The following is a 54,934-nucleotide window of genomic DNA, read 5'->3' as shown; positions in this document are numbered from 1 at the left end:
GATGATCCCGGCATTCTGGACGCGGTTTTCACCGCGAAACTGAACGAGGCCGCGCAAGAGCGCACCGCTGATGGCTGGAAGTGGGCAGAGGCAACCGCCGACCCCTATATCGGATGCTTCCAGATCGAGGACGCCAAGATGGCCCGACTCTATCGTGAGGATGGGGTTCTGACGCCCGACCAATCGGAGCGGTATGACGAACTGGCCGAGCTTTCGACCCGCGACGAGCTGGACGAGGCCGGAGACGCTGAACTCTTGGAGCTTCACGCGATCCTCGAAGGCACGTTCACCGACGAGCAGAGGGCGCATTCCGGCGTGATCGTCTACGTCGATCAGCGGGGAGAGCTTCGCTCCACTGAGGGGCTTGTGCGCAAGGAACACAAGGCAGCGGCTATTAAAGCCGGGCTGATCCATCCGTCCCGCCACACGACCGAGGACGACGCACCGAAATCGCCCATTTCCGCAAAGCTGGCCGACGATCTTACCCGCGTGGCAACCGGCGCACGGCAGCACGCCATGCTCCGCGATCCTGAGCTGATCCTGTCCCTGCTGGCCTACCAGATGACCGGCAAGATGGGGTATCGCCGCGCCCTTGGACTCCGCGAAGATGAAGTGCCGAACTTTCCGACCACCGAGGCCGAGGGCTACACGCTCGACAAGCGGCTGACGACGCCCGCCGACCGGCCCTCCGATCCGTTCAATTCGGACCTCGCCAAAGGCTTCCGGGCCTTCCGGAAGCGGGGGCAGGATCACATCATGGCGGAACTGACCCGCCACCTTGCCGCCCTCATCAGTGTGGGCGACGAGAAGCTGGGCGCGCTGGTCGATAAGGAGGCCGGGACCGACATTCGCGAAGTCTGGACCCCGACCGCTGCCAACTTTTTCAGCCGCGTGGGCGGCCCCTACCTCAATGCCCTGTGGTGCGAGCTTCTGGACCTTTCCGAAGATCACCCGACCGCGACCAGCTTCGCGAAGCTGAAAAAGGGCGAGAAGGCCGACCGGCTCGAAAAGCTCTTTACCGATGCCGAGAGGCGCGAGACGGTCAGCGTGACCGAGGCACAGGCCGAGCGGATCGCCAAGTGGCTGCCCGAGGGCATGGCCTGAGATCGACAGGCAGGGCGCGCGAGCGCCCTGCCCCATCCGAAGGAGGATCACCCCGATGCCTGATTTTCGCGCCCACCGTCACCCTGTTCTGGCCGCGCGCTGCCCCGACTGCGGCAAGGCGCCTGGGCTGTGCTGCATCCGAAAGAAATACGGAAATGTGAGATTGGACAGACAAATCTAGCCTCAATCACGATTTCGCTGATGCAGGAGCTTCTCCAATTGCTTGGCCACCGACACCCCAATCTTGAAGGGGTAGTTGCGCCAGAATTTGTAGAATGCCTGTTCTGTGTCAAAGTCACCTTCACCGGCGCGTAATCGCGGAATGTCATCCACCGCGCCGATATATTCGCGAGTGGTGGAAGAACGCTGCCTCGAACCGATCTTCCACGATTCCTGCACGATCAGCTCGAGGTCCGCGATCCGGGACGGGCGGCTCTCGTCCAACGTGTAGATAGCAATGATATCGAGGTGCGCCTCATAGTCCTGGAAGGGACGGAACGTGTTGGGCCAGTGCAGCTGCGGGTACTTGAAATAAGTGTTACCGGTGTAGAGCGTGATGCGGCTCTGGGTCTTGCGCGGGTTCACGCGCCCCCGTGCTCCGACCTTCCGGCGGGCAGCCTTCACATCAACCGCATAGGGCCGGTCGCCGAAACGGCTGCCCGAGAGTTCGAGGTCGGGATAGCCGCGTTCAGTACCGCGCTGGAGTTCTACGTCATTGAGGGTTGATACTGCTTCCAGCAGATAATCGACCAGAGACACCTCCATAATGTTGGCGAGCGCCGCTGACTCTTTCGGGAGCGGAAGAAAATGCCCGCCGGCTTCAAGCTTCTGCTCGAGGTCCGACGCGTCGGATGCGCTCAACGGCCAGGCATGATCGCCTTTTCGCCGGAAGATTGCGACCGGGGCCAACTCGTATGCATCACACAGACCCCGCAGCCATTTTAGGACATCCTCACGTCCGCTCATGTCGCCTCCGGCATATCGTCATCAGTAAGCTCGAGGAGTTCATCGGGCGAGCAGCGCAGTGCGCGGCAGATCGCGTCCACCGCCCTGAGGCTGGCGTTGTACCCGCGCCGGGAAGCGATTGAGTCAAGTGTCGCGCGGGACAGGCCAGTCCGCGCAGCCAAGTCTTCATGCGTCAGGCGCTCACCGGTCCGGGCTTCGTAGGCGTCAAGCGCCTGCCGGAGATGAATGATAATCACACCTGCCCTCTTTTGTATTGACGATACAATATATGCGACCTAACCTTGGTTTGACCTTCCATATATTGTATGGACGAGACAACTGATAGCAACAAGAAGCGTGCAGATGTACCGGGTAATTTCTCTTTATACGGGCGCAGGGGGGCTCGACTTCGGCTTTGAGGCTGCCGGCTTCGCAACGGCGGTTGCCGTCGAGATGAGCAAGGCATGCTGCGCAAACTTGCGCTCAAATCGTGACTGGCCCGTCCTTGAGGGGGACATTCACGACTTCGGATCAGATGCGATCCTCAGCGCTGCCGACTTGGAAGCCGGCAGCGCTGACGTGCTGATCGGCGGGCCGCCGTGTCAGCCTTTCTCGAAATCGGGTTACTGGGCCAAGGGGGATGCCCGCCGGTTGGACGATCCGCGGGCGGATACACTGGACGCCTATCTGCGCGTGCTGCGAGACACCCGGCCGAAGGCCTTTTTGCTTGAGAATGTCCCGGGTCTCGCCTTCAAGGGAAAATCGGAAGGCCTGGAGCGGGTGCTCGATGGCGTTGCGGCAATTAACAAGCTTCACGGCACGGACTACCGGGTCTCGTGGCAGATCGTGAACGCGGCCGACTACGGGGCTCCGCAAATGCGCGAACGGGTCGTGATGATCGGAAGCCGGGATGGCCGGGAGTTTCAGTTTCCGGAGCCGACACATGGCCCTGGACGCATAGCGCGGCATCATTCCGTCTGGGATGCACTTGGCGACCTCCCGGAGCGGCCGAACGAGACGGGCCTCAAGATGACGGGCAAATGGGCCGATCTGCTCCCGACGATTCCGGAAGGACAGAATTATCTCTGGCATACCGAACGCGGGGGCGGTGAACCACTGTTCGGCTGGCGCAGGCGGTACTGGAACTTTCTGCTCAAGCTGGCAAAGGACAGGCCGTCCTGGACAATCCAGGCGCAGCCCGGCTCCGCGACTGGACCCTTCCACTGGAAGAACCGGAAATTATCATCACGCGAACTCTGCCGCCTGCAGACATTTCCTGACAACGTGACCCTTAAGGGAAGCCGCGGCGACATCCAGCGTCTGGTTGGAAACGCGGTGCCCTCAGTGCTGGCCGAAGTGATGGCACGCGCGATCAGGGAGCAGCTGCTCGGAAACATGCACCACGGGGGAGCGTTGGAACTCGAACCGCCGTTCCGCGACGACTGCCCGGAAGCTGAGTCCGTGAAGAGCCTACCAAAGAAATATGCCGGCCTCAAAGGTGAGCACGAGCCGCATCCCGGCGAAGGGCGGGGCTATGCCGCAGCCAGAAGGGTAGCCTGAGATGCTGCATCTTTGCTACCTGGCCAGAGATGCGGCCCCAAGGCCGCGGCATCGGCTCCATTTTTCTGTTCAGGGCGTTGTTTTCAGAGTAGAATCGCGCAAAAGGGAGGCATTATGGCACGCGGTGAGCTGATGAAAAAGCTGCTCGCCAGCTACGGCCACGAGGAAGAATTCCGCGCGGTTGTCGAGCAGATAATCTCCGAAGAGGAGAAGAAGAATAATCGCGTTCTGGCACGCAGTCTGCGTAAGACGTTGGACAATATCGGGGCGGTCGCGCGACCTGCCGGCGGACTTTCGCGTCTGGTTCCGTTCCCGGATGAGGCCAATGACTTCATCCAGCGGGTAGAGCCGGCGCACGGCCCTCAGGATATTCTGCTCTCTCCGGAGAACACTGAACTCTTCCTCGGGCTAATCCGGGAATTCCGGCAGGCGGACCGGATCAGGCGTCACGGGCTGCCGGTGCGGTCCAAGCTGTTGTTCTGCGGGCCGCCCGGCACCGGCAAGACCCTCTGTGCCGAAGTCTTCGCCAATGAACTCGGCCTTCCCTTCTTTCATGTCCGGCTCGACAGTCTGATTTCCTCCTATCTGGGCGAGACCGCGACGAATATCCGCAAGACGTTTGAATTCGCCCGCCGTCAGCCCTGCGTGCTGTTTTTCGATGAGTTTGATGCGATTGCCCGCTCCCGCGAGGAAGCCGGCGAACACAGCGAGCTCCGCCGTGTGGTCAACAGCCTGCTGATCTTCATCGAACAGATTCAGCCAGGCGGCTTTCTGATTGCGGCAACCAATCTGGACGGCCATCTCGATCCGGCCGTGTGGCGGCGGTTCGATGAAATCGTCTGGTTCGATGCGCCGGACGCTGCGATGGTGCGCAAATACTTGGTCCATGCTTTCCGCAATGTCCGGGCGTCCTTTGATCCGGCCGGTTATGCCGACCAGCTTCTGGGGTATTCCTATGCAGACCTCGAGCGGGTTTGCGTCCAGGCAATGAAGCTGTCGGTCCTCGGCGGCAACAGAGCAGTTTCGGACAAGGACTTCCGTGAAGCGATGCGGGATGCGAGGCGACGGCTGACCCGCAAACATAAGCTGGAAGCGCAGGCCGGGGAGTAAGCCGTGCCGCGTCATCAGCATCTGCCGCTTCTGCGGCTGCCGGAGACGATGGAACGGCGTAAAACCGGCTTTCCCGGCCCGATACCATCCCGTGACGGCGGTTATGGCGGCCGCGTTCGCAGGCAGGTTGAAGAAGCCGTGCGGACCCAGCAGGAAAGCCGGCCGCCTCAGTTCGTTGATCCTTCGCTGATCCTGCGGGTGCAGATGCAGGGGATGCTGCTCGAAGAGGACTGGGAAGCGCTCGGCCTGACGCTTTTGTCCAGCGACGAAGACCGCAACATCGTCCTGTTCTCATCCGAAGGCGATCTCTCCGCGTTTCTGCAGCGGCTCGAAGCGTATGACGGGCCTGTTCCGGAAGGCCAGCGGGGGAGACGCTATGAAGGATTCGTCACGCGGATCGAGGATGTCGGCACACTTACGCCCCGCGATCGGCTCGGTATTCGTTTCAGGGAAGCCGGGTTCAGCGAAGCTGACGACCTGGTAAGCAACGAGGCTTACACGGTCGATATTGAGCTCTGGGACTTCGGCGGACGGCCTGCGCGGGAGCGTAAGGCCCGGGAAATTGAGGACTTCATCACCGGCAGCGATGCGGAAGTCTTCGATGTCTACATAGGTCCGTCGATTACGATGATGCGGGTACGGGCTCCCGGACGGGTGCTACGGCCGCTTCTGGCCGTGCCCGAGGTGGCATTCATTGATCTGCCGCCCGAGCCGGACCTCGAAGCGTCTGACTTTGTGCAGATGACCCTCGAGGACGCGCCGGAGATTCTGCCGCCGGAGGCCGGCGCTCCGGTCATCGGTGTGCTGGACAGCGGTCTCAACGAGCATCCCTTCCTAGAAGGGCTCGTCGCCGAACGAAGAGCGTTCCCGGCAGAACTCGGGACAGCCGATGTCTGGGGCCACGGCACGCGGGTCGGTGGCGTTGCTCTGTTCGGCGACCTGAGAGACCGGCTGAGGGACGGAAGGCTGCAACCGGCCGGTCAGCTGGTGTCCGCGAAAGTGGTGCAGGACAGCGGTGCCTTTTATGAGCGCCGGACGCTCCCGCGTCAGATGCGCGAGGCAATTACTCAGCTGCATCGGGACCATAACTGCCGCCTTTTCGTCATCTCGCTCGGGGATGTCCGCGCACGTAACGAACCCGGACGGGTCGGCCCTTGGGCGGCAACGCTCGATGAACTGGCACGCGAACTCGACGTGCTGATATTTGTGTCCGCCGGCAATCGTGCCCCGCGCGGCGGATCGTCAGTCGAGCAGGCCATCACGGAATACCCGGCATATCTGCTCGAGGCGGCGAACCGGCTCTGCGAACCGGCCGGAGCCAGTAACGTCATCACAGTTGGGGCATTGGCCAACGGGACCGGTCTCGGAGCGAGGCATGAACGGGATGCCCATATCCGGCCGATCACTCAGGCCCTCGAGCCGTCTCCCTTCTCGCGCTCGGGGCCTGGCGCAGGCGGTATCCGCAAACCCGATTTCGCTGACATTGGCGGAACGCTGGTTTTTGACGCTCCCTCAGCCCGGCTGCAGTCGGCACCGCACATTCCGGAAGCCGGCGTCATCACGCTGAACCATGAATTCACTAGGCAGCTTCTGACAAGCGGTATGGGCACCTCCTACGCTGCGCCGCTGCTCGCCAACAAAGCCGCGGAACTCTTGCGGCTGTTCCCGACAGCTTCCGCGAACCTGATCCGGGCACTTCTTGCGGGGGCATCCAGCGTTCCCGACGCATGCGCCCGTCGCCTGGCAGGTATGGATGCTGCGGACCAAGCACGCGTCTGCGGCCACGGGATGGTAGACACGTTGCGGGCCGCCTATTCCGACGATCACCGGGTGGTGCTGTATGCGGAGGATCGCCTCAGTATCAACCATTTCGCGGTTTATCGCGTGCCGGTGCCGTTGGAGTTTCAGGGGAACGGTCGCCGCACGATCCGCGTGTCTCTGGCGTTCGATCCCCCTGTCAGGCGGACCCGCGCAGAGTACATCGGCACGAAGATGAACTTCCGGCTGCTGCGCGGTTGCCCCTCCGCCGAAGTATTCTCACATTTCCGCTCGAGAACGGCCGACGAAGGGGATCCGCCCAATATTCCGAACAGGTTCAAGTGCGGACTCGAGCCTGGTCCAAACAGCCGGGACGGGCAGACGCTGCAAACCGCAGCGAAGACCTTTGTCCAAGACACGTCAGGCTACGGTGATGAATATTTTCTTGTAGTCCGTTGCGCCGGCGGCTGGGCCGAGCCCCAAGAAGTTGCCCAGAATTTCTCGGTAGTGGTTGAACTCGAACATCAGCCGGCAGTGCGTCTGTATGCGCGGCTCCAGCAGCGTGTGCGCGTTTGAGCGAATAGGTCCACGGCCGCCCTTTTATCGCCCAAGCACCGCGGCTTTGCCGCCAGCGCCCGATCATCGTTCCGAAAAAATCCTCGGGGGCGCCAAGGGCGCGGGGGCAGACAGCCCCCCTCATATCCACAAGAACCGTGGACTATCTTGGGGCGGTAGCTCTCAGCTCGCGCCGGGTCGCCCCGCCGGCCGTCGAGGCCGGGCAGGACGACTACCGGCGTCCCGGCCCGCCGAGCGCCCACGGATCGAGAACGTCCGCACCGAGGGCTACGAAGGGCGTCCGGTCGCGTGTCGCGACCATCGCCCCCGGTCGCGAGAGCGCGATCGCCGCAATCTGCCCGTCCGCCATCGAGATCGCGCAGCCGCGCTTGAGCGCGGCTGCGATCCGCTCGCCGTAGACCCACGCCGCCGCCTCATCAAACGGCAGCAGACGGCCCGCGAAGTCTTCCTCGAGGATTCCCGCCACGGCCTGTGCCAGACCGTCACGCCGCTTGCCTTCCGGTATCGACTGGACCCCGAACACCAGCTCCGCCGCCGTGATCGTGCTGAGATAGAGGTTCGTGGGGTCCTGCGCGTCGAGCCAGTCCATCACGGCATCGTCGGGCGCTTTCTTCTGCGTCTCCGAAATCACGTTCGTGTCGAGGATAATCAATCGAAGAGGCCCGGTTGGCTCATCGTCTGGTCTCTTTCCACCGAAAGGTCGTCGCCCAGGTAGCGGCCGTAGCGTTCGCGGATGCGATGGCCGAACCCTCCGTCGCTCGATGCGATGGCTGATTGCACGAGGATCGAGCGCACTTCGGCTTCCAGGCTCCGCTTGTTCGACTTGGCTTGTGCGCGGAGGCGGTCGTGAATCTCGTCCGGCAGGTTCCTTACCGTCATGTTCGCCATGATGACCTCCGGTGTGATGGCAAATTGTCGATTATGATGGCATCTGGCCGGGGTGCTTTCAAGTCTGAGGGAGTGATGGCATTTCGCGCGAGACCGGAAAGCGGGGCATGGCCCATCCCGCGCGAGCGAGGGGACCGCGCCCTAGTCGTCCCTTCGGTCCTCCCCGAGCCTGCCCGTCCCGTTCTCCCTGCGGCCCAGGTGCGCCGGCGTGCGTCTCGTCCCGAGCCGCACGCCGGCGCGGCCGCCGCATGGTCGCCCGGGCCGGTCTGTCTCGGCCCATTCGGGTGACGGTCGCTTGTGCGGGTTTGGAGATCCCCGCGCGAGCGCGGCGATCACGTCAGGCGGGGGGTTCGGACAAGCCGAACGCCGCCCGCATACTTGGGCCAGGTCGCGCGAGCGCGCCCTGCCCGATCAGGGAACCGCCGGTTCCCCCACGCAAGGCCACCGAGCGGCGTCAGGGGGGGGTGTCCCCAACGACGGTCCCTCCACTGCGCTCCGGGCTGCGTCGCCGGGTGATCCCCCTCCCCCCCTTCCTTGTCGGCAACCTTGCGTGGGCCCCCCTCCTGCCCTCGCCGGGAGGCAGGCTTTCAGGAGAGGGCCGCTTCGCGGTCCTCGCCAGAAACCCAGCCTCGATTTTCGGCACCAAGACCGAACGGGGATCACCACGAAGGAGGCCACAAATGGCTAAGGCGAAGTTCGATGTTTATCAGCACGTCACCAACGAAATCATTGCGCAGATCGAGGCGGGCACGCGGCCGTGGCGCAAGCCGTGGACCGGTGGCGGTGGTGGCGCGCATATGCCCCTGCGGTTCAACGCCGAAGAATATCGCGGCATCAATGTCCTCATGTTGTGGGCGACCGCTTCCGCGAAGGGGTACACGTCCGCGCGCTGGATGACCTACCGGCAGGCGCAGGAGCTTGGCGGGCAGGTCAGCAAGGGCGAGAAATCCGCAACGGTGGTCAAATATGGGACCATCGAAAAGGAGAACGAGGACGGCGACGAGCAGCGCATCCCTTATTGCCGCGCTTACCGCGTTTTCAACGCCGACCAGATCGAGGGCTTGGCCGATGAGTTCTATATTCGGCCCGAGCCGCAGCGCGACCTTGGCACCGAGGCCGACCCCGAGCTTGAGGCTTTCTTTGCCCGCTCCGGTGCGATCATCGAGACGAGCGACCAGCCGCGCGCCTTCTACGACCTCCGCCGCGACGTGATTCAGATGCCGCCAATTGCAACGTTCCACGCCGCGCAAGGCTACTACGGGACGCTCGCCCACGAGCTGACCCATTGGACCGGGGCCGACAAGCGGCTGGAACGCTTCAAGCGGTTCAATGACCGGAAAGCCTACGCCTTCGAGGAATTAGTCGCGGAGATCGGCGCTTGCATGTTGGGCGTGCAGATCGGTGTTGAACCCGAGTTCGATCAGTCCGCCGCGTATGTCGAAGGCTGGCTGCAAGCCATGAAGGACGACAAGCGCGCGATCTTCCGAGCCGCGTCCGAAGCTCAGAAGGCCGTGGACTACATTACCGAAAAGGCGAGCCGCGAGGCACCCGTCGCGCAGGCGGCCGCATAGGCGGTACCTCCCACCGCTTGATGCAGCCGGCGCGGCCCTCCGGGGCCGCGCTTTTTCATGCCCACGTCAGGCAGGGCGGGATCGAGGTAAGAGCCGCCCTTGAAATGAACGGGCCGGGGCAGGTCTCGCGCCCTGCCCCGGCCCGTCCCGGCGCTATCGCGCCGATGGCCGCTTTCGCGGCCGCGATCAGTTGCAGGTGAATTTCTGGCCCTCGCCCGTCTCGATCCTACGGGCGCTGCCCTTCATCGTCAGTTCGAGCGTGTCATGCTCGCGCAGGCCATCGAGCAACGTCCCCCAAGTCTCGGCTGCAACAACCCGCTTGGCGACGCGCCCGCGCTCCGCTTGCACGTCGATCACTGTCTCGTCGGGAAATGCGATCCGAACCTGCCCGCTGAAGTCGTCATCAGCCCCGAGCTGAACCATGAGAGCGCTTTCCGATTGATCGCCGTAGACCTTGTTCGGGTCGCAAACTAAGGAGAGGACCGCGCCGCCAGAGGCAACGCGGTAGAGATCGACGCCACGCTCGAAGTCATGCTGCCAAGCGCTCGCCGGAGCTGCGCCAAGTAGCCCAAGCCAAGTTGCCAGCCCGAGCGCGCTACACCTTTTCCAGACGCTTAGCATTGGAGGTCTCCAATTCCTCGAACACGAAATCAGTCACAGGTTCACTGAACCAAGCGTGCTGACGTTCGCCCGTGTTCCACTCGTAGAGGTAGCCGACATGCTCGCGGGCCTCGCGGGTCATAATTTTCCCGACAACCTCTCCGTGTGTCTTTTTTGTCTTCGCCATTCTGCGGCCTCCTTCGTGGTGAGGCGGCGGGGTCTTGCTGCCCTCCTTCCGCCGGTGGCCTCCCTGGCGCAACCATGACCGGCTGCGCTGGCGGTAATGAGCGTGTGATCGCCACTACCTTGCCTGCACATTGGATGCCTTTTAACCGCCCACTAGATCACGTCCTACTACGAATGGAGACGAAACGGAACGAAATATATTCGCATAGGGCATTGATTAAGAACGACAAATATTTTGTCCCCCCGGACGGTGGCGACGACGATTTCAAGACGCTTTTCTCCCGTGTTGCGGCCGAGGGTGTCGGGCGCCCCGCCGACAGCGACGGGTGCCCGCAGGGACCGTGGACGCCCGAACTGCTGGCCGAGGCGATTTCGCAGATCGACGCCAACCGCGCCGGGATCGAGCTGCGCACGGTCCAGCTCTGGTTCGAGGACAACGAGAAGGGGATTAGCACCAAAAACATTCGGTGGCTTGCCAGGGTGCTAGGCTGCAATGATCCGGAGGGCGCGAGTGCGTGGCAAGCCGCATTGAGCAAGTCCCAGGCCCGGTTGACCGCCCGGCGGCGCGCGCGGCGTCAGAAGGAGACTCGCCACGACACCGAGAAGGACGATCGGACGCCAGATGACGAGCCGAGACCGACGCGGGCCGAAGATGCCCGCCAGGGGTTCAGTCTCGCCCGCGTCTCGGAAGGGATTTTCAGTCGCGGATCACCCCTCAACCTTCCCGCTTCGGTCTTCGCGGGGGCCGTCGCCCTCCAATTCATCTCCTACTTCCTGTCGATCCACAGCGTCACATACGTGCGCGAGGACGGGATCACCAAGCAGGTCGGGTTCCTTTGGGCTCCCAACTGGACCTTCCTCTTCATCGTCTTCATGCCCCTCTTCTTCGCCTTCGTGGTCGATCAGGTGGCAAACTGGAAGAATGGGGGCCGCTGCGCGCTGCTGTCCCATATCATCGAGAGCGACCGCCCCGATGACTGGATGCGGAGGGTCGAGGCAACATCCTACACATATTGGGCGGTCTTCCTGCTCTGCGTGGGTTTCGCTGGCGTCTTCCAGTGGGTCGGTGTCCGCCTGCTGCCGGTGCTGAACGGTGGCGGCGACTACGCGATAGACTGGGGTTCTCTGGCTATCGCCCGCCCTGACGAGATCGGCATCATCGAGCAAGTCGCGTTCACCGGGGCTGCATATTTCTATATGTCCCTGTGCTTCTACCTGTTCATCGCGGGCCTGATCCTGCTTTCGACCGTGGCCGAGGACTTCGCGCAGATCGGCAAGACCTTGGAGCGGCAACCGAACGTTGCACGCTCGCGCGAGGCTCAAGCGGCGGGCTCGAGGATCATGCGCGGGATTTTCCGCGCCTCGGTCGCCGGGCTCCTAGTCGCCATGTGCATGAAGCTAGAGAGCCTGTATGTCGTCACCGCCGCCCCGAGCGTCTGGCATTGGCTCTTCTTGGACGCCGCCTCGATTATGACCCGCTTCGGAGACCCGGTCGATTGGGGCGACTATAGTATGCCGACCCACTTCACGAGCCTCCTGGTCGCGCTCATGGTGGGCGCCGTCTATCTCTACGGGGCCATCCGCATCGGGCTCACCACGCCGTTCCATGTGCCGTTGGCGCGAACGACCGTTGCTGTGCTGTTCCTCGGAATCGCTTACTTGCTGGTTGGCGTGGTGACTGGTTTCTCGATTCTGCTGGCGCTCGCACTCATCGTCGCCGTCTATGGCCTCTTCGATCCTGGTTTCGGCATTCGCTACAAGACGCAGGAGGGCCGTCAGCATGTATCATAGGTGGCTGGACCGCTGGGATGAGCGCCGCACTCGACGCAGCGACGATGTGAAGGAGGTGACGGGGCTCGACCTCCGTGCCGACCTTGCGTTTCCCGCATCTGAGGGTGCGGCCAACGTGGCCGAGTTTGGCGCATTGGCAGCCGAGGCAGTCGCGGACTCGGCCTCTTTCTATGGTCTGGACGACGCCGCTCCCGCTGCGAATTGGGAAGACGGCTGGCTCAGCTTCCTATCGAGCATTTCCACCGAGACGCCAGAAAACAACACCGTTCGGGCCAAGGTGACGGAGGCCGGTTTATCCGATCATGCCCTGATCGTCTTCCATCACTGGAACGCCACTTCGCGCAACGCCCAACTCGCCCGTTTCTTTGCATGGCGCGGTTTCACGGTTGTTGAGATCGCCATGCCCTATCACCTCGAACGCAGCCGCACCGGCTCTTCGCACGCCGACCACATGCTCAGCCCCAACCTCGGCCGCACGATCCAGTCAATGCGCCAGGCCGTGCTAGACGGGCGGCAGCTCACCGCCATCTTGCAGCGGCGCGGATATGCAAAGGTCTCGGTCCTTGGGATCAGCTTGGGGTCTTGGGTGGCTGGCTTACTTGCCGCGCACGAGCCCGCGGTCGCGAAAGCTACCCTGTTTCTTACTGCCGGGAGCCTTGCCGATATGGTCTGGACCGGCAGCGCCACGCGCCACATTCGCGCGAGCCTTGAAGGTGAGATCGAGCTTGCCGAGCTACGCGGCGCTTGGGCGCCGCTCAGCCTTGAGAGCTACGCTGACAAGCTGGCCCGTCACGGCCTTGAGCTGCAAATGGTTCTGGCCGAGCGGGACCAGGTTGTCCTGCCCGCTCTTTCGGAGCGTCTGGTTTCCGAGCTGGACCGCTCCGGCGCCAGATCACGGGTCAACCGGATGAACTGCGGGCACTACTCTCTCACCCTGCCCCCTTACATCATCGGCGCCGGTCTCAGTGCCGCGCGGTTTCTGAACCGCTAGGCCCCGGCCTGCCATCATCTTTCCGAAAATATCCTCGGGGGAGCGCCGTAGGCGCGGGGGCTGAAAGCCCCCTACCCTACTTCATTTTGCGCTTCTTCACGTCTTCGATGATCGAGTCCAGCTCCGACCAGAACAGCGGCTCGAACTGACCGCGCAGCATTTCGTTGTCCGACTTGAGGCCCAGCGGGTTCATAGACTCGTGGAGCTTTTCAAGCACCGGCTGACTGACGTGTTTCGTTGTTGTGTAGCGGTGTGTCGATCCCATCCGCTCTACGTCGGGCGCGGCCTGAAACTCTGCCTTCGGTTCAAACTGCGCGAGCGCGCGGCGTCCCGCTAGTTTGACCATATCCATGATCGAGACCGCATCGGACTGAACCGCTTCCAGCGCTGCGCGATGATCTTCCTTCGGGTAAGCGGTCAAGGCGACTTTCTTCATCGGCTTGCGCTCCTTGTCGTCCGTTTGCCGTCTCGGGCGCTTCGTAGAAGCGCTGCGCGTCGCCTGTGGCGCCGGTTTGTCTGCTACGGGCTTCTGTGGCGGTTGCGGCGGTGGTGCCGTCTCCTGCGGCTCTGCCGCTGCGTCGCTGGTCGTCGAGCCGGATTGTGGCGTGTCTGTCGGCGGCGTCTCCGTCGCCTTGGCTTCTTTGGGAGCTTTCGCCTCCGGTTTGGACTTCTTTTCGCTGTCAGTCGGCTTCGGTGCGGGTGTCGGCTCCGCTTCATACTGCCCGCCGAACCCTTGAGAGCGGTCCACATTCGGGCGTTTGATCTGAGGTTTCTTGCGACGATATTCGCTGCTCATTGGGATGCCTCAATCTGCTCAAGGATCGTGCGCGCTTCGCGCAGTGCATCGAGGTAATACCGAGCGTGGCCCCGCATGAGCGCGTTAGGATCATTCCGCCGCTTTTCTGCCAGCTCGTGCATTGGCCCTTCGCGATCCACGTCGCCGTGCTGCGCCCGATCCAGGAACATTTCATCAATGACCGGGAAGGCTTCAAATGCAGCTTGAGCGGCAAGGACCATAGATTTCGTCGGCTTCGACGGCATCCGGGTCAAGACGACCGAGAACGGGGGCATCAGGGACGGATCATCTGCGGCCTCACATGCCCGCCGATAGTATTGGTAGGTGTCGCGCGTGATCTTCACGTCGGTTTCACTCGGCATCATCGGGCAGATCAGGAAGTTGCTCTGTTCAACCAGAATATCGGCCCACATGCCCCCTGCCCCCAGCGTGTCGATGAAGACGTAAGCAGCGGTCTTTTCCGCTTCATCGAGCATTGCTTCGAGCGCGTTCGGATCGTCCAGTTCCTTCACGGTCAGTCCCGGCGTTTCTCGTCCAAGGTCTTGATGCCAGCGGAACAGCGCCTTTTGAGGATCCGCGTCGATAGCCAGAGTTTCATGTCCGTTGGAAACGGCGGCGTCGGCCAGCGCCCGCATCAGCGTCGTCTTTCCGCTGCCGCCTTTTCTCGAAAGTGCCGTGATGACTATCATCGCAAGTCGTCCTTCTATCTGCGGCCGGCGGCCTGCGGCCTGCGGCCTGCGGCCTGCGGCCTGATGTTTGCCATTTGTGGCTTATAGTTTGCGGTGTGCTGCAATCGGTTTGCGGCGATCTTTCTGGTTTATTGCAGCTCGTGGCCTGCGGTGTCAATATTGCTGGATGCGGTGTGCGGTGTGCGGTGATGGGTACGCGGCGTGTGGCGTGCGTGTATCGGTAAGCGGTACGCGGCAAGTGGTAATAGGTTTGCGGTGTGCGGTAGTCGGTTCGCGGCCCGAGGTATGCAATCGCTGATATTGCGGTGTGCAGCCTGCGGAGTGCGGCCTGCGGTTATCGGTATGGCAAGGTGCGGTGCCCGGTTTGCGTTATGCGGCGCACGTCATGGCGTCTGCGGTTTGTCGTTTGCGGTTAGCGGCCTGCGGTGGTCGGTCTGCGGTATGCGGCACAGATTCTGCCCTCAAAATCTGAAATTTTTGGCCGTGCAGCGCGGAGGGCAGGGTCGGCGCGCGTCGGCAATGCCCGTGAGAGCGTCTGTGCTGGCCGCTGAGTGCCTTTCCGTCCCTCGCGCGGGGGTTCCCACGGATGCGCCCCTTGATGGCCGTCAGGGCGCGCTTTTCAGCGCGGCCACCTCATCTTCGATTTCGGGCGGCGTGGTCTCGCCCGGTGGGGCTCGACGTTCGCGGGCCTGGGGCCCGCTCAAGCGGAAGACGCCCCAAGTCGATCAGTGGCAGCTTGCGCTTCCGTTGATCGGTGGGGCGTGAGGGTTTATTGGTGAGAAGGTAGCAAGAAATATAGGCGTTAACTTCGCATGGCTCGCACACGCCGACTTCTCACCCAAGAGCGATTTTCTATCGCTCGCGAATACGAAAAAGGCGTGCCTGCAAAGGCACTTGCAGCGCGTCATGGAGTGTCGACGCGAACGATCCATTACACCGTTCGTTCGGTGCGCGACGCGAAGACCGAGAACCAGTCGAGGACACGCACAATCGGAGCCAGGGTGACGGAGGACGAACTGGCTGCCTTCGATCAAGTCTTGAAGCGATACGGCATCGAGAACCGAAACGATGGATTGCGGGCATTGATGCACGCCGCAGACGGTCTGTTCGTCACTGACGCCGAGCTAAAAGACGAGCTTCACAGCCATCGCGTTGCGCTGAATCGCATCGGGAACAACATCAGTCAGATTGCAAAGCGGTTGAACGAGGCGAAGTTGAAAGGCTTAATGCCGCCGATCCATCAGGACGACATGACCCAAATTCGGGGCCTCGCCGGCATGGTAATGACCTTCGGCGACCAGCTTCAAGGGATGATCCTACAGCGCCGCAACGGTCTTGCGCTTCGCGTTTCTGATGCTTTGAGGGCCTTCGGCAATGGCTCGCAGTGATGCCGTGTCGGCTGTATCCGGCGAGCTGTTTCGCGACGGGTGGAGCAAGATCAGGGGCGGGGCAGGCGCCCAGGCCCGCCGCCAAAAGCAGCTCACGCGCGCCGCTCGGGGCCACTCGCCCGCGATCTTCAAGCCGGTGAAACAAGGCGGATGCCGTACGCGCTCCCAGCTTTCGGGCCAGTTAAGCTACGTCGGCGCCAAGGCATCGCACATCATCGACAGCCGGGGTGTTCATGATGGAAGCGGGCCTCTTATCGAGCAACAGATTAACGATATTGCAGATCGTTTCTCCGGCAACTGGAACGAGCGGTTCAGCCCGAAGCTCGGCCATACCACGCATATGGTTATGGCTTTTCCCATTGGCACGAAGGGGGAAGACGTGCGCGATATGGCCGGTGAGGTCTGCGAACAATTTTTCATGCAAGAGGGACGACAATTTGACTATATTGTATCTATCCACGAGGATCGCGCGCACCCTCATGCCCACGTCATCCTCAACCGCCGGTCTGCCGAAGGGGAGTTGTTCTATCTCGGGCGCGATCATCACTTCAACTACGACGACTTCCGCCAGGCGATGGTCGAAGCGGGAGAGCGTCATGGGGTCAGGTTGGAGGCCAGCCGTCGCGTTGATCGCGGCGTTGCGAGCTACAGCCCCAACAAAAGCGAAGTCTATCGCGCCAAGGAAGAGGGCAGGGAGCCGCAAGCACGTGAGCGCGTCGGTCCCGATCTTGATCGGGCCTTGGCCGACATTGCCAGCACGGCGGAGCTTTATCGGTCGCTCGCAGTGGAAGCGACGGCCGAGAACCGAGAGGACGTTGCCAACGCCCTGAACCGCGCCGCCGCCCTGCTTGGACGTGGCGAGCCGCTAGAGCCTGATGGGGAGATTTACATGGCCGAGACGCAAACCTTCGATGAGCTTCGGAGCGAGTTTTCCGATCTTGCGACGCAGGCGGAGGCAAAGGCTCAGACGTTGGCGCCTGACCGCCGCGCCTCATTCGAGCGCGAGTTGTCCGACATTTACGCCAGCGTGTCGCGCTCCGAGAGCTACAAGAACGCGCCGACTGAGACGGGCATTTATGCCGAAAACAATATCAACCGGGAGGCAATTGGCCGTCTCGAGGAAGCCGACACGCGCGCGCAGATCGAGAGCGCGCTTGAGGGGACGGGCATTTCGGCGGATGCCGTCGCGGCTCGCGTGGAGGCGGGCGCGAACAGCGAGGCTCTTGAGCGCCAGTGGCTCACCGACGACATACGGCAGATTGCAGAGCATGACGGCTTGGACCTGTCGCGCGCCGAGGATCAACAGATTGCCGTGGACCGGCTCGACGCCGTTCATGTCCAGCTTGGCGAAGCTCTTTATGAGGCGGATGTACTCAGAGATTCCGGCGTCAGCGACGCGGACGCCGAGCTAGTCGAGCAGGGCGATGCCGCTTCGACCACCGCTTCTGTCCTTGCCGCGATGCGCCAGGATAGCGCCCGCGATCCGTTCGCCAGCGACAACGAGCGGGACGCTTACCGTGCCGAGATCGAGTCCCGGCTCGACGAGGATCAGATCGAGGATCTTCGCAACGGCAGCGACGAGGCGCTGGCCGAGGTTTCCGATGACCGGCTCGACCGCCTCTATGCGGCGAAAGCTTACCTGCAAACCGACGCGGCCACCGCCGAGGGCGAGGTCATGCAGGAGATCAACAACGAGATCGCGAACGAAGAAGTCGATGCCGCGCGGCTGCGTCATTCCGCTACGGACACGGAGAAAGGGCAGACCCATGGGTAAGGGCAAATTCGCCGGAGCCGTTCTCAGCCTGACACTGGTGGGTGCGGCCATCGGCTATGTGATCGCGACCGCCTTCCTGACGTTCCGCTATTCGCGCGTCTCGGCCGACGTGGACTTTCTCATGCTCGCCCGAGACTACACGAGCATGGCGTCGAGCCGCCCGGAAGACTTCACCATCGTCAACCTCATCATCGGCGGCTTCGGAGCCGCCGGTCTTCTTTTGAGCGTCGTTCTAGCAGGGGAGGCCCTGACAAAATTCGGGGAAACCCACTGGCAAACCGCGCGCGAGATGAAGCGCAACGGCTTCTTCGGCTCTGTCGGGACCGGCTTCATCCTTGGCAAGATGGGGAAGCCAGGAAGCCGCGCGAACCTCATCACGTCGAAGGTCTTTCCGCATGCCTTGATCGTCGCTCCGACGGGCCGAGGGAAGACGACCGGCTTCACCATTCCGAACATGCTGACCTTCAAAGGCAGCGCCGTGGTCCTGGACGTGAAGGGGGAGATTTTCGACGCGACCGCACGTCATAGGGCAGGGGAGGGCGATAAGGTCTATCGCTTCGCGCCGACCGACTGGCAGAACAACCGAACGCACCGCTACAACCCGCTTAAGCGCATCTACGAGCTGGAAAACCCCAACCAGCAGCAAATGGAGCTGCAATTGTTGGCCTCGCTTTTCCTGCAAAGCGACAACGACCGTATGCAGGGGCTTTTGAAGGGCGGCATCGACCTGTTCGTCGCGGCCGGACTCCTTGCCTTCGAGCGCAAGAGGCCGACCCTTGGCGAGATTTACCGGATCACCGCGTCTGGCGGTGACAAGCAGAAGGAATACAACGCGCGCCGCCTTGAGGTTCAAAACCCTGCGGCCCGGTTGATCTTCGAGCGCATGGCTTCGACCAACAACGATACGCTCACGTCCTACGTCTCGCTCCTGATGACCTCCGGTCTCGACCAATGGAGCAACCCGGCGATCGACCATGCCACCGCGGATTCTGATTTCGACTTTCGCACGATCCGCAAGCAGCCGTTTACGGTGTATCTCGTGGTGGCCCCGTTGATGGTGAAGCCGCTGGCTTCCCTGATCCGCCTCTTCTTTTCGGACCTGATCGCCTCGCTCCAGGACCGTCAGCCCGGCAAAGACGAACCGTGGCCGGTGATGATTATGCTGGACGAGTTCAACCGCCTCGGGAAGATGCCTATCGTAGTCGATAGCATCGAGACCCTGCGTTCGTATCGCGGCCACCTCGCCATCGTGACGCAGACGATCCCGGCACTCGATGAAATCTACGGCGAGAACACGCGGCGGTCCCTACAAGGCAACGCCGGCGTGAAGCTCTACCTCACGCCTTCCGACGAGAAGACCGTCGAGGAATTGAGCAGTGCCGTCGGCAAGACGACCAAACGCGTTGTCACCCGATCCCGCGCCGTTGGCCGAAACCCCTTCGAGGGGCGCAGCACGTCCGAGCGCACCGAGGAAGCACCGCTTCTGACCGAGGACCAGGTGCGGCGTATGCCGCTCGATGATATTGTCATGGTCATTGACGCCCAAATGCCGGTGCGCGCGAAGCGCATCCAGTATTTCAAGGATTCCTACTTCACGCGTCTCTACGAGGCGCAGACTGGCACCTATCCTCTGCCCGACGAGGGCGTCGTATCCGTCGATCCAGCGGAAACCGCCGAGCATGAACTGTCTTCTGACGCGCCCGATGATGCGGTGGAGCCAGAGGCCAGCAGCCTTCCATCAATGCTGTCACGCGACCCCGCCGATGAGAGCGACCAAGGGGGCGGGGAGCCGGAGCTGCCGTTTTCCGGGAATGGCCCCGAGCCCGACGAAGAAGCGACGACCGGCCCTTCCGGCCCGCAGCCGGACTCCGGCCGCTCCGAAGAGAGCATGAGCATCAAAAAGGCCACGGAGACTGAATCCCCGGAAGGCCGGACGATCCGCCCCGGCAGGCGGCGGCGATCCCGCTCCGTCAGCGATCAGCAGATGGCCTTCAATCTTGCCACGCAGACGGAGTTACCCTTGGGCGGCCAAGGTGAGAGTGAAGGCGGCCGAGAGACCTTGGAGCAAGGCGTCAGCAGTCTTCAAGCGTTGCTCGACCGGGAAAACGAGAGCGGGAACCTCCGCGCGGCCGAGTGATAGCGACCGCGCCTTGCCACCATGAGAAAGGTGGCCATTGCCGAACGGAGTAGAGTCTTAGGTTCGCGCGAGAGCTGCCGTTCAAGCAGCGCGCAGCGAATGGCTCTAGAGAGCCCATTCCGGAAGTGTCAAATTCTCGCTGCGTGCGCTCGCAGAAAAAGTTCTGTTGCGGTGCGGCAGATCTTCATGCCGCATCGCAGCTGTGAAACCTGCCGTTCATGCGCCGCACAGCGAAATCCTCGCGAGCAGCCACCGCACCGCGGACCTTCCGGACCTTCGCCGCACTTGCTCAATCCTTGCCGCACCTGCGAGCTGTCACAAACAACAAGGGCGGATTCCGGACTTCGCCGCGGCCGCAAGGGTAATCCTGGCTCTGTAGAAGCGGACATTCAGCCCGGTATCCACGCCGGAAAATGCATGATCGACGCGACGGTCGGACTCCAGACCTTCGCTGCAAATCCGATCCCGCTTCAGCACCGCGGAAGCGGTCATTGCTGCATAAAAGGGGCCGGGACAAGGGGCCTCCGCCGTCTGGAAGCGTCGAGCGCAATCTCACTCCGGTGCGACGGGGCGATTGTTCGCTTGCAGCGAGACGCGCCACGTGGCGCATGGCCCTTGGCCGACCTTGCTACATTTCGTTCGAACGCTTCATGCCGCTGAGGGGGCAGTTGCAAGACGTCACAAACCGCTCGAACGCTTCGAGAGTTTCATCACTGACATGATGTTCGATGCCCTCTGCATCGCGTTCGGCGCTCTCCGGGTCCACGCCGAGCGCGACCAGCGTTGCGACGACAGTCCGGTGGCGGCGACGGCACGCGTCCGCAAGGGCCGCCCCTTTCTCCGTCAAGAATATTGAGCGGTATCGCTCGCGGCGGACTAGCCCGGCCCGCACGAGCCGGGAGATATTCTTGGTCACCGTGGGCGGCTTGACACCAAGCCGTTCGGCCAGATCCACCGGTCGGGCCTCGTCATTTCTGTCGACGAGTTCGGCGATCAGCTCGACGTAGTCCTCGGCCATCTCGCTTTCATGCGCGTTCCTTACTGAGGCAAAGGCGTCAGCCTGATCGGCCGCCGCTCGTTCATCAGCGGGCGCCAAGGTGACATCGCGCGCGCCGGATCTGTCGCGGGAAGTGTTCATGGCAGTAGACTTAAACATGGCACGCGGATTGACAATAATTTCACCTGTGCTACAAAACTTAGTCAAGGCTAACTTTCAAACATTTCCACCGAAAGGGCGATGCCAGACTCATGCAAGCGACTCTCTCACCCAATTTGCGAGTGAAATGCATTATCGTAAGCGCTGCCGCAGCGCTCGCGGGCAGCGTTGCGCTGGCGACCCCGGCGAAACAGGTGCCTTGGCTACCGGAAGCGGCCGCCTACCGACTGACATTGCATTATGGAAATCTTGCCCCGGTGCCCTGGGAGGCAATCGCGGAGGCCTGGAGCGAACCCTATCGCGGTGCCGAGTTCCCTGACGGCGCCTTCGACCGCATAGCGGAGAACAGCGCGCTGAGTACAGAGGCCGTGGCCGCCGCGATCGCTGCCGAGGATCGGCATGCGCTGTTCGGCGCTGCAACCCGGCTGCTGGCCAGCCGTATTGGCGAAGAGCTTGCCCGAGCCATTGCGGCGTCATCGCCGAGCGCCGCGCAGGCCGCGGTGTCGGAGGCACAGGAACTTTACCGCGCATTCGGCGACCATGTGCAGGCCGCCGACCCGGAAGCGGCGCGCGAGCTTGGGCTTGCCTGGCTGGAGCTGACTAGCGCGGCCGGCTCCAGCGGGGTGCTGGGCGCAGGAGCCGTCGCGCTTGACGACGCGCGCATGAAAGCCGCCGGCAAGGTCATTCGGGACTATCTTGCGGCCAACTACCTGACCTCCGAATTTGATCGACGCGCCAAACTGTCGGCGGTGCCCGAAACCGTCGCGGCCGGCGGCACCGCGACGGACATACCCGCAACGCTGCCGCCAGGCTCGGACATCTTCGATCAAGACCCGCTACCCCGATTGGTGCTGAATTTCGAGGAGCAGGGAATCGACGAGAAGGATCTACCGATGGTCGCCTATGGCGACATGCTGTTCGATAGCCCGGAGATTTTCGGCGAGCCGGCGCGCAGCGTCGGCATCGCATGTTCCAGCTGCCACAACCGGTCGGACATCAACCAGCGCTTCTTCATCCCAGGGGTGAGCCATCAGCCCGGCGCAGTCGATGTGGACGGCGCCTTCTTCAATCCGATGTTCAACGATCGGCGGGCGGATTCGCTCGATATTCCCAGTCTGCGGGGATTGCGGTTCACCGGCCCTTATGGGCGTGACGGTCGGTTCGCCTCGCTGCGTGAATTCAGTCGAAACGTCATCGTCAACGAATTCGGCGGCGCGGAGCCAACGCCGTTCATGCTGGATGCGCTGGTTGCCTACCTGTTCGAATTCGATTTCCTGCCGAACGCGATGGTCACGCCCGAGGGTGCGCTGACCGAGGTGGCCTCTGACGCTGCCCATCGCGGAGAGGCTATCTTCAATCGGCCGATGGCTGGGCTCGATGACAAGTCCTGTGCAAGTTGCCACATCCCGTCCGCCAATTTTCTGGACGGTCGTGCGCATGACATCGGTTCGGCGGAGCCGGGCTATGATGGCGCACGAGCGGGGGCGTTCGATACGCCGACCTTGCTGGGTACCGCTTATACCGCGCCCTACTTTCATGACGGGGCGCTTCCGACTCTGGCCAGCGTCGTCGACTGGTTCGACGAGACCAAGTCCCTCGAACTGAGCGATCAGGAACGTTCCGATCTGACCGCCTATCTGGAAGCCGTGGGCGCGGCCGACGACCCGTATGAGGGGTTCGGAGAGCGCAATACGCCGTTCCGGTTGGCCTTCGAGGAGCTCACCACCTTTGCCTCCACGCTCGATACCCTGCTGCCGGCAAGGGACCGCCAACACACGCTGCTGCTGACCGACACTGTGGCTGCCGACCTCGCGGCCGACGCCGGCACCATGTCCAACCAGAGCGCCCGGCCGGAAATCTACAGTCTGGCGCGCCTGCTTGTCGATGTGGGCGAGGCCGTCAGGGCCGATGACTGGACTGCTGCCGAAGCGCACTGGACCACTTTCAAGGCCGAAGCGGAAAAGATCGAGGAAAGGGTCTACTGATGAAGGCTCAACTCACGCGGCGCACTCTGCTGACGACGGGGGTCGGTTCACTGCTCGCCACGCATCCGCTGCCCGCACTGACCCAGGCGAGCCCGTTGCGGCTGGCATTCATTCCTCAGGAGAATCCCGACAAGCTTCTGGGTGACATCGAGGCCATCAGCGGCTGGCTGTCGCAGGAGCTGGGGGTTCCGGTTGAGGGGTTCGTGACCATCGACCACGCGGCGGCCGTCGAAGCGTTGCGCAACGGCGACGCGGATATCTCCTTCATGGGAGCGCTGCCCTTCGTGCTGGCCGAGGCAGAGATCGGCGCGGTGCCGCTGCTGTCCGAGGTCTATCGGGGCAAACCCTACTATACCGGACGCATTTTCGTGCGGCGCGACAGCGGGATCACGTCGCTCGCCGATCTCGAAGGCCGGGACATCGCGTTCGCCGACCCGATCTCGGAATCGGGGTACCTGTATCCGCTGGCAGAGTTCAAACGCGCGGGGCTGATCGCCGGTATCGACGAGGCCGAGGCCTTCTTCGGGCGCATATTCTTCGCCGGTGGCTACCAGCAGGCGATGCAGGCGATGGCGCAAGGGCTCGTCGCGGCAGCGGGGGCAAGCCAGTATGCCGATCTCCTGCTTACCCCCCAGCAACAGCCTCAGGTGACTTGGATCGCCGAAAGCCCTGAAATTCCGAGCCACGTCGTCATCGCCCGGCCCGGCCTCGACGCGGATCTACGCGCTCGCTTCGTCGAGACGATGCTGCGCCTGAACGAACCGGTGCATCGGGCCAAGCTGCAATATCTCTACGGTCCCGACGGCTACGTGCCCGCCGACCCGGAGGCATTCGAGGCGGTCCGCGACATGGCACGCGAGGCCGGGCTGCTTTCGTGACCCGTGTCATCGACCTCGTCGACCTCAGTTTCCTTCATTCCGGAGCAGAGTTGCCGGCGCTGAACGATGTCAGCCTGGTCGTGGAGGCGGGCGAGGCTGTCGTGCTGCTCGGTCCTTCCGGCGCGGGCAAGACGACACTGCTCGCGCTTCTCGACGGACGGTTGCAGGGCTGGACCGGGTGCGTCTCCGTCCTCGGCAGGGGTCTTGCGCCCGACGCCCCACCGCCAGTGGCGGCGCGACCAGATACTGGCTTCATCTTCCAGGAATTTGCGCTGGTCGAGCGGTCGAGCGTTCTGCGCAACGTGCTGAACGGGCGGCTTGGGCGGATGTCGAGCGTCGCGGCTTTTTTCGGTCGCCATTCAGAGCATGATCTCGACGCCGCCCATCAGGCGCTGGCCGATTGCGGTATCGGGGAATTGGCCCATCGTCGCGTAGACTCTCTGAGTGGCGGACAGCGGCAGCGGGTTGCAATTGCGCGGTGTCTTGCACAGGAACCGAGGCTGATCCTTGCAGACGAACCGGTCAGCAATCTCGATCCCGCCCGCGCCGACGAGATTCTGGCGTTGATCACGAATGCCGCCGCCAAGCGCGGGGCAACGACGGTGTTTTCCTCTCACCAACCCGAGCTTGCGTTGCGCTTCGCGTCCCGCGCTGTGGGAATGGCCGGTGGGAGCGTCGTTCTCGATCGTGTGGTGAGCGCCATGTCCGACGCCGAGATCGGGGCACTCTACCATGACGTGGTCGAAGGTGCGGTCGCCTTGAGGCTCGTGCAATGATCCGGCGTGGTGGCTCCGGAGGGTTCCTCACAGGCGTCTGCCTTGGCGCCGTGGTGCTCTGGTCCTTCGCAACCAGCGACATGGAGCTGTCGCGGCTCCTCTCCGCCGGACCGCGCATCGGCGAGTTCCTTGGCCGCATGATACCGCCCGACCTGACTGTCATGTCAGAGATCGTCGACGGGACGGCCGAGACGCTTCGTATCGCCATCCTCGGCACGTTGGGTGCGGTCATCCTTTCCGTTCCGCTGGGGCTTGCCGCTTCAGAGACAATGGTCCCTCCGGTGATCTACCGCAGCGTTCGAACGCTGCTCGCGCTGATCCGGGCGATCCCGCTGCTTCTGGTGGCCATGCTGATGGTCGGGGCTGTCGGCCTCGGACCGATGCCGGGGGTCATCGCGGTCGCCTTTCATGCGACGGGTATGCTGGGCAAGTTCTACGCCGAAGCCATAGACGGTGTCGCCCGTCCGCCGGTGGAGGCACTGCAAAGCGCGGGCGCGGGTCCGCTCGTCCGGCTTCGTCATGCGATCTGGCCGCAGATGGCACCGGTCATTGCGCGCGATACGATCTTTCGTTTCGAATTGAATCTGCGGGAGTCACTGATCCTCGGCATCGTCGGCGCGGGCGGGATCGGGTTCTACATCCAGACCTACGTGCGATCGTTTCAATATGACAAGGCGGCCAGCGTGACCATCGCTGTGATCCTGCTTGTCATCGCGATAGAGGTTCTGAACGTGGCCTTGCGCAAGCGCTTCTCTTGAGCACCTTCCTGTTCCCGAGCCGGTTTCACGACCGGCCGCACATCTCGACGCGCCAGTACGTACGGCTCGTCCGGGAGTGGGTGACGGCGATCGGTCTCGAACCGAGCGGCTACGGGACGCACTCGCTGAGGCGCACGAAGGCAGCGCAGATCTACCGCAAGACAGGCAATCTTCGCGCGGTCCAGCTCCTGCTTGGCCACACGAAGGTGGACAGTACCGTCCGCTACCTGGGCGTCGAACTTGAGGATGCCCCTGAGCATCACCGAGCCGGTAGACATCTGATAACCTCGGCGAACGGTACACGCCGTTCGCCATCCGAAACCGGACGCGTAGAGGCGGGTCAACCAAGGCTGGCTCAGAGCCCGTTGCGGAAGTGCCAAGTTCTCGCTGTGTGCGTTCGCGGAAGCATGCCTGCTGTGCTGCGGCAGCTTTCTATGCTGCGCCACAGTCACAAATGCGGTCGATCGTGATTAGCGCAGTGAAGTCTTCGGATCGCCTTGATGTGTGGCGTGATCGCGGCCGATGTGGGCGTTTCGCTGCTGGTCGTCGCCAATGCCTTGCGGCTGCTGCGCGCGACGTCGGAGGCCCCGACACCGAAAGATCGCAAAAGAGTGTGTGAACGAATGGCCGAGTACGCGCTCGCGCATGGCCTCTGAGGTCGGCGAGTGTGGAGCGGAGACGACCGCATTCCATCACTCGGGGGACAAGTGACAGTTGGTTCGCGAGGCACGGCTAGCCTTCATGCCTTCACCCAAGTGACACCACGGTGATCGCCGTCACCATGACGACGGCGAACATCGAAAGCGCCGCCACTGCCAGCGTACGGCCTAGGTCACGATTGGGTCGCGTGACCTTGAGCCGAAGTTCTTGGGCAGTTTCGGGAAATTCGAGAGCGGCCGAGTTAGACTGCCGCATTAACGTATGACGCGCGTTCCAGCGGCGTTCCTCGGCTCGGTTCCATCCGTTGAACACCAGAACAATGGCAACGATCATGATCATCGAGGACGGCACCCAGATCGTGTAGCCCCCGATGGTCTCGTCCGTCAGCGGTGTGAGGCTGACGCCCGGGCCTGTCGCACCGTAGAGCACAACTTCTTTGAGTGTCATCAGCGACCCCAGAAGGATATTCGAGACGATGACGACGATCCCGCAGAGCAGTCGCGCGCCACGTCGCATCCCCTCGGGGGGATCGCGAGGGTCGAGCAGCAACGCAAAAAACCAGAGCCCCGCCGCGGCCATGCCGAGATGCGCCGCCAACTCGACGGCCGGGACTCGCTGCGCAAGGTCGAAGAGGGCCGGCACCTGCCAGACATAGAGTGTAGCTACAAGCAAAGCGGTCGCGGCCCATGGGCTTCGCAAGGCCCGTTCGAACGGTCGACGGGCCTCGTCGGCAATCCGTCGTCGCGCGCCGCGCGGCATCCCCGCGGTCCAGATGCCACATGGCTGCGCAATCGCGAGCAGCAGGGGGCCGAGGAGGCGGATTAGGAGGTGATTGATCTGATGGACGGAAAAGAGCGAGCTGCCGAGCGGCGAAAGCGGCGCATTGAAGGCCAACAGCAGGCACCCTAGACCGGCGAAGAAGAGCCCGACTTGCCAGGGGGCAGGTTGCGGTCGAAGACGCCTGGGTCGCGCAAGACCGCGCATGTAGAGCCCAGTCAGCGCGGCAACCACGATGAGCGATACCGGGGACAGCTGCGCCCCGAGGGGATCGAATGAAAGCATGCTCGTCATCGATGTATTTCCAGAGGCTTGTCGGTCCTACGCGACACCATCGTCGCCCCGGTGCGGCGCGGTTCACTGCGACGGTGCGTCTCGGCCAGACGCCCTGATTTCGCCTTGCCGATTGGAGGCCGGCGAGCAAGCGTGGAAACATGACCATCGACGCGCCCTGGCTTACCGGCAGATTGCCGCGCGCCGCATCGACAATCTACGCCGTGATCGGTGTCGTTGGCGCTGTCCTCTGGCTGGCGACCACGTTCCGTCCCGCTTCCGTGCCGGCCTGGGCACCCTACGAATTCTCCTGGCCTATCTATCTGGCCGTGACGCTTTTGGGATTCTGGTTCGCACGAGGTCTCGGATGCCTGCCGGAGGCGGAGCGTCCGAGGATCTGGCGCCAAGCGGCGTTCTGGGTCGGGCTGGGTCTGCTCTGGGCGGTGACCCAGACCGGCTTCGAGTATCTTGCCCAGAGGATGTTCTTCACCAACCGCCTCCAGCACGTGGCAATGCATCATATCGGGCCGGTCCTTCTCGCGCTGAGCGCGGGCGGACCAGCGGTGCTGGCCGGTGCTCCAGGATGGCTGCGCGCGTCCTGTGAGCACCGGGCCGCGAGAAGGCTTTACAGCGCCTTTCAGCATCCGGTCGTTGCGGTCGTGCTGTTCGTGGGCCTGTTCTGGTTCTGGCTGATCCCTCCGGTGCATTTCGTCGCCATGCTCGATCCCGTCCTCTACCAGGTGATGAACTGGTCGATGGTCGTCGACGGAGTTCTGTTTTGGGCGCTCGTCCTTGATACACGGCCGGCCCCGCCGGCCCGCGTGAGGTTCGGGTTCCGCGCCGCCCTGGCTGTCGGCGTGATGTTTCCGCAGATCGTTCTCGGCGCGCTCATCACCTTCTCGACGACCGATCTCTTTCCCTACTACGCCTTTTGCGGACGCTACTTCCCCTCGATCTCGGCCGTGACCGACCAGCAGATCGGCGGGATCGTCATCTGGATCCCGCCCGCGATGATGAGCGTGATCGCGCTCCTGGTCGTGGTCGGCAACATGCGGCGTGCGGGCGCCGATCTCTAGCACAGGGCAGTTCATTCGCCTGTGATCAAACGTTGGATATCTTCGGTCGCCGCCGCGACATCGGCTTGTAACGTGTCGAACTCCGGCCAGAGCACGCGCGCTGCGCCGGAACGGTCGAAGACGTAGACCGACTTCCCGTGGGAGACGGCGTAGTCACGCGCGCCTTCGGGGTGGGGCTCGACCTTGTAGGTGACCTTCAGACGCCGTGCCAAACGCGCGAGCTGGTCCGGCGTGCCCCGCAAGCCCGCCGCGCGAGGGGTAAAAGCGGCGGCATAGTCGGCCAAGATCGGCAGCGTGTCACGTTCGGGGTCCACGGTGACGAAGAGGATCGAGAAGTTCTCCGCGTCCTCCCCGAGCCGATCCGCGACACCGGCGAGGTTCGACAGGGTCATGGGGCAGATGTCCGGGCAGAAGGTGAAGCCGAAAAAGAGGGCGACGATCCGGCCGTGATAGTCTGCCTCGGTGACGGCCTGCCGGTCCTGCGCGCTGGTCAAGGCGAAGTCGAGATCTGGGAGGATTCCGGTGACGTCCTTCCCGTACCACGTCTCAGTCCTGCATCCCGTCAGCGCCGCCGCACCGCCCATGGCCGCGAGGCTGAGCGCGGCGCGTCGGGAGAGCCATCGCCCCTCAGAACGGACCATAGAGCACCAGCAGGCCGACCCCGAGCGCGCCGCCGAGAAGGACGAGGGTGACGCAGACCAGAAGCATGGCCACGGCGCGGTTGCCACCGCTGCTCTGCGTCCGCTGCTCCGCCGCCGTCCTCGGTATGTTATCGGGGTCGGTCTCAGGCAATGTCGAAAGTCGCCCTTCTTTTGCTTGCTTTGGTCGATGGAGTGGCACCACGACGAGCCACGCCTTGCAAGGCACGCCGCCCGCGACAAATGATGGCGGCATCGGCCAGGCGTCGCACGCTCAACCGGCGACACGCTCGAGAATGATCGTCACGATGAACCCGAGCAGCCCGAAAGCCACGGCGAAGCCTGTGGCGTAGTGTGCGATGTCCAGCCGGTTGCCGCCACGTTTCTTTGCCAGTCGGGCGCCCCATCCTGCACCCCCGACAAATGCTGTGATCATGATCATTCGGACCTCCTTGATTTGAGACGGTGGAAACCGGTCCGGCGTGACCCAGACCGATCTAGCCCAAGGGCAATCAGCCACACGGCGATGCCGAGAGGAGGAAGCACCCAATCACCCGCGCGAGCGTAGAGCGTGGCAGGCAGCGCAGCGGGCAAGCCGGAATCGATGATCCCGGTCGTTTCCAGCCCGAGCGCCTCAATGATGGTCCCGTTCGCGTCGATCACCGCCGAGATGCCTGTATTCGCGGCGCGGATCACCGGCAGCCCTTCCTCGACGGCGCGCATCCGAGCCGACGCGAGGTGCTGCTCGGGGCCGATGGACGTCCCGAACCAGGCATCGTTAGTGGCGTTGAAGATCCAGTTCGGCCGGATCTCGTCATCTACGACATGGCCGGGAAAGATGATCTCATAGCAGATCGCAGCGCCCAGAAGAGGCAGGCCCGGAACCGCGAGCGTTCGCGGCCCGGGTCCGGGCGTGAAGTCACCAAGCCCCGCGGTCAGGCGGTCCATCGGCAACCAGTCCCCGAACGGAACATATTCGCCAAAGGGCACGAGGTGATGCTTGGCGTAGCCTGTGAGGATCGTGCCAGACCCGTCGTAAGCCTGGATCGTGTTGAAGTAGCGCGGCTCCGCTCCTCGCGCGGTCCGGTCGGGGACGCCGGTGAGCAGCACCCTTCCGCCTCGAAGAGATTCTTCTATGCGGCGTTTCGCATCCTCGTTCTCGTCCAGAAAGCCCGGGTAGGCCGTCTCCGGCCATAGCAGTGCGTCGACGGGGTCGCCTTGCGCGGAAAGCCGGAGATATCGCGAAAGCGTGGCAGGGGCGCTTCCCGGCGCCCACTTGTTTCGCTGCGGCACGTTGCCCTGCACGATGCGCAGCGAGATGCCGGTGGCTTCCGGCATCGGCCGGGAAATGCGGACCTGACCCGAGACCCAGAGGCCGCCGACGACGAGCGCGAAGAACAGGAGCGTCAGCCAGCGGGAGGCTCCTCTCGCGAGGATCGCCTGTGCCAGAAGCACGCTGGCGAGAATAACGAGAAAGCTCAGACCATAGCTGCCAAGCCACGCTGCGGGTTGGCGGAGCGCATCGAAATCCGCTAGCGCGTAGGCTGCGAGGTTCCACGGAAAGCCCGTCAAGACGTGACCGCGCAGCCATTCCGCGCCGGCCCAGCACGCCGCAAACAGGAATGAAGCGACCACACCGCCAACAAGCCGACTTCGACAAAGGAGGATAAAGAGGGCCATGGCTAGCGCCGGAAAGAGCGCAAGGAGCGCGCTAAGCCCCGCAACGGCAGGGATCGCCAGCGCGCCAAAACGCTCAGCGTCTATCTGGAAGCTTTCGGCGATCCACGACAGCCCGAAACCGAAATAGCCCAAGCCGAAAAGCCATCCCATCGCGCCGGCTACCAAGGGGATGCGGTCCCGCACCAGCAAAAACAATGCGCCGTAGGCGGCGGGAACGAGTGCGAGCATCGAAAAAGGAGGCAGCGTCAAAACCGCCGCAGCGCCCGCCATGAAAGCGCCGACGCCATGTGACAGAGTCGCATGACGGGTGATGTGTTTTGAGCCAACCCGCATGAGACGTCCGATCAAGTGACCTTGTTCTGCTGCCGGACGTGGCGATGGGGCCAGAACAGAAGCACCACCACGCCGCAGAAGATCGCGGTATCGGCGAGGTTGAAGGCGGGCCAGTGCGTCTCACCGATGTAGAAATCGAGAAAGTCTGTGACGCCGCCGAACCGCACCCTATCCGCCACGTTGCCAATCGCGCCGCCCAGGATGAGCCCGTAGCCCACGGCATCACTTGACCGTTCAGTACGGAATGCGAGGACTGCAATCCACGCGGCGATGACCAATGCGAGCGCCACCAGTATGAAGGGGGACACGTCGCCGAGCATCCCGAAGCTGACCCCGGTGTTGCGATGAAAGACGAGGTTGAAGCCGGGGAAGACGCCGAGACCGCCGGCAAGGGCTTCGCCATTGGCGCTGGCCAGGGCCTTCGTTGTCTGATCGGTTGCCAATGTCGCTACAGCGATGCAGCCTGAAACAGCTGAGGCAAAAGTGGGACGTTTCATTGCTCTCATCCCAACCAGACGTCGAGGAACAGCATCAGGACCAGACCGACGGCCAAGCCAAGCGTCGCACGGTTCTGATGCCCGCTGCGATGCGTTTCGGGAATGATCTCGTGGCTGATAACGTAGAGCATCGCGCCCGCTGCGAAGGCGAGCCCCCAAGGTAGAAGCGGCTGCGACAATGTGATGATCCCGGCGCCGAGAAGACCGCCAATTGGCTCGACCAGGCCGGTCAGGGCTGCGATGACCCAAGCGCGAAACTTGGTGTAGCCCTCGCCGAGGAGCGACACGGCGACCGCCAGACCCTCGGGTGCGTTTTGAAGGCCGATGCCGATCGCCAGCGGCAGTCCGCCGGTGAGCCCGTCCGCGCCGAAGCCCACGCCGACGGCAAGACCTTCGGGAAAGTTGTGGATGGTGATCGCAATGATGAAGAGCCAGACGCGCCGGAGCGAGGCGGCATCTGGGCCCTCTCGCCCCGTCTTGAAGTGCTCGTGCGGTAGGCGCTCGTTCATCAGCGCGACCGCCCCCATGCCGAGCAGGATCGAGATGCAGACGATCAGCGCTGGCATGACAGCACTCTCAAACATCGGCTCGGCCGCATCCAGCGCGGGAATGATTAGCGAGAAGAAGGACGCCGCCAGCATCACGCCGGCTGCGAAGCCGAGCGCCATGTCTCGCGTGGCACGCGACGGGACCCGGCCGAAGAGCACCGGTATTGCCCCGATCGCGGTCAGCAGACCGGCGGCGAGGCTGCCAAGGAAGCCGAGCGCTATCGGAGACAACTCGATCATGGGCGCACCTGAGAAAACACTGGAATTGAATTGGGCGGCAAGGCGCTTCTCCAGCGGCCCGGCACGCCCCGCTCGGCGGAACAAACAGTGAAACAATGCTCGGATGTAAACCGTATTGATGTCACACCCATGTGACCGAACGAGACATTCGGGAGCATCTTGGCTATTCTCTCCAATGGCTTCCAAGGAAGCTCTGAACATCAAAGACTTCCGGGAGCGACCCTTTGTAATGCTGACCAGACGCCATTTCATCACAACAACCGCGGCGATGTTCTCGGCGCCTATCGCCGGCCCCATGTTCGCAAACACGTGGCCTACGGAGGCGCAGAAGGCTGCTTGGGACGCTCAAGTGACGCCGGCAAACTATGACCCGGCCACGACCAATCCCTGGGGTCTGCATCCGCGACTGCTGCCGCAACGAGTCGAGGCGCGGCCCGGTCTCATGCCTGGCGACATTCATGTCGATGCCACCGCACGCTATCTGTACCATATCGAGCCCGGCGGTACGGCGATGCGGTACGGTGTGGCCATCGGTGAGGGGGGGCTCTACGAGCCGGGCACATACACGATACGCCGTAAGGTCAAGTGGCCGCACTGGACGCCCACGCAGAACATGATCCGCCGGGAGCCTGAAGCTTATGCGCAGTATGAGGACGGGATGGAACCTGGCCCCGATAACGCGCTCGGGTCGCGGGCGCTCTATCTCTATGTCGGTGATCGCGACACCTACCTTCGGATCCACGGAACGCCTTATCCACGCTCCATCGGCTCCCGCTCGAGTTCGGGATGTGTGCGCATGGTCATGCCTCATATCAACGACCTGTACGAGCAGGTCGAAACCGGCGTGACCGCCGTTCTCTACCCGGCTGAAAACGATGGGCCCGTGACGGCGCATAGCTAATTGTCTCGCGAATTCACGCGAACGGCGTTTATCGGATGGCGGTTGCGTAAATCGGCTTTTGCTTCCCACGTACTTCACAGTCGACGGGGACTGTGGACGCCGCCAACCGTTCAGAAGAACGCGCCATGACGTTGTTCGGCACATACGTCAGCTCGCAGCCTGAGCCCCACGTTCAGTGCAGATCGGACGCCCCTCAGGTGTGCGGAGCGGCAGCATTGTGGTCTCCACCGGCCCGAAATGCCGGTACCAATAACAGCCGTCCTCTGGCCGCAGGACTACGGTTTGCACATTCTGGTATGGCGCGGCCATGGCGCTCAACTGAGCCATCTTCTCCTGTGAAAGCCCCGTCTCTGGTTCGGCAATCCGGGCCACGGGAAGGGTGCAGGCTCCGAGCGTAAGAAGGCCCGCGACCAGAAGGGCTGCTTTGCCGGTGCTGTGTGCTGGCGTCATTGATCAGTTTCCATTGTAGCTTGCAAAGGTTTCAGTCGGGCTGTCATTGGGGGAGCAGCAGGATCATGGGTCAGAGACTTTCGGGAGTGCTGGGTGCAGCATCACTGGAGAGCGCGTCATTGAAGCGCGCACGCGCCTCAGCCAGCCGGTCCAGGCCCGCGTTGCCCTGTGCTTCGCCCTCGACCGCTTCCGACAGGCGCTCGTCAGAAAGTGGATCGGTCGGACGACCGTCCACGCGCACCTCGTAATGCAAATTTGGCCCCGTCGCCGTTCCGGTCGCCCCGACCCGTCCGATAATGTCGCCGGCCGAGACGCGCTGACCTTCTGCGAGACCATCAGGCACAGCGCTCAGATGTGCATAGCGGGTCATGGTCTCCGGGCCGTGAGCGAGTTCGACAACTCGCCCGTAGCCGCCCCGACGCCCGATAAAGGCGATGCGCCCCGGTGCCGTCGCGCGCACCGACGTTCCGCGCGGTGCCGCGAAATCGACGCCGGTATGCATGCGCACATTGCCGTAGATGGGGTGCTTTCGCCGACCAAAGACGGAGCTAAGCCGAGCCCCCTTCACGGGCTCAGCGAAGACGCGAACTGCTTCGCCGTTGAGGTACATCGTGGCGCGACCCGTGCCGTCCTTGGGCCAGACAACCTCGTAGAGTGCGTCCCCCAAATCGAGCGAAGCGAAGGCGATCTTGGGTTGTCCTATGGTATCACCTTCGACACGTGCCTCGCGCCACAGAAGGCGAAGGGTCTCGCCCCCGCCGAGGTCACGACGGAAATCCACCGTACCGCCCAACATCTGCGCCAGATCGACCGCGAAACGCGGCGGTATCCCGGAGTCTTCCAGCGCGGCGAAGATCGAACTCTCTATACTGGTCGTTCCGGCCAACACCACGATCTCGGGCTCGGGGGACACGACGCGGGTCGAGAGCGTATCGCCGAACGTCGCTTCGACCCGTACGCCATCGTCCACATCGAGCGCCACGCGGCGTGGACTGCCATTGGCAGACATCTCGACTGTCAGAACGTGGCCAGGACGCAGGCGACGCAGATCGTATTCTGCGGAGATCGCCAGCGACGTCTCCGTGCGGTCCGGCCCAGTGAGGCCGGCTTCGGCGAGTAGACCGTCGAGTGTATCCCCAGAGGCGATTTCACGAGACCATACGGCGAGGGGCGGCTTGATCACAGGCAAGGGAGCATTCGCCGCCGGTGCGGTCGGGAGAGCCGGAGCTGAAGCACTGGTAGGCGAAGCTGAGGCCGCGGACACAGCGTGGGGCGCCACCAAGTTCCCTTCCACAGGCGATGCGAAAGGCTCGGGGCGCCAGCGGCCAGCCTCGGCCAAACCCGGTGGTACCGGTTCGTTCGCCGCCACACTGGACAAGGCAATTGCCGTTACCGAGACGCCCCCCGCCATCGCCAATCCGGCCGCCCAATATCTCAACTTCATATTGCCCCTTCTGCGTCTTTTTCGTTCATTGCGCGGCGGATCTTTGGCACCGCAAATTCTCTCGGTTCGTGGTAGTCGATAGTGGTCACGAAGCGCCCCTGGGCATCGAACAGGAAGACGCTCGCCGTGTGGTTCATGGTGTAACCGCCGCTTTCAGTCGGGACCTTTTCGTAGGTCGAGCGGAAACCCTCGACCGCCAAAGCAATCTGCTCCTCCGGACCGGTCCAGCCACGGATCTCCGGGTGGAAATAGCCGACGTACTCCGCCATCGCATCGACATTGTCCCGCTCCGGATCGACGGTGATGAAGACAACGTTCAGTTGTTCAGCATCCCCTCCCAAGGCGTCCAACCAACCGGAAATGTCTGCAAGCGTCGTCGGGCACACATCCGGACAGTAAGTAAAGCCGAAGAAGACCATTGAGGGCGACCCGACCAGCGTATCCGGACCAGCCCGACGTCCTTCGTGATCGGTGAGGTCGAACTCCATCGCGGTTAGCGGCAACGGCCGTCCGTCGTTCGGTAGAGGCGCTCCGGGGCCGTCAACCTGCCACCAGCCGACGAATAGAGCGAGCCCGAGCACACCGAGAGCCGCGGCACCGTAGCCGAGAACTGATCTGCTCTGCATTAATCCTCCGGCCCGCGCGCTGCGATACCGAGGATCGGCACCTCGACCGTTGTCTCGCCGCCATCGGAGAATGTCAGCGTCAACGGAAAGGACTCACCCTCTTCCATCGGGCGCTGAAGTTGCATCAGCATGGCATGCAGGCCGCCGGGCTCGAACGCGACGGTCTCGCTAGGTGCAATGACAATCTGGCCCGCCGGCGACATCGAGCTCACACCCTGCTCGTCCGTCGCGGTCCGGTGAACTTCGGGCATCATGGCGAGGTCTGTCCGGAGCCCGGTCAACGTGACCGGCTCGTCGCCCCTATTGTGGACTTCCATGTAAGCTGCGCCGGGGCGGAAGGTGCCGATCGAGGCCCGCGCCCAGGCGTTCTCGACGACGACATCCGCGGAGCCTGCCATTGCCGACGTCGCAAGCATGAACCGCAGCATCAGGACTGAGCACGTGGCGTGGATGGTGTATTTCATTGCAGCTCCTTCTCGATTCTCGATTGCGCGCCCGTCGGATCAGCTTCCGGCGGCCGCGACTTCCGACGCGACCAGCGCCCGGAGTTGCGCCTCTCCGAATGGATCGAGCGGCTTGCCGTTGACGAAGAAGGTCGGCGTCCCGCTTACGCCGATGGTCTCGACGTCTGCTCGGTCCTGGTTGAGTATGCCGATGACGTCAGGAGCCATCATCTGCGTCTCTGCAGCTTCAGCATCTAGACCCGCCGTGGCGGCGACCTCGAGGATCAGCCCCGGTTCCGGAGCGCCATGCGACGCCCAGCGGGGTTGCTCGCGCAGGATGGCCTCCAAAACGGGCTCATAGACACCCTGCATCCGGGCGGCTTCCAGGACGCGAATGGCCTCTTCCGAGGCTTCCCCGTGGAACGGGGTGTAGCGGATCGCGAGACGGACGGCATCGCCATGCTCAGCCATGATGTCTTTCACCACGGGATAGAAGGCACGGCAGGCCTCGCAGGCCGGATCGAAGAACTCGACGATGGTGACCGGCGCCTGTTCCGGTCCCAGGATCGGCGAATAGGGGCGCAGTAGGGCCTCCGCCTGTTCCGCCGGAATCGACGCACTCTGCGCTACTGGCGCGGGACGGGTGGCGAACCAGGCAGCGAGCGCGAAGCCGGCGAGGCCAAGCACCAAGACTGACAGGACGAGTGATTTTCGGCTCATGAATGTGATTCCTTCAAGGAAAGTGCCGACAGCCCGGCGACCAGCGCGAAGGCGATGAGCGACAAAAACGGGATCGGGATGCCGAGAACCAACTGGTTGTCGTCGGTACAGGAAGGACCGGTCGCTGTGCAGGGCTGGATCGGTTCGGGAACGAGACCGACGTAGAGACCCGAGTGCCAGAGCGCGATCGCTGCTCCGCCAAGGCCGAGAGCCACGCCGTAACGCCCGACGCAGCGGTCCTGCCACCATAGCCCGAGACCCAGAACGACGGCCAGAGGGAACATGAACGCGCGCTGGTACCAGCACAGAAGGCACGGCATCTGACCCAGCACCTCGCCGATGAACAGGACGGCGAGCGATGCAGCCAGCGCCATGATCCATGCAGCGGCGAGCGCTGTATCGGGGGAAACTCTCGGCTTCATCTGGTGATCCGTTCACGCAGATCGGCGAGGATCTCCTCGGCTGGCGTCCCATAGCTCCAGGTCGTGACGAGACCCGCTTCCAGGCCGAACAGGAACAGGTGTGACGTGTGGCTCATCGTGTATCCGTCCGGCGCAGAGGCCTCCTCGATCTTCTTGTAGAAGATCGGAAAGTTCGCGGCCGTTCGTGCGATCTGGTCGGGCGTTCCAGTCAGGCCGAGGATGCCCGCATCGAAAAGCGGCACATAGTCGGCAAGTTTTTCCGGCGTGTCGCGCTCCGGGTCGATCGAGATGAAGAGCGGCTGAACCTGCTCCGCGTTCTCCCCAAGACCGTCCATGACCGCGGCAACCTCGGAAAGGGTGGTCGGGCAGATGTCCGGGCAATTGGCGAAGCCGAAGAAGACCAGCATCCACTGGCCCGCAAAATCCTCCTGGGTGCGGACCATTCCCCTGTGATCGGTCAGCTCAAAATCCGCTCGGAAAGCAGGTTCCGTTTCGGTTCGCGCACGATCGGCGCGATAGTCCGCCCAGAGAAGAAGCCAGACCAATGCCAGGGCTGCAATGCCCACCGACGCCCAAAGCGTTATGCGAAGAAATGTCAGCGTCACGTAAACTGCCTGCCTGCCGTTCTTGACAACGGCGCGGATACATCCTCTAGCCACTAGAGGTTCAACTGCTTTTGCCGCGGCTGCCGCACTTTGTCACATGCATGTGAAAGCCATGTCGTCGTTGCCAAAGCGGCCCATCAAATCTACCACGACTGTACGTTTGATGGAGGCGTAGATGCTCACGATCGGAAGCTTGGCGAAGAAGACCGGCACCAAGGTGCAGACAATCCGCTACTACGAGCAGATCAAACTCATGCCCGAGCCGGGCCGGACCGAAGGCGGGCAGCGGCGCTATGGCGATGCCGAGCTCGACCGGCTGTCCTTTATCCGCCATTCGCGCCAGCTTGGCTTTTCGCTCGATGCGATCCGGGAATTGCTAGACCTCGGCGACCATCCCAACCGACCCTGCCATGAGGCCGATGCGATCGCGCGGCGGCAATTGAAACAGGTGGAGCGGCGGATCGCTCGGCTCGAGGCGCTGCGCATGGAACTGAATCGGATGGTGCATGAATGCAGCGGCGGGCGGACGGCCGATTGCCGCGTGCTCGAGGTTCTACGCGATCACTCCGCATGTCTGACCGACCATGAAGAGATTGAGGCGTGAGGCATGGCCGCAGCGATCGCCTATTCTCTGGCCGCGTTGGCCGAGATCGCCGGTTGCTTCGCCATCTGGGCATGGTGGCGCCTCGGGGCTTCGCCGCTCTGGTTGGCCCCGGGTCTTCTTGCGCTTGCACTCTTCGGGTGGCTACTCGCCCAAGTTGAGGCCGCTGCGGCGGGGCGTGCTTTTGCGGCCTACGGCGGCGTCTATATTGCCGCCTCACTTGTCTGGATGTGGCTGGTCGAGGGACAGCGACCAGACAGGTGGGATGTGATCGGCACCGCAATCTGCCTTGTCGGGGCAGCGATCATCCTGGCGGCTCCGCGCCAGGCTTAGGAAATTCTCTTGAAGCTAAACCCGTCGTAGCCATTAAAAGCCCGTTCAACTGAGGTGCAGGAAAGGCAGCAACTGAATGTTCGAAATCTCCGGTGTCGGAATCATCGCAGCCTTCTTGGGCGGGACGGTCTCGTTTCTGTCGCCCCGCGTTCTGCCACTGGCCCCGGGATATGTCTCCTATATCGCGGGGCAACCCGCTCCGGCATCGGGAACAGCGACAGGCATCGGCGACCGGGTGCGCAGTGTGATCCTGAGCCTCTGGTTCGTGCTCGGGTTTTCCACGGTCTTCGTGGCGCTCGGGGCCGGGGCAAGCCTTTTGGGCGCAATGCTGCTGCGCTGGAAATACGAACTGGGTCTTGCGGGGGGCGCTCTAATCATACTTTTCGGGCTGGTGATGATGGGGGCGATCCGGGTCCCCGCGATGATGCGCGACACAAGGCCCGATGTCGCAACGAAAGGCGGCAACGCGGTGGGGGCGTATCTTCTGGGTCTCGCCTTTGCCTTTGGTTGGACGCCCTGCATCGGTCCCGTGCTCGGCTCGATCCTCGCGGTGAGCGCGACATCGGGCGCGGATGGCGTAGCGCTTCTGGCCATCTATTCCGTGGGTCTGGGCGTGCCGTTCCTGCTGATCGCGCTCTTTACCAATGAAATCGCGGGCAAACTCAAACGGATCGGAGCGACAGGCCGGTGGCTCTATCGCATCGCGGGCGGGCTGATGGTGCTGATGGGGATCGGAGTGATGACCGGCCAGATCAACCGTCTGGCCTTTTGGTTGCTCGAAACCTTCCCGGTCCTTGGCAGCATCGGATAGCCGAAGGCCCAAGGTCTAGGTCGGAATGAGTTAAAGGCATTGAACCTACAGCCACTATAGCAACTAGCTTGCTCCTCGACCGATTCGAGGAGCTTTCCGTGCCGCACGATCATAGCCATACTCATATCGACCCAAAATCCGGCGACCGCCGCGTGTCTGTCGCGATCTGGGCCAACGGCCTTCTGACCGTCGCGCAGATCGTCGGCGGGATCCTTTCGGGCAGCCTGGCGCTGATCGCTGACGCGCTACACAATTTCTCGGACATGGCGTCGCTTGTGATCGCCTTCGCCGCGCGCAAAATCGCGCGGCGACCGGCGGATGAGCGCATGACCTTTGGCTACGGCCGGATCGAGATCGTCGCCGCGCTGATCAACTACACCACGCTTATTCTGATAGGTTTCTACCTGATCTACGAGGGCGGCATGCGGATGATCGACCCACCAGAGGTTCAAGGCTGGACGGTCGTGATCCTTGGCGGTGTCGCACTGGTCGTGGACACCCTTACCGCGCTGCTGACCTATTCCATGCAAAAGGGCAGCGTGAACATTCGCGCCTTGTTCCTGCACAACCTCTCCGATGCGCTCGCGTCGGTCGCTGTGATCGTCGGCGGATCGCTCATCATCCTCTACGACATGCGTTGGGTGGACCCGGCGATCACGATCGGGATCGCTCTCTACATTCTATATCTAGCCTTTACCGAGATAGGCGGCCCGATCCGAACGCTGATGCTGGGCAGCCCGCCTGACCTCGATTGCGAAAGTGTCATAGACGCTATGCGCGGCGCAGAGGGGGTGGCCGACGTCCACCACGTCCATCTGTGGCAGATGCAGGAGCACGAAGTCGCACTCGATTGCCATGTCGTGCTGACGGGGAAAGGCTGGGCGAGCATCGAGTCAACAAAGCAACGCATCAAGGACACGCTACGGGACCGGTTCGGCATTGCTCATTCGAGCCTCGAGTTCGAGCACGAAGATTGTGCCCATGAGGATGCCGATCTCTATGGGCACGGCACGGCTAGCGAAGATGTCGGGCATTCGCACTAACGCATCGCCGGCGCCGGACGGGGAGGCAAAGAGATGAGTCTGATGGGTGGCCTGTTGTCGGGCGTGGCGTTGATGATCGCCGCTCTGACGTTGATTGCCGTCACATGGTCCATTGCAAGACCCGACCGCCGCGTCTGGCCGCCGCAGACCTTTGGGCCAACGGTATCGGTCGTAAGCTGGAGCGCGACCTTCGCTTTCTTCTCATCCGTCATCGCTCTTGGGCTCCTCGGCTGGGGTGTAATGCAGGTTCCCAACTGGCTGCGCTACGGAGCGGGTCCAATCCTGATCCTCGCAGGAAATGCGGGCGTCTGGTTCGAGGTGATCGGGTTCGGCGCGCGCCAGACGATGGGTGCCAAGGGCCGTGACGTGCTCCCCTCGGAGTCCGCGTTTATTAGTTCGCTCTGTTCAGGGTTTGGTCCTCTACTGCCCGTTGGTGATACTCCCACGGGGTGAGCCCGTCGAGGCTCGTGTGGGGCCGATGGTGATTGTAATCGTCACGCCAGGACGCGATCAGTTCCCGGGCGTGGCGCAGGTTGGCGAACAGGTGCTCGTTGAGGCACTCGTCGCGCAGGCGGCCATTGAAGCTCTCGACGGAAACGAACATTAGAGTTGCCATAATGAGTGCAACGAACGGCCAGTAAAGTCCGTCGCCGGCTGAGCTACCCCGAATGTCCGGTTCGGTGGTCTACGCTCAAGGATCCCTGCGGTGCCGATCAGGCACAGCCCCGCTCAGGTAAAATCCCAGCCGTCTGGCTACTGACCTTCACCAGACAAGTGAGGCGGCGATTCAGACGCCGCCATAAGTAGCATAGGCGCGACCCGTAAAAGCGATGTCGACCTGCGTGCGCAGCCAGCCGAACGCAACAAGGCTTGCAAGTCCCGGTAATAACCAAAGGTTTGAGGCACGACGCAACCACGCCCAGACTGCGAAGCAGCCGGCAATCTCGGCGAGTGCAGCGAGCGGATAGATGCGACCGCCGCTGAAGCTGGTAGATCGTTTGAGTTTGGTGATATTGGTATTCGCCCTTGAACCTACAGTGGCTGAAGGTCGTATATCGACGTCCAATCAGGGACTCACGACGGAGAAGCATCATGGCGGCCGAGAGCGCAGCACAACGTGAATGGCGGGTGACCGGCATGGATTGCGGGTCCTGCGCCGCGAAGGTGCGCGGCGCGGTCGAGCGTCTGCCCGGCGTCGCCGATGTCGATGTCGCGCTGATGGCCGAGCGGTTGCGGCTGACCCTCGATGAGACACGGACATCGCCCGAGAAGATCGAGACGGCCGTGCGTGGCGTCGGATTCGGCATCGCGCCCAAGGGCGCACGGCCGGAAAAGCCCAAGGGCGGCTTCGTCCTGCCGGATGGGGCGTTTCCCGCTGCGGCGGAGACCCCGGAAAGCGACAGTGACCCGGACATAGACGACGGCCCGGCCGAGGATGCGCCGACCTCCTGGATGACCACCGCCAAGGGCCGGCTGGTGCTCGGCACCGGCGCACTCCTAGCGGCGGCCTGGGCGTCCCGGCTCGTCCTGCCGGCCGAGATCGCGCACTGGGTCTTCGTTCTGGCGACGCTTGTCGGGATCGTGCCGGTGGCGCAACGCGCCTTCGCGATGGTTCGGGCCGGCATGCCCTTCACCATCGAGATGCTGATGACCATCGCTGCCTGCGGTGCGCTGGTGATCGGAGAGCCGGAAGAGGCCGCGCTGGTCGTCTTCCTCTTCGCCGTGGGCGAGCTTCTGGAAGGCGTGTCGGCCGGCAAGGCGCGTGACAGCATCCGGGCGCTCTCGAAGCTCGTGCCGAAGACGGCGCGGCTCGAAGTGGGCGGCAAGACGCGGGATGTCTCGGCCGAGACCCTCCAGGTCGGCCAGGTCGTGCAGGTCCGTCCCGGCGACCGCGTGCCCTGCGACGGCGAGGTGATCGACGGCACCTCGGGCGTAGACGAAAGCCCTGTGACGGGCGAGAGCGTCCCCAGCCTCAAGGAGCCCGGTGCAGATGTCTTCGCCGGGTCGATCAACGCTGAGGCGCTCCTGCGCGTGCGGGTCACGAAGGCGGCCGAGGACAACACCATCGCCCGCATCGTCCGCCTCGTCGAAGAGGCCGAGAGCGCCCGCGCGCCGACCGAACGCTTCATTGATCGGTTCAGCCGGATCTATATGCCTGCCGTAGTGGGCGTCGCACTGCTGGTGGCGGTCGTCCCTCCGCTGGCCTTTGGCCTGGCCTGGGGCGAATGGGTCTACCGGGCGCTGGCGCTGCTGCTGATCGGGTGCCCATGTGCGTTGGTCATCTCGGTGCCCGCGTCGATTACCTCGGCCCTATCGACAGGAGCGCGCAACGGCCTTCTGATGAAGGGCGGCGCGGTGATCGAGGCGGCGGCCCGCACGACTCATGTCGCCTTCGATAAGACCGGGACGCTCACGCATGGCAAGCCGCGCGTAACAGATGTCTGGGTGCTCAGCGGGAGCGAGAACGACCTCATGGCCCTCGCGGCCGGCGTCGAGAGCGGCGCCAGCCACCCGCTCGGCCAGGCGATCTGTGCCGAGGCCGAACGGCGGGGTGTGGGCGCGGCGTCAGCCACGGGGGGCCGCGCGCTCCCCGGCAAGGGGGCGGAAGCGTCCATCGACGACGTGACGGTCTGCGTGGGGTCTCCCCGGCTGGCGGAGGAGCGCTGCGCGCTCACGGAAGACCTACGCACGCGCGTGGCGGCCCTGGAAGCCGACGGTAAGACGGTGGTCATGGTGTTGCGCGATGACGTTCCCCAAGGCCTCATCGCGCTGCGGGACGAGCCGCGCGCCGATGCGGCGGATGCTGTTACAGAGTTGCGCAACCTCGGCATCTCTTCGATCATGCTGACCGGGGACAACCCGCGCACGGCCCAGGCCATCGCCGACGGGCTCGGGATCGAGCATCGCTCCGAACTGATGCCGGAAGACAAGGTGACGGCCATCCGCGACCTGACGGCGGACGCCCGGGTGATGATGATCGGCGACGGGATCAACGACGCGCCCGCGCTCGCGGCCGCGCATGTGGGCGTGGCCATGGGATCGGGCACCGATGTCGCGCTGGAGACGGCCGACGCGGCGATTCTGCGCAACCGCGTGACCGATGTGGCGGGCAAGGTCCGCCTCGCCCGGGCCACCATGTCGAACATTCGCCAGAACATCGCGATTGCGCTCGGGCTCAAGGCGGTCTTCCTCGTGACCACCGTTCTCGGGCTCACCGGCCTCTGGATCGCGATCCTCGCCGATACCGGCGCCACGGTGCTTGTCACGATGAACGCCCTCCGACTGCTGTTCTTCCGGCCCGCCGGCACGCCTGAACCCCCGGAACGCATCGGTCCGACCGCCGATGAGGCACGCTCCGATCACGCAGCGGCAACGACCTGAAAGGAGATAGCGATGATCCTCACCCGCCGTGCCATGATGGCCTACGGAGAAGTGATCGCCCGTCGATTTACCTTCTAGCACTGGAAGCCCCATTTTCGCCTCCGATGATGCGTTCCCTGATTCTCCTCTTGGTGCTGTCCCTGACGGTTAGTCTCCTTGGGCCGCTTGGCCCAGGTGGCGCGGCCGCGGCTGTGCCGTCGGAGACGATGCAGGCTATGTCCGGCTGCGACGACTGTGTCGACGCTCCGGTGACGGAGTGTCAGTTCACTTGTCTTGCGCCGTGCGCGGCGGGTGGTCTGATGGCCTTGGCCAGCAGCCCGATGGTTCTTGTGGAAAGTGAACAGGCACGCGGGTTGCTTTTCGGAGTCGACCGGCCGTTGTTGTCGGGCAGCAGCGCTCCCCCCGAGCCGTCACCGCCCAAACTGTCTCTCTGAAGTTTCCGTCATCGGTCAGACCGTTCCTGGCTGATCGGTACAGTGCGTTCGCGTGTGGTCAGCGCGATGCTCCCTCTTCAGATACAGGCGGATCTTATGTCCTCTTCTGTCCTTTTTACCCGGCGCGGCCTGCTGCGTCTCGGCGGCGCTGCGTTTGCAGCCGCAACCATGCCGATGCCCGGGACCTCCCAACCGGCTTCGGAGCCCTTGCGTCTACGAGCTGCTCTGTCGCGGGTTCATCTGGCCGGCGTGCCTGAAAATTCCAGTGCAGTCTGGGCCTATAACGGCGGCGTGCCGGGCCCCGAGATCCGGGTGCGCCAGGGCGAGCCCATTCGTGTGCGTGCGGAAAACGGCCTCGCCGAGGAAACAACCGTGCATTGGCACGGCATTCGCACACCGAACGCGATGGACGGCGTCCCACACCTGACCCAGGCGCCGATCCCGGCTGGCGGCGAGTTCCTCTACGAGTTCGACGCCGTCGACGCCGGGACGTTCTGGTATCATCCCCACCAGCGCTCATCCGAGCAGGTGGGGCGGGGCCTCTACGGTCCGCTCATCATCGAAGAGCACGATCCGATCCGGGTCGATCGGGACTTGATCTGGATGCTCGACGACTGGCGGATGACCGACGCGGGCGAGATCTCCGACGACTTCGGCAACCGCCATGATGCGGCGCACAATGGGCGCGTCGGCAACACGGTGACGATCAACGGCACTTCCCCGGAGCCCGTCGCGGTGCGTCGCGGCGAGCGCGTCCGCCTGCGGCTCATCAACGCGGCCAACGCTCGCATCTTCGCGCTGGACTTCGGCGACCTCGATCCGGTCATCGTCGCGCTGGACGGCCAGCCAGTCACGCCGCACGCACCGGCAGAGGGTATCGTCGTCATTGGCCCGGCAATGCGCATCGACCTTGTGCTGGACATGGCCGGCCACCCTGGAAGCCGCACAACGGTGCGCGACGTCGCCTACCAAGGCCTCGAGTATGACCTCGTCGAGGTCCGCTACGACGAAGCGCCTCTTCGGAAAACCGTTCCGGACTGGTCGCTCGACCTTCCGGCGAACCCGCTTCGAGAGCCGGATATCGCCGCCGCCACGCGCCACAAAGTGGTCTTCAATGGCGGCATGATGGGTCAGATGATGATGGGCGACGACGCGGCCTCCATGATGCAGCAGATGCGCGACGGGGCGATGTGGTTCATCAACGGCCAAGCCGCCGATGGCCACGTGATGGACCCGCTCGTGTCGATGGCTCTTGGCACGAGCCATGTCTTCGCGATGGATAACCGCACCACCTGGCACCATCCGATCCATCTCCACGGACATTCCTTCCGGGTCATCGCCCGGAACGGAGAACCGACCCGGTATCGGGAATGGCAAGACACGGTGCTCGTCGCGCCGGAAGAGACGGTCGAGATCGCCTTCGTCGCCGACAATCCCGGCGACTGGATGTTCCATTGTCACATCCTCGAACACCAGGCCGCCGGAATGATGGCTGTCGTCCGCGTGGGCGACGGCGCCACCGGACACCGCGCAAATCTCTGAAACCAGCAGTCCACGAAAGGACGAAAGACATGAAGAAGGCCCTGTTTGGACTGGGCGGCCTCGCTGCCCTCGTCTCCGCCGCCACCTTTGCCCTCGGCCTCGGCGCGGCCCCCGTCGCCGCTGGCGAAGAAGTGGTTCTCTATAAGAACCCTCAATGCGGCTGCTGCGAGAATTACGCCGACTACCTTCGCGACAACGGTTTCGAGGTCGAGGTGAAGCCGACCCACGAGCTGTCGAAGATCAGCACCGAAGCCAGCATTCCGGAAGACCTCATGGGTTGCCATACCGCCTTTCTCGACGACTACGTGGTCAGTGGACACGTTCCGATCGAGGTGGTCGACAGGCTCCTCGAGGAGAAGCCGGAGCTTATCGGTGTCACCATGCCGGGAATGCCGCTTGGCTCTCCCGGCATGGGCGGCCAGAAACAGGAGCCGTTCACGATCTATGGCATCGCGAACGGTGAAGCACCCTCCGTCTACGCCGTGAAATGACCATGCGGGCAGCTCCGGCAGTCATGCTGGAGCTGCCGGCTCTTTAAGGAAAGTCGAGCAAGGATGAATTGCATGATGATGAACGGGGAAATGATGGGCCCGGGCATGATGCTCGGAATGGGCGTGATCTGGATCTTGGTCCTGGCGGTGCTGGTGCTCGGGGTTGTGGCCCTGATCAAGTATCTGCGTAGCTGAGGAGATCCGGATCATGTTGACCAGCCTTCTCGTCTCCGACGGGGCACGGCAAGGGGACTCGATTCTGCGACTCGGACTGTTCTGGGCTGGCTGCCTCCTGATGATCCTGGTGCTGCTTGTCGTGTTGGCAGTGTGCTGCATGCGATTACGCCCGCCCAGCTCTGCGCGGCGGCAGCCCCGCGGCGCAGACAGGGAAACACACCAATGACCGATGTTCCGAAATCCTCACGTCTGCCGCGTCTGCCTTTACTGATCGTCGTGCCGCTCTTGGCGACGCTACTGTTCGCAGTCTTCGCCTGGGGCCTGTTCAACAGCTCCGAAGACCTGCCATCAGCCCTCCTCGACAGGCCGGTGCCGGAGTTCGACCTGCCGCCGGTCCAGGGACGCGAGGCGGGGCTATCCACGTCCGACCTCGCGGGTCATGTCTCGCTGGTCAATGTCTTCGCCTCCTGGTGCGTGCCCTGCCGGCAGGAGCACCCGCTCTTCATGAGCCTGAGCCGGAGCAACGAGGTGCCGATCTATGGCATCAACTACAAGGACCCGCCCGACCAGGCCGCCGCTTGGCTCGACGACCTTGGCGATCCCTACACTCGCATCGGGGCCGACCACGACGGACGCGCCGGGATCGAATGGGGCGTCTATGGCATCCCTGAAACCTACGTGATCGCCGCCAACGGGACCATCGCCTACCGGCACGTCGGGCCCCTCACGCAATCCGACATCGACAACACGCTGCTGCCTCTGGTCCGAGAGCTGCAACAGCGGCACGGGACTGAGTAAAATGAGACATCTGCTTCTGGCGGCCGCGACCGCCTTCTTCTCCGCGACGGCGGCGCTGGCCGGTGGACCTCAGGGCTTCACCGTCCACGATTCTCCCCAGGAGGTGCCGAACTTCCGCTTCGTCACGGAGGATGGCACGCGGCACTATCTCGAGGAGTTTCGGGGCCGCACGATCCTGCTCAACGTCTGGGCCACCTGGTGCCCGCCCTGCGTCGAGGAGATGTCGACGCTCGACGCGCTCGAGGGCGCGCTCGGCGGACCGGAGTTCGAGGTCGTCGCCGTGTCGATCGACCGGGCGGGCATCCCCGTAGTGCGACGGTTCTTCGACGAGATCGCCGTCGAGAATCTCGACATCTACGTGGACTCGACCGGGTTGACCGCGACAGCCCTTAGGGCCTTCGGCCTGCCTGCCACGATCCTCATCAGCGCCGACGGTAAGGAGGTGGGGCGCCTCATGGGCCCCGCCGAATGGGACACCGCGGAGATGATCTCATTTATCGAGAGTCACATCGACTGACGGCGCCAGCGCGCCACTAGATACGGACGATATCATGCTGAAACAGATCACGCGCCGCCTTGTCCTTGCCGGCGTCATGACCATGGCCGGACTGCCGGCTCTCGCCAATCATCCCGGCGAAAATCTCGACGAGCGCATGCTGGAGATGGAGAAATATTTCCAGCCGATCGAGGGCGAACAGGCGCCCGGCTTTAAGCTTCAAGATGCCGAGGGACGGCCGGTCGCCCTGTCCAATCTCGAAGACAAGGTCGTGGTGCTGCATTTCATCTATGCGAGTTGCCCGGACGTCTGCCCGCTCCATGCCGACAAGATCGCGGCGATCCAGGAGTCGATCAACGCCTCGCCGATGGGGGACATGGTCGAGTTCGTCTCGATCACCACAGACCCGGCGAACGATACCCCGGACATTCTGCGCGACTACGCCGGCTGGCACGACCTCGACACGGCAAACTGGACCTTTCTGACCACACGTCCGGACCAGCCCGAGGATACGACCCGGGAACTGGCCAGCGATTACGGCGTCGAGTTCACTATGTCGGCCGAGAGCGACGCGATGATGCACGCGCCGGTGACCTTCGTGATCGACCGCGGCGGGCGCCTCGCGGCCAAGTTCCACGGCATGGAGTTCCAGCACGCCAATCTCGTGCTCTACGTGAACGGGCTGATCAACAACGCGCAGCACAGGCACGAGGAGGAAGGCTGGTGGCATACGCTGACGAACGTCTTCCGATAAGCCAGACACGCGGCTCCGGCGCAGAGCGACCGATGCTGTCTCTCGACGCATTGCGGCGGTATCTCGCGATCGTGATCCCGGCCCATCTGGCATGGGAGTTCGCTCACATGCCCCTCTACACGATCTGGCATGAGGGAACAGTGGGCGAGATCCTGTTCGCGGGGCTGCACTGCACCGGAGGAGATATCCTGATCGCTCTCAGCACCCTGGTCGGTTCGCTGCTGTTGGTTGGAGGGAATTGGCCGGTGGATCGTGCTGCGGCACGATGGGTCGCCATCGTCACGCTCCTGGCGGGCATTGGCTACACGATCTTCAGCGAGTGGCTGAACGTGGAGGTGCGCGAAGCCTGGGCCTACACCGCGCGCATGCCGATCCTGCCGTTGGTGGGCACCGGTCTTTCGCCTGTGCTGCAATGGCTGATCATCCCGCTCCTTGGCTTCTGGTGGGCCATCAAGCCATTTCGCAAGGAGGCATAGATGTTGGAAATTTCGGGCATCGGCGTCTTCGCGGCCTTCCTCGCCGGCGCCATCTCATTCCTGTCGCCTTGCGTCCTGCCGCTGGTGCCAGGCTACGTCTCCTTTATCGCCGGCCAACCCGGACTCCGGACCGCGTGGCATGTCGGCATGGTGGCTCGAAGCCGCGCCCTGGGCTTGAGCGCCTGTTTTGTCCTCGGCTTCTCGACGGTCTTTGTAGCCTTGGGCGCCGGGGCCAGTGCGCTTGGATCGCTGCTTCTGACATGGAGGACAGAACTCAACCTTGTCGGCGGGGCGATCATCGTCCTGTTCGGACTGGTGATGCTCGGGGTTCTTCGGTTCGGTGGTCTCGCGCGCGACACCCGGTTCCATCTCGACGTGCCCGGCGGGCGCCCGGTCGGAGCCTATGTCCTTGGTCTTGCTTTCGCCTTCGGCTGGACGCCTTGCATCGGTCCGATCCTCGGGGCGATCCTGACAGTGAGCGCGAATTCGGGCAGCCTCTCGAACGGCATCTGGCTGCTGGCGATCTATTCGGCCGGGCTCGGTGTGCCTTTCCTTCTGGCCGCGCTCTTCACGGACGCCATAGCTGCCCGCGTCAAGCGGATCGGAGAGGCGGGACGGTGGCTCTACAAGGGCGCAGGAGGGGTGATGGTCCTGATGGGGTTGGCGATCATGACCGGCCAGCTTTCGCGCTTTGCCTATTGGCTGCTGGCAACCTTTCCGTCCCTTAGTCGCATTGGTTGAGAGGCCGCACCCAATCGTGTCCATCCACAGAGGAACAATGGCGCTGCCAGTGCAAGAAAGTTGTCGAAATAGCGGGCTGCGGCACGGCATTCCTGCGGCGAAGAAGGCCACTTCCCGCTCAATGCAGTATAAGTGATGGGGACTGAGTACTTGCAACGAAGGGCGGCTTTGTCCCGGCGCTGCGCCGCGGCGCAGAACCCCGGTCGCTGCGGCTGCGAGCGTCTCCATCGTCATGCTACAATTGCATTGATTGGCCGCCGAAGGACCGAAAAGTCCGCGTTGTGTAAGTTCATCGAAGGTGCAGCGAATGACTGAAGGCATCTGATCGAAATATGGAAACCTGTCTTGACTGGGGCAGGTAGGGACAAAAGTTCCCATTTTGTTCTCTTATCCAATAAGAACTATTATGTTATATGCGAGTTTTTGATTCCCACACCGGGCACTCTTTCGAACTCGCGCGTGTTCGCAGTAGCAATGGCTAAGCTCTATGCCTTGGCCTGACCTGCAACCAAGATGTCGAACGGTCCGATCTGGGGCGTGATCAGACCAAAGGCGAGCCGCCTTGGCCTTAGCGTAGGATTTCGCACTTTCCTGCAAACTACCCGACCATGAAAAAGGCCCGCCGAAGCGAGCCTTTTTCATGTCTCGGACAGTCTTTTGTTGCGCTGCATCATCCTTTGGACTCGCGCGCCAGCGCCCAGGGCGGCCGACCTCGATGCCGACCCGGCCAGCTCCGTTCCGCTTCGCATCCCGCGTTGCGCCCGAGCCTGCGAGCCGCTTGTGTTCGCGGCCCCCGCCGTGAAGGATCGAATGCCTTCCGGGCTGACCGCCTGCATCGCCGGCATCACCACATTGCCGGAGATCGAGCGCACGAGAAACGGCGTTGCCAGGATGAAGGCTTTGGACATGAGAACCAGCATGAAGAAAGGGATCAGCGCCCCGATATTCTCGGCCGAGCCCGGATCGCCAAGGGTTGCCATGAGGGAACCACCCACACCGATGATTGTCGCGAAGATGCCCGCGATGACCACAGGATAGAGGGCGAAAGAGGCCGTCGAGCTGACCCAGCGGAGAAAGTAGTCTTTCGTCGCGTCGAAGAGGGTCAGGAAGATCATGATCGGCGCAAGGGCCAGCATGAGCGTGAGGATCACGCGCGAGAAAACCACGATGAAGGCGGCGATCCCGCCGAGAAGGCTGAGAAGAACGAGGCCGATGCCGTTCGTGATCGCACCCTGCATCCAATTCATGCTGTCTGCAATCGCGTCCAGATATTCCGTCATGTTCTCAATGAGACCGTCGAACTCTTCCGCGAAGGTGCCCGAAGGCCCGATTTCACCGCCGCCGCCGACCGAGGCGACAAGTGATCCCGCGATAGAGTCGATGCCGTTGAGAAGGGCCGACGAGAATTGATCGAACTGCGTCCAGCTCTGCGCGAAGATCGAGATCAGCACCATCTTGACCACGAGCCAAAACGCCATCCGACCGTCCATGTCCCGAAACCCGAATATGAGGTTCAGGAAGACGAGGATCACGACTAATGTGCAGGCCACCGTCCCAATAGTGCCGACCGTCGCCGCAACCATTCCGAATTGCGTCTCAGCCGCATCATTGAGAAACCCGTCAGTCGTCTCGACAAAGAACGTTACGACGCCCATTTTCGTTCTCCTGCTCTACCAGAGCCCGGCGTCTCTACAGATCGGCCGACCTTCATTCCTGTAGGTCTTCGTCGCTTTCCGAATGTCGGGGATGACTTCCAGAAACTCGAAGCGCGAGATTCCGGCAAATTCGGTTTCCATCGCCTCTGTCACGTTGTCCCAGGACGGGAAGCGCAGCTCGCAGGTGCATTCCCCGGCTTCGACCACATTGCGATAGCCTTCCTGCTGATACAGCTCCGTCGCCAGCTCCGAGCGCGTCAGGCCCTCATTGGAGGGGTTCGCGACCCATTCCGGGCGCGCAGGCGCATCCGGGCAATCCGGGTTCTCCGGCTCTTCGTTTAGATCGGGCAGCATGAACGAGTCCTGCGCGGCCACAGGACCAGCCATGAGGCCCGCCATCATAAGGGCGGCAAGGTGGCGTCCCATCATGCCACCGCCTTTGGCTCAGCCGCCATCGGCCGCTTGAAGAAGAGGTGCAGATCAGTCGGCCCGGCCGTCACGACCGATACCAGCTCCCAGCCTTCTGCGCTCCGCCGCGCGAGAGTAGCCGGCATTTCCTTCGTCTTTTTCCGCAAGTCGATGGTATCGACCTCATGCTCAAACTTCATCATGGCCTTGGCCCTCCTTTTCTTCCGCGCCCGGCAGGAAAAATTCGGTGATACCCCGGTCGCCTTCGAGACGGCCTGTCTGGATTACCACGTCGATAGAGTTTTCGATGTAACGCACCATGTCGGCATAGGTCATCGGGACGTTTGTTTTCAGGGCAGCAATGGCGAGTCTTTGCATCGCCAGTTGCGGCGTCTCAGCGTGCAGTGTCGTCATCGAGCCACCGTGCCCGGTATTGATCGCTTCGAGGAAGGTCATGGCTTCCTGTCCGCGCACCTCGCCCAGCACGATCCTGTCAGGCCGCATCCGCAGCGTTGAAGTCAGTAGCGCGTCTGCCGTTTGATGCTCGACTTCGCGGTTCGAGATCAGCGTGACCGCATTCGGCTGCGCTGGCAGCAGTTCAGCCGCCTCTTCGATGGTGACGATCCGTTCTTCCGGCGGCACGTAAGAAAGGATCTTCCGCGCGGCGACCGTCTTGCCCGTGGACGTGCCCCCGGCAACGATCATGTTGAGCTTGTGATCCACGCAGAAGCGCAGGCAGGCGGTAATATCGCCGCTTGCCACAATGGAGCGCAGCTCGCGTGTTCGCTCCTGCCGGACTTGTTCGAGGCTACGTTCCTCGCCGTACAGCAACTTCAGCTCGATCTTGTCGAGCGGAACGTTCGTGAAGAACCGCAGAGAGATCGACGCACCGCGGCCGACCACAGGCGAGACCATAACCTGCGCGCGGATCGGGCGATTCCGATATTCGATGCTCACCGAAACGACCGGCTTCGACTTGCTCATCGTCGTTTGCGTGGCCGATGCCACTTGGTTCGCCAGGTCTTTCGCCTGCGTCTCAGACAGCGCCGTTTCAAGGGGCTGCATGAAGTGGTCCCCCTGAAACTCGCCCCACACCCGCCCGTCAGGGTTCACGCATATCTCGATCACGTCCTCCCGCGAGGCTTCGGGGATTCGGTCGAGAGAGCTTTCGAGATACCCGGAGCCCATCAGAAAATCTCCAGGTCCCGGTCTACCATGACCGTGACCGTCTCGCCTTGGTCGACGTGGATCACTGGACCGAGGGACAGGTAGTCATCGAGGGCACTGTTCGATGCGCTTTCCAGATCGCCACCAACCTGATCCGCCGCGTCGGCGGCATCCTCGCTTTCGAGCTGACCGGCGCCATAGCTGGCCCCCGCCGAGATCAACGAGATAAGAGCCGCTGATCCGAACCGTTCATCGAACCGGGAGTCCACGAACCCGCCCACACCTGAGCGCCCCAGCTCATCGCCACCGAAGGCGCTGATTTCGACGGTCTGCTGCGTCGGCAGAATGATCCGGTCCCAAGCGATGGTGATGCGCTTCTGCGCAATCTCGACGCCCGATTGGTAACGCCCAATAAGCCGCGAGCCGCGTGGGATCAGGACGCGCGACCCGTCATAGGAATAGACGTTCTCCGAAGTGAGCGCGCGCACCTGGCCGGGCGTCGAGCTATCGACGGCCGTTTCGAGCGACGCCTGTATCAACGTTCCTTGCGGCACTGTGTTCGACGGATTTGCTATCACTTCCGCCTGAGTGACCTCGGCCGTAGCGCCGCCGTTGCGGACGAAATCGGTTCCCGCATCGAGTAGCTGTTCAGCCTCATCGCCAGCGCCGTTGTCGGACCCACCGCCGCCAAATGCGATGATGCCGCTCTCGTTGCGCGCGGTTTGAAACTCCCGCGCCTCCTGCCGCCGCCGTTCCAGCTCCGCAAGACGGCGCTGTTCCTCTTCGCTCGGCCCGGTCTCGGCCGGAGCCGTGGCGGGCGTCGGGTTGGGCTGCAACCGTGCGAGATCGAGGTCTGCTTGAAGCTGGCGCAGCTCCCGGTCACGTTGTTGGAGCTGGCGCTGAAACTCGCTCTGAGCCTCTTCGTTCGCCTCTTGCAAATCTTCGACCTGCGTAAGCAAGTCATCAATTCGAGCGTCTTGCTCCGACGTGTCTTGCTCTTCGGCCGGAGCGTCGCGGAGATTTTCAATCTCCGCTTGGAGCCTGTCGATCCGATCCAGCAGCTCGGAGTTCGGGGCCGCTGCCGGTTGCGGCTCAGGCTCCGGTTCAGGTTCCGGCTCAGGTTCAGGAACGCGCGTCGGCGTGATCGTCCCGAACCCGTCACCTTCCGGCTGAAACTCAGCTGGAGCGCTCGTCTGCATCTGCTCTTCTTCTTCGGGCTGCATAGAGAGATACACTAAGCCGCCCATGAGGCTGATCGCCGCCACGCCGCCGATAGCCACCAAAGGCGACACGTTCGGGCGCTGGCGGCGTGCGCCGGAGCCCCCGCCGCTCTCACTGCTTTCAAGGGCTTGCAGACGCTCTTCGAGGCTCGGGTTTCCCTCGCTGTTGGTGTTCTCATCGCTCATTGCTGGCCTCCTTGCGTCGGCAGCGCTTCCACGCAGATTTCTTGGTCGCCAAGGCGCAGCACCCACCTGTTGTTGACGCCGGAGACGCGGATCACGTCATCTTCGGTCGCCATGCTGTTCACCGATCGCTCATTGCCGTTCGACCATTTGAAGATCGAAGGCACAGGCGCATTTCTGGCGAAGCGGAAGTAGGTGAACGTGCCATCGTCCCAGATCGCGGTCGGCGTGATTTCCGACTGGCCGCTCACGCCGTAATTGGTGTTCGGCGCGCTCCGCGCGACTGCATCGCGCGGCTCAGCGCGCCGGTCCTGCGGATAGTCGAACCGGACTACGTAGTGCGTCGGGTTCGAGGTTTCGGTGACGCTGAAATAGTAGGTAAGCGGCGTCTACGCCCCATCGGAGTTCAGCTCGACGGCTTGAAGTTCCAGGGTAGCAACTCGTCGATCCGGTTCGCGGGATGCCCTGCCGCG

At 63.0% G+C, this 54,934-nt stretch carries 58 protein-coding genes and 4 pseudogenes (1 of these 62 cut by a window edge); 32 read left to right on the top strand and 30 right to left on the bottom strand.

What is annotated here, in order from left to right; all coding sequences use genetic code 11:
* Positions 1 to 1,104 carry the 3' portion of a ParB/RepB/Spo0J family partition protein gene (locus tag C8N44_RS17895; protein ID WP_107978146.1) on the top strand. 747 nt of this gene lie to the left of the window's left edge, so the window shows 1,104 of its 1,851 coding nt (coding positions 748-1,851); the start codon falls outside the window, past its left edge; the stop codon is at positions 1,102 to 1,104.
* A 183-nt stretch (positions 1,105 to 1,287) separates the two neighbouring features.
* On the opposite strand, the gene C8N44_RS17890 is transcribed toward C8N44_RS17895, so the two are convergent.
* Together C8N44_RS17890 and C8N44_RS17885 are read right to left on the bottom strand one after the other, a co-directional pair.
* Positions 1,288 to 2,070, bottom strand: a complete 783-nt coding sequence (locus C8N44_RS17890; RefSeq protein WP_107978145.1) for a type II restriction endonuclease — start codon at positions 2,068 to 2,070, stop codon at positions 1,288 to 1,290.
* Positions 2,067 to 2,306 carry a helix-turn-helix domain-containing protein gene (locus tag C8N44_RS17885; protein WP_158274084.1) on the bottom strand — a complete coding sequence of 80 codons (240 nt, stop codon included), beginning with the start codon at positions 2,304 to 2,306 and terminating at the stop codon, positions 2,067 to 2,069. The genes C8N44_RS17890 and C8N44_RS17885 overlap by 4 nt, the downstream gene beginning before the upstream one ends.
* Before the next feature lie 106 nt (positions 2,307 to 2,412).
* Here C8N44_RS17885 and C8N44_RS17880 point away from each other — a divergent pair, with 106 nt between their 5' ends.
* The 3 genes from C8N44_RS17880 to C8N44_RS17870 all read left to right on the top strand — a co-directional run bounded on the left by C8N44_RS17880 (position 2,413) and on the right by C8N44_RS17870 (position 7,053).
* Positions 2,413 to 3,609 (top strand): DNA cytosine methyltransferase, encoded by a 1,197-nt coding sequence (locus tag C8N44_RS17880; RefSeq protein WP_107978143.1) that lies wholly within the window; start codon positions 2,413 to 2,415, stop codon positions 3,607 to 3,609.
* 114 nt (positions 3,610 to 3,723) lie between these two features.
* Positions 3,724 to 4,719, top strand: coding sequence for an AAA family ATPase (locus C8N44_RS17875; protein WP_107978142.1), 996 nt, complete (start codon positions 3,724 to 3,726; stop codon positions 4,717 to 4,719).
* A 3-nt stretch (positions 4,720 to 4,722) separates the two neighbouring features.
* On the top strand, positions 4,723 to 7,053 hold the full coding sequence (locus C8N44_RS17870) for a S8 family peptidase (RefSeq protein WP_244641190.1): 2,331 nt from the start codon (positions 4,723 to 4,725) through the stop codon (positions 7,051 to 7,053).
* Positions 7,054 to 7,264: 211 nt separating this feature from the next.
* Here C8N44_RS17870 and C8N44_RS17865 read toward each other — a convergent pair whose 3' ends face one another.
* Together C8N44_RS17865 and C8N44_RS17860 are read right to left on the bottom strand one after the other, a co-directional pair.
* Positions 7,265 to 7,705, bottom strand: a complete 441-nt coding sequence (locus C8N44_RS17865) for a type II toxin-antitoxin system VapC family toxin (protein WP_107978140.1) — start codon at positions 7,703 to 7,705, stop codon at positions 7,265 to 7,267.
* On the bottom strand, positions 7,702 to 7,941 hold the full coding sequence (locus tag C8N44_RS17860) for a FitA-like ribbon-helix-helix domain-containing protein (RefSeq protein ID WP_107978139.1): 240 nt from the start codon (positions 7,939 to 7,941) through the stop codon (positions 7,702 to 7,704). The genes C8N44_RS17865 and C8N44_RS17860 overlap by 4 nt, the downstream gene beginning before the upstream one ends.
* 680 nt (positions 7,942 to 8,621) lie before the next feature.
* Here C8N44_RS17860 and C8N44_RS17855 point away from each other — a divergent pair.
* Positions 8,622 to 9,512: an ArdC family protein gene (locus C8N44_RS17855; RefSeq protein ID WP_107978138.1), complete on the top strand. Its 891-nt coding sequence runs from the start codon at positions 8,622 to 8,624 to the stop codon at positions 9,510 to 9,512.
* A gap of 186 nt (positions 9,513 to 9,698) precedes the next feature.
* Here the strand turns inward: C8N44_RS17855 and C8N44_RS23180 are convergent, their stop codons facing one another.
* Positions 9,699 to 10,133 carry a hypothetical protein gene (locus C8N44_RS23180; RefSeq protein WP_146178866.1) on the bottom strand — a complete coding sequence of 145 codons (435 nt, stop codon included), beginning with the start codon at positions 10,131 to 10,133 and terminating at the stop codon, positions 9,699 to 9,701.
* Positions 10,108 to 10,299, bottom strand: coding sequence for a hypothetical protein (locus C8N44_RS17845; RefSeq protein WP_107978136.1), 192 nt, complete (start codon positions 10,297 to 10,299; stop codon positions 10,108 to 10,110). The genes C8N44_RS23180 and C8N44_RS17845 overlap by 26 nt, the downstream gene beginning before the upstream one ends.
* Before the next feature lie 212 nt (positions 10,300 to 10,511).
* Between C8N44_RS17845 and C8N44_RS17840 the strand changes: the two genes are divergently transcribed.
* Together C8N44_RS17840 and C8N44_RS17835 are read left to right on the top strand one after the other, a co-directional pair.
* Positions 10,512 to 12,089, top strand: a complete 1,578-nt coding sequence (locus C8N44_RS17840; protein ID WP_107978135.1) for an RcgA family putative transporter — start codon at positions 10,512 to 10,514, stop codon at positions 12,087 to 12,089.
* Positions 12,079 to 13,080: an alpha/beta hydrolase family protein gene (locus C8N44_RS17835; protein WP_107978134.1), complete on the top strand. Its 1,002-nt coding sequence runs from the start codon at positions 12,079 to 12,081 to the stop codon at positions 13,078 to 13,080. Before C8N44_RS17840 ends, C8N44_RS17835 begins: the two co-directional genes overlap by 11 nt.
* Before the next feature lie 76 nt (positions 13,081 to 13,156).
* Here the strand turns inward: C8N44_RS17835 and C8N44_RS23175 are convergent, their stop codons facing one another.
* Entirely contained in the window at positions 13,157 to 13,876 is a 720-nt protein-coding gene (locus tag C8N44_RS23175; RefSeq protein ID WP_146178865.1) for a hypothetical protein, read from the bottom strand.
* Positions 13,873 to 14,565 carry a nucleotide-binding protein gene (locus C8N44_RS17825; RefSeq protein ID WP_107978132.1) on the bottom strand — a complete coding sequence of 231 codons (693 nt, stop codon included), beginning with the start codon at positions 14,563 to 14,565 and terminating at the stop codon, positions 13,873 to 13,875. The genes C8N44_RS23175 and C8N44_RS17825 overlap by 4 nt, the downstream gene beginning before the upstream one ends.
* Before the next feature lie 812 nt (positions 14,566 to 15,377).
* Here C8N44_RS17825 and C8N44_RS17820 point away from each other — a divergent pair.
* From C8N44_RS17820 to C8N44_RS17810, 3 genes are read left to right on the top strand one after another with little or no spacing between them, the layout of a single operon-like run.
* Positions 15,378 to 15,953 carry a plasmid mobilization relaxosome protein MobC gene (locus tag C8N44_RS17820; RefSeq protein WP_107978131.1) on the top strand — a complete coding sequence of 192 codons (576 nt, stop codon included), beginning with the start codon at positions 15,378 to 15,380 and terminating at the stop codon, positions 15,951 to 15,953.
* Entirely contained in the window at positions 15,940 to 17,727 is a 1,788-nt protein-coding gene (locus C8N44_RS17815; RefSeq protein WP_107978130.1) for a relaxase/mobilization nuclease domain-containing protein, read from the top strand. The genes C8N44_RS17820 and C8N44_RS17815 overlap by 14 nt, the downstream gene beginning before the upstream one ends.
* Entirely contained in the window at positions 17,720 to 19,864 is a 2,145-nt protein-coding gene (locus C8N44_RS17810; RefSeq protein WP_107978129.1) for a type IV secretory system conjugative DNA transfer family protein, read from the top strand. The genes C8N44_RS17815 and C8N44_RS17810 overlap by 8 nt, the downstream gene beginning before the upstream one ends.
* Before the next feature lie 628 nt (positions 19,865 to 20,492).
* Here the strand turns inward: C8N44_RS17810 and mntR are convergent.
* Positions 20,493 to 21,002, bottom strand: a complete 510-nt coding sequence (gene mntR, locus C8N44_RS17805) for a manganese-binding transcriptional regulator MntR (RefSeq protein ID WP_107978167.1) — start codon at positions 21,000 to 21,002, stop codon at positions 20,493 to 20,495.
* A 110-nt stretch (positions 21,003 to 21,112) separates the two neighbouring features.
* Here mntR and C8N44_RS17800 point away from each other — a divergent pair, with 110 nt between their 5' ends.
* From C8N44_RS17800 to C8N44_RS23445, 6 genes and pseudogenes are all read left to right on the top strand, one after another.
* A complete protein-coding gene (locus tag C8N44_RS17800) occupies positions 21,113 to 23,005 on the top strand; it encodes a cytochrome c peroxidase (RefSeq protein ID WP_107978128.1) in 1,893 nt (630 codons plus the stop codon).
* A complete protein-coding gene (locus tag C8N44_RS17795; protein ID WP_107978127.1) occupies positions 23,005 to 23,883 on the top strand; it encodes a phosphate/phosphite/phosphonate ABC transporter substrate-binding protein in 879 nt (292 codons plus the stop codon). Before C8N44_RS17800 ends, C8N44_RS17795 begins: the two co-directional genes overlap by 1 nt.
* Complete coding sequence (locus C8N44_RS17790; protein ID WP_107978126.1) at positions 23,880 to 24,659, top strand: phosphonate ABC transporter ATP-binding protein; 780 nt, start codon at positions 23,880 to 23,882, stop codon at positions 24,657 to 24,659. The genes C8N44_RS17795 and C8N44_RS17790 overlap by 4 nt, the downstream gene beginning before the upstream one ends.
* Positions 24,656 to 25,417, top strand: coding sequence for a phosphonate ABC transporter, permease protein PhnE (gene phnE / locus C8N44_RS17785; protein WP_107978125.1), 762 nt, complete (start codon positions 24,656 to 24,658; stop codon positions 25,415 to 25,417). Before C8N44_RS17790 ends, phnE begins: the two co-directional genes overlap by 4 nt.
* A gap of 5 nt (positions 25,418 to 25,422) precedes the next feature.
* Positions 25,423 to 25,699 (top strand): annotated as a pseudogene (locus C8N44_RS17780) (tyrosine-type recombinase/integrase); the annotation flags it as partial.
* A gap of 218 nt (positions 25,700 to 25,917) precedes the next feature.
* Positions 25,918 to 26,073, top strand: a complete 156-nt coding sequence (locus C8N44_RS23445) for a hypothetical protein (RefSeq protein WP_158274083.1) — start codon at positions 25,918 to 25,920, stop codon at positions 26,071 to 26,073.
* A 91-nt stretch (positions 26,074 to 26,164) separates the two neighbouring features.
* On the opposite strand, the gene C8N44_RS17775 is transcribed toward C8N44_RS23445, so the two are convergent.
* Complete coding sequence (locus C8N44_RS17775; RefSeq protein ID WP_107978124.1) at positions 26,165 to 27,148, bottom strand: cytochrome c oxidase assembly protein; 984 nt, start codon at positions 27,146 to 27,148, stop codon at positions 26,165 to 26,167.
* A 140-nt stretch (positions 27,149 to 27,288) separates the two neighbouring features.
* On the opposite strand from C8N44_RS17775, the gene C8N44_RS17770 reads away from it, so the two are divergent.
* Entirely contained in the window at positions 27,289 to 28,203 is a 915-nt protein-coding gene (locus tag C8N44_RS17770; protein ID WP_107978123.1) for a cytochrome c oxidase assembly protein, read from the top strand.
* Positions 28,204 to 28,214: 11 nt separating this feature from the next.
* Here C8N44_RS17770 and C8N44_RS17765 read toward each other — a convergent pair whose 3' ends face one another.
* From C8N44_RS17765 to C8N44_RS17750, 6 genes are all read right to left on the bottom strand, one after another.
* Entirely contained in the window at positions 28,215 to 28,844 is a 630-nt protein-coding gene (locus C8N44_RS17765) for an SCO family protein (RefSeq protein WP_107978122.1), read from the bottom strand.
* Positions 28,831 to 28,995 (bottom strand): hypothetical protein, encoded by a 165-nt coding sequence (locus C8N44_RS23440; protein WP_158274082.1) that lies wholly within the window; start codon positions 28,993 to 28,995, stop codon positions 28,831 to 28,833. Before C8N44_RS23440 ends, C8N44_RS17765 begins: the two co-directional genes overlap by 14 nt.
* A 120-nt stretch (positions 28,996 to 29,115) precedes the next feature.
* Positions 29,116 to 29,283 (bottom strand): hypothetical protein, encoded by a 168-nt coding sequence (locus tag C8N44_RS23580; protein ID WP_170121102.1) that lies wholly within the window; start codon positions 29,281 to 29,283, stop codon positions 29,116 to 29,118.
* Positions 29,280 to 30,854: an apolipoprotein N-acyltransferase gene (gene lnt / locus C8N44_RS17760; RefSeq protein ID WP_107978121.1), complete on the bottom strand. Its 1,575-nt coding sequence runs from the start codon at positions 30,852 to 30,854 to the stop codon at positions 29,280 to 29,282. The genes C8N44_RS23580 and lnt overlap by 4 nt, the downstream gene beginning before the upstream one ends.
* Positions 30,855 to 30,865: 11 nt before the next feature.
* Complete coding sequence (lspA, locus tag C8N44_RS17755) at positions 30,866 to 31,351, bottom strand: signal peptidase II (RefSeq protein ID WP_107978120.1); 486 nt, start codon at positions 31,349 to 31,351, stop codon at positions 30,866 to 30,868.
* 5 nt (positions 31,352 to 31,356) lie between these two features.
* The gene (locus C8N44_RS17750) at positions 31,357 to 32,139 is read right to left on the bottom strand and encodes a ZIP family metal transporter (protein ID WP_107978119.1); all 783 of its coding nucleotides are present in this window, start codon (positions 32,137 to 32,139) and stop codon (positions 31,357 to 31,359) included.
* Positions 32,140 to 32,368: 229 nt separating this feature from the next.
* Here C8N44_RS17750 and C8N44_RS17745 point away from each other — a divergent pair, with 229 nt between their 5' ends.
* Positions 32,369 to 33,040 carry a L,D-transpeptidase gene (locus C8N44_RS17745; protein ID WP_107978166.1) on the top strand — a complete coding sequence of 224 codons (672 nt, stop codon included), beginning with the start codon at positions 32,369 to 32,371 and terminating at the stop codon, positions 33,038 to 33,040.
* A gap of 520 nt (positions 33,041 to 33,560) precedes the next feature.
* Here the strand turns inward: C8N44_RS17745 and C8N44_RS17735 are convergent.
* The 6 genes from C8N44_RS17735 to C8N44_RS17710 all read right to left on the bottom strand — a co-directional run bounded on the left by C8N44_RS17735 (position 33,561) and on the right by C8N44_RS17710 (position 37,729).
* Positions 33,561 to 34,934 (bottom strand): M23 family metallopeptidase, encoded by a 1,374-nt coding sequence (locus tag C8N44_RS17735; RefSeq protein ID WP_107978117.1) that lies wholly within the window; start codon positions 34,932 to 34,934, stop codon positions 33,561 to 33,563.
* A complete protein-coding gene (locus C8N44_RS17730; protein ID WP_107978116.1) occupies positions 34,931 to 35,560 on the bottom strand; it encodes an SCO family protein in 630 nt (209 codons plus the stop codon). Before C8N44_RS17730 ends, C8N44_RS17735 begins: the two co-directional genes overlap by 4 nt.
* Positions 35,560 to 35,988: a copper chaperone PCu(A)C gene (locus C8N44_RS17725; protein WP_244641138.1), complete on the bottom strand. Its 429-nt coding sequence runs from the start codon at positions 35,986 to 35,988 to the stop codon at positions 35,560 to 35,562. The genes C8N44_RS17730 and C8N44_RS17725 overlap by 1 nt, the downstream gene beginning before the upstream one ends.
* 75 nt (positions 35,989 to 36,063) lie before the next feature.
* Entirely contained in the window at positions 36,064 to 36,723 is a 660-nt protein-coding gene (locus tag C8N44_RS17720; protein WP_107978114.1) for a DsbA family protein, read from the bottom strand.
* Positions 36,720 to 37,145, bottom strand: a complete 426-nt coding sequence (locus C8N44_RS17715; protein WP_107978113.1) for a disulfide bond formation protein B — start codon at positions 37,143 to 37,145, stop codon at positions 36,720 to 36,722. Before C8N44_RS17715 ends, C8N44_RS17720 begins: the two co-directional genes overlap by 4 nt.
* Entirely contained in the window at positions 37,142 to 37,729 is a 588-nt protein-coding gene (locus C8N44_RS17710) for an SCO family protein (protein WP_373282737.1), read from the bottom strand. The genes C8N44_RS17715 and C8N44_RS17710 overlap by 4 nt, the downstream gene beginning before the upstream one ends.
* 196 nt (positions 37,730 to 37,925) lie before the next feature.
* Here C8N44_RS17710 and C8N44_RS17705 point away from each other — a divergent pair, with 196 nt between their 5' ends.
* From C8N44_RS17705 to C8N44_RS23575, 5 genes are all read left to right on the top strand, one after another.
* Positions 37,926 to 38,354, top strand: a complete 429-nt coding sequence (locus tag C8N44_RS17705; RefSeq protein WP_107978112.1) for a MerR family transcriptional regulator — start codon at positions 37,926 to 37,928, stop codon at positions 38,352 to 38,354.
* Between the two features lie 3 nt (positions 38,355 to 38,357).
* Positions 38,358 to 38,684 carry a YnfA family protein gene (locus tag C8N44_RS17700; protein WP_107978111.1) on the top strand — a complete coding sequence of 109 codons (327 nt, stop codon included), beginning with the start codon at positions 38,358 to 38,360 and terminating at the stop codon, positions 38,682 to 38,684.
* Positions 38,685 to 38,760: 76 nt separating this feature from the next.
* Positions 38,761 to 39,495: a cytochrome c biogenesis CcdA family protein gene (locus C8N44_RS17695; protein ID WP_107978110.1), complete on the top strand. Its 735-nt coding sequence runs from the start codon at positions 38,761 to 38,763 to the stop codon at positions 39,493 to 39,495.
* Between the two features lie 98 nt (positions 39,496 to 39,593).
* Complete coding sequence (locus C8N44_RS17690; RefSeq protein ID WP_107978164.1) at positions 39,594 to 40,538, top strand: cation diffusion facilitator family transporter; 945 nt, start codon at positions 39,594 to 39,596, stop codon at positions 40,536 to 40,538.
* Positions 40,539 to 40,571: 33 nt separating this feature from the next.
* A complete protein-coding gene (locus C8N44_RS23575) occupies positions 40,572 to 40,991 on the top strand; it encodes a hypothetical protein (RefSeq protein ID WP_170121100.1) in 420 nt (139 codons plus the stop codon).
* On the opposite strand, the pseudogene C8N44_RS17680 reads toward C8N44_RS23575, so the two are convergent.
* Positions 40,930 to 41,130 (bottom strand): annotated as a pseudogene (locus C8N44_RS17680) (integrase core domain-containing protein); the annotation flags it as partial. The gene C8N44_RS23575 and the pseudogene C8N44_RS17680 overlap by 62 nt on opposite strands.
* A 137-nt stretch (positions 41,131 to 41,267) precedes the next feature.
* Positions 41,268 to 41,508, bottom strand: a pseudogene (locus tag C8N44_RS17675) (YnfA family protein).
* A gap of 122 nt (positions 41,509 to 41,630) precedes the next feature.
* Between C8N44_RS17675 and C8N44_RS17670 the strand changes: the two are divergent.
* From C8N44_RS17670 to C8N44_RS17625, 9 genes are all read left to right on the top strand, one after another.
* Positions 41,631 to 43,919, top strand: coding sequence for a heavy metal translocating P-type ATPase (locus tag C8N44_RS17670; RefSeq protein ID WP_107978108.1), 2,289 nt, complete (start codon positions 41,631 to 41,633; stop codon positions 43,917 to 43,919).
* Between the two features lie 476 nt (positions 43,920 to 44,395).
* Positions 44,396 to 45,895: a multicopper oxidase family protein gene (locus C8N44_RS17660; protein ID WP_245412996.1), complete on the top strand. Its 1,500-nt coding sequence runs from the start codon at positions 44,396 to 44,398 to the stop codon at positions 45,893 to 45,895.
* A gap of 29 nt (positions 45,896 to 45,924) precedes the next feature.
* On the top strand, positions 45,925 to 46,386 hold the full coding sequence (locus tag C8N44_RS17655) for a DUF411 domain-containing protein (protein WP_107978105.1): 462 nt from the start codon (positions 45,925 to 45,927) through the stop codon (positions 46,384 to 46,386).
* 72 nt (positions 46,387 to 46,458) lie between these two features.
* Positions 46,459 to 46,581 carry a hypothetical protein gene (locus tag C8N44_RS24065; RefSeq protein WP_280514096.1) on the top strand — a complete coding sequence of 41 codons (123 nt, stop codon included), beginning with the start codon at positions 46,459 to 46,461 and terminating at the stop codon, positions 46,579 to 46,581.
* A 204-nt stretch (positions 46,582 to 46,785) separates the two neighbouring features.
* Entirely contained in the window at positions 46,786 to 47,361 is a 576-nt protein-coding gene (locus C8N44_RS17645) for a DsbE family thiol:disulfide interchange protein (RefSeq protein ID WP_107978103.1), read from the top strand.
* Between the two features lies 1 nt (position 47,362).
* Positions 47,363 to 47,878, top strand: a complete 516-nt coding sequence (locus C8N44_RS17640; RefSeq protein WP_107978102.1) for a TlpA family protein disulfide reductase — start codon at positions 47,363 to 47,365, stop codon at positions 47,876 to 47,878.
* A 34-nt stretch (positions 47,879 to 47,912) separates the two neighbouring features.
* A complete protein-coding gene (locus C8N44_RS17635) occupies positions 47,913 to 48,611 on the top strand; it encodes an SCO family protein (protein ID WP_107978101.1) in 699 nt (232 codons plus the stop codon).
* 32 nt (positions 48,612 to 48,643) lie between these two features.
* Positions 48,644 to 49,087, top strand: coding sequence for a hypothetical protein (locus tag C8N44_RS17630; protein WP_107978100.1), 444 nt, complete (start codon positions 48,644 to 48,646; stop codon positions 49,085 to 49,087).
* Positions 49,088 to 49,828: a cytochrome c biogenesis CcdA family protein gene (locus tag C8N44_RS17625; protein ID WP_170121101.1), complete on the top strand. Its 741-nt coding sequence runs from the start codon at positions 49,088 to 49,090 to the stop codon at positions 49,826 to 49,828.
* A 638-nt stretch (positions 49,829 to 50,466) separates the two neighbouring features.
* Here C8N44_RS17625 and C8N44_RS17620 read toward each other — a convergent pair.
* From C8N44_RS17620 to C8N44_RS17595, 6 genes and pseudogenes are all read right to left on the bottom strand, one after another.
* Positions 50,467 to 51,483 (bottom strand): TrbL/VirB6 family protein, encoded by a 1,017-nt coding sequence (locus C8N44_RS17620; RefSeq protein WP_107978099.1) that lies wholly within the window; start codon positions 51,481 to 51,483, stop codon positions 50,467 to 50,469.
* A gap of 15 nt (positions 51,484 to 51,498) precedes the next feature.
* Complete coding sequence (locus C8N44_RS17615) at positions 51,499 to 51,912, bottom strand: hypothetical protein (protein ID WP_107978098.1); 414 nt, start codon at positions 51,910 to 51,912, stop codon at positions 51,499 to 51,501.
* A complete protein-coding gene (locus C8N44_RS17610) occupies positions 51,909 to 52,094 on the bottom strand; it encodes a DUF4177 domain-containing protein (RefSeq protein WP_210204180.1) in 186 nt (61 codons plus the stop codon). The genes C8N44_RS17615 and C8N44_RS17610 overlap by 4 nt, the downstream gene beginning before the upstream one ends.
* Positions 52,081 to 53,079, bottom strand: a complete 999-nt coding sequence (locus tag C8N44_RS17605; protein ID WP_107978097.1) for an ATPase, T2SS/T4P/T4SS family — start codon at positions 53,077 to 53,079, stop codon at positions 52,081 to 52,083. Before C8N44_RS17605 ends, C8N44_RS17610 begins: the two co-directional genes overlap by 14 nt.
* Complete coding sequence (locus tag C8N44_RS17600) at positions 53,079 to 54,464, bottom strand: TraB/TrbI/VirB10 family type IV secretion system protein (RefSeq protein ID WP_188758786.1); 1,386 nt, start codon at positions 54,462 to 54,464, stop codon at positions 53,079 to 53,081. Before C8N44_RS17600 ends, C8N44_RS17605 begins: the two co-directional genes overlap by 1 nt.
* Positions 54,461 to 54,841, bottom strand: a pseudogene (locus tag C8N44_RS17595) (TrbG/VirB9 family P-type conjugative transfer protein); the annotation flags it as partial. The gene C8N44_RS17600 and the pseudogene C8N44_RS17595, both read right to left, overlap by 4 nt.
* Between the last annotated feature and the right edge of the window lie 93 nt (positions 54,842 to 54,934).

Source organism: Allosediminivita pacifica (genome assembly GCF_003054175.1).
Classification (GTDB): domain Bacteria; phylum Pseudomonadota; class Alphaproteobacteria; order Rhodobacterales; family Rhodobacteraceae; genus Allosediminivita; species Allosediminivita pacifica.
This window is presented reverse-complemented; position numbering and strand designations above follow the sequence as displayed.

Coding starts and splice junctions, on each gene's coding strand:
- C8N44_RS17855 (WP_107978138.1), top strand. CDS start 8,622: ATGGCTAAGGCGAAGTTCGATGTTTATCAGCACGTCACCAACGAAATC.
- C8N44_RS17720 (WP_107978114.1), bottom strand. CDS start 36,723: ATGAGCCGAAAATCACTCGTCCTGTCAGTCTTGGTGCTTGGCCTCGCC.
- C8N44_RS17730 (WP_107978116.1), bottom strand. CDS start 35,560: ATGCAGAGCAGATCAGTTCTCGGCTACGGTGCCGCGGCTCTCGGTGTG.
- C8N44_RS23575 (WP_170121100.1), top strand. CDS start 40,572: ATGAGTCTGATGGGTGGCCTGTTGTCGGGCGTGGCGTTGATGATCGCC.
- C8N44_RS17705 (WP_107978112.1), top strand. CDS start 37,926: ATGCTCACGATCGGAAGCTTGGCGAAGAAGACCGGCACCAAGGTGCAG.
- phnE (WP_107978125.1), top strand. CDS start 24,656: ATGATCCGGCGTGGTGGCTCCGGAGGGTTCCTCACAGGCGTCTGCCTT.
- C8N44_RS17775 (WP_107978124.1), bottom strand. CDS start 27,148: ATGACGAGCATGCTTTCATTCGATCCCCTCGGGGCGCAGCTGTCCCCG.
- C8N44_RS17745 (WP_107978166.1), top strand. CDS start 32,369: ATGCTGACCAGACGCCATTTCATCACAACAACCGCGGCGATGTTCTCG.
- C8N44_RS17800 (WP_107978128.1), top strand. CDS start 21,113: ATGCAAGCGACTCTCTCACCCAATTTGCGAGTGAAATGCATTATCGTA.
- C8N44_RS17610 (WP_210204180.1), bottom strand. CDS start 52,094: ATGATGAAGTTTGAGCATGAGGTCGATACCATCGACTTGCGGAAAAAG.
- C8N44_RS17820 (WP_107978131.1), top strand. CDS start 15,378: ATGGCTCGCACACGCCGACTTCTCACCCAAGAGCGATTTTCTATCGCT.
- C8N44_RS17750 (WP_107978119.1), bottom strand. CDS start 32,139: ATGATCGAGTTGTCTCCGATAGCGCTCGGCTTCCTTGGCAGCCTCGCC.
- C8N44_RS17735 (WP_107978117.1), bottom strand. CDS start 34,934: ATGAAGTTGAGATATTGGGCGGCCGGATTGGCGATGGCGGGGGGCGTC.
- C8N44_RS17875 (WP_107978142.1), top strand. CDS start 3,724: ATGGCACGCGGTGAGCTGATGAAAAAGCTGCTCGCCAGCTACGGCCAC.
- C8N44_RS17765 (WP_107978122.1), bottom strand. CDS start 28,844: ATGGTCCGTTCTGAGGGGCGATGGCTCTCCCGACGCGCCGCGCTCAGC.
- lnt (WP_107978121.1), bottom strand. CDS start 30,854: ATGCGGGTTGGCTCAAAACACATCACCCGTCATGCGACTCTGTCACAT.
- C8N44_RS17670 (WP_107978108.1), top strand. CDS start 41,631: ATGGCGGCCGAGAGCGCAGCACAACGTGAATGGCGGGTGACCGGCATG.
- C8N44_RS17625 (WP_170121101.1), top strand. CDS start 49,088: ATGTTGGAAATTTCGGGCATCGGCGTCTTCGCGGCCTTCCTCGCCGGC.
- C8N44_RS23580 (WP_170121102.1), bottom strand. CDS start 29,283: ATGATCATGATCACAGCATTTGTCGGGGGTGCAGGATGGGGCGCCCGA.
- C8N44_RS17615 (WP_107978098.1), bottom strand. CDS start 51,912: ATGATGGGACGCCACCTTGCCGCCCTTATGATGGCGGGCCTCATGGCT.
- C8N44_RS17770 (WP_107978123.1), top strand. CDS start 27,289: ATGACCATCGACGCGCCCTGGCTTACCGGCAGATTGCCGCGCGCCGCA.
- C8N44_RS17620 (WP_107978099.1), bottom strand. CDS start 51,483: ATGGGCGTCGTAACGTTCTTTGTCGAGACGACTGACGGGTTTCTCAAT.
- C8N44_RS17645 (WP_107978103.1), top strand. CDS start 46,786: ATGACCGATGTTCCGAAATCCTCACGTCTGCCGCGTCTGCCTTTACTG.
- C8N44_RS17845 (WP_107978136.1), bottom strand. CDS start 10,299: ATGGCGAAGACAAAAAAGACACACGGAGAGGTTGTCGGGAAAATTATG.
- C8N44_RS23445 (WP_158274083.1), top strand. CDS start 25,918: ATGTGTGGCGTGATCGCGGCCGATGTGGGCGTTTCGCTGCTGGTCGTC.
- C8N44_RS23175 (WP_146178865.1), bottom strand. CDS start 13,876: ATGAGCAGCGAATATCGTCGCAAGAAACCTCAGATCAAACGCCCGAAT.
- C8N44_RS17600 (WP_188758786.1), bottom strand. CDS start 54,464: ATGAGCGATGAGAACACCAACAGCGAGGGAAACCCGAGCCTCGAAGAG.
- C8N44_RS23180 (WP_146178866.1), bottom strand. CDS start 10,133: ATGCTAAGCGTCTGGAAAAGGTGTAGCGCGCTCGGGCTGGCAACTTGG.
- mntR (WP_107978167.1), bottom strand. CDS start 21,002: ATGAACACTTCCCGCGACAGATCCGGCGCGCGCGATGTCACCTTGGCG.
- C8N44_RS17815 (WP_107978130.1), top strand. CDS start 15,940: ATGGCTCGCAGTGATGCCGTGTCGGCTGTATCCGGCGAGCTGTTTCGC.
- C8N44_RS17640 (WP_107978102.1), top strand. CDS start 47,363: ATGAGACATCTGCTTCTGGCGGCCGCGACCGCCTTCTTCTCCGCGACG.
- C8N44_RS17795 (WP_107978127.1), top strand. CDS start 23,005: ATGAAGGCTCAACTCACGCGGCGCACTCTGCTGACGACGGGGGTCGGT.
- C8N44_RS17715 (WP_107978113.1), bottom strand. CDS start 37,145: ATGAAGCCGAGAGTTTCCCCCGATACAGCGCTCGCCGCTGCATGGATC.
- C8N44_RS17890 (WP_107978145.1), bottom strand. CDS start 2,070: ATGAGCGGACGTGAGGATGTCCTAAAATGGCTGCGGGGTCTGTGTGAT.
- lspA (WP_107978120.1), bottom strand. CDS start 31,351: ATGAAACGTCCCACTTTTGCCTCAGCTGTTTCAGGCTGCATCGCTGTA.
- C8N44_RS17725 (WP_244641138.1), bottom strand. CDS start 35,988: ATGCTGCGGTTCATGCTTGCGACGTCGGCAATGGCAGGCTCCGCGGAT.
- C8N44_RS17860 (WP_107978139.1), bottom strand. CDS start 7,941: ATGGCGAACATGACGGTAAGGAACCTGCCGGACGAGATTCACGACCGC.
- C8N44_RS17630 (WP_107978100.1), top strand. CDS start 48,644: ATGCTGTCTCTCGACGCATTGCGGCGGTATCTCGCGATCGTGATCCCG.
- C8N44_RS17700 (WP_107978111.1), top strand. CDS start 38,358: ATGGCCGCAGCGATCGCCTATTCTCTGGCCGCGTTGGCCGAGATCGCC.
- C8N44_RS24065 (WP_280514096.1), top strand. CDS start 46,459: ATGATGATGAACGGGGAAATGATGGGCCCGGGCATGATGCTCGGAATG.
- C8N44_RS17880 (WP_107978143.1), top strand. CDS start 2,413: ATGTACCGGGTAATTTCTCTTTATACGGGCGCAGGGGGGCTCGACTTC.
- C8N44_RS17825 (WP_107978132.1), bottom strand. CDS start 14,565: ATGATAGTCATCACGGCACTTTCGAGAAAAGGCGGCAGCGGAAAGACG.
- C8N44_RS17635 (WP_107978101.1), top strand. CDS start 47,913: ATGCTGAAACAGATCACGCGCCGCCTTGTCCTTGCCGGCGTCATGACC.
- C8N44_RS17605 (WP_107978097.1), bottom strand. CDS start 53,079: ATGGGCTCCGGGTATCTCGAAAGCTCTCTCGACCGAATCCCCGAAGCC.
- C8N44_RS17695 (WP_107978110.1), top strand. CDS start 38,761: ATGTTCGAAATCTCCGGTGTCGGAATCATCGCAGCCTTCTTGGGCGGG.
- C8N44_RS17655 (WP_107978105.1), top strand. CDS start 45,925: ATGAAGAAGGCCCTGTTTGGACTGGGCGGCCTCGCTGCCCTCGTCTCC.
- C8N44_RS17810 (WP_107978129.1), top strand. CDS start 17,720: ATGGGTAAGGGCAAATTCGCCGGAGCCGTTCTCAGCCTGACACTGGTG.
- C8N44_RS17835 (WP_107978134.1), top strand. CDS start 12,079: ATGTATCATAGGTGGCTGGACCGCTGGGATGAGCGCCGCACTCGACGC.